Annotated in this window: 55 protein-coding genes, 1 tRNA gene and 2 pseudogenes (2 of these 58 cut by a window edge); 35 read left to right on the top strand and 23 right to left on the bottom strand. The window is 61.2% G+C overall.

Features of this window, described 5'->3' with window-relative positions; all coding sequences use genetic code 11:
* On the bottom strand, positions 1-630 hold the 5' portion of the coding sequence (locus tag PVE73_RS23490) for an ABC transporter ATP-binding protein (protein ID WP_277364562.1). 549 nt of this gene lie to the left of the window's left edge; the window shows 630 of its 1,179 coding nt (coding positions 1-630); the start codon lies at positions 628-630; its stop codon lies beyond the left edge, outside the window.
* 361 nt (positions 631-991) lie between these two features.
* Between PVE73_RS23490 and PVE73_RS23485 the strand changes: the two genes are divergently transcribed.
* From PVE73_RS23485 to PVE73_RS23450, 8 genes are all read left to right on the top strand, one after another.
* Positions 992-1,849, top strand: coding sequence for a MurR/RpiR family transcriptional regulator (locus PVE73_RS23485; RefSeq protein WP_277364561.1), 858 nt, complete (start codon positions 992-994; stop codon positions 1,847-1,849).
* Positions 1,836-3,437: an alcohol dehydrogenase catalytic domain-containing protein gene (locus PVE73_RS23480; protein ID WP_277364560.1), complete on the top strand. Its 1,602-nt coding sequence runs from the start codon at positions 1,836-1,838 to the stop codon at positions 3,435-3,437. Before PVE73_RS23485 ends, PVE73_RS23480 begins: the two co-directional genes overlap by 14 nt.
* 10 nt (positions 3,438-3,447) lie before the next feature.
* On the top strand, positions 3,448-4,998 hold the full coding sequence (locus PVE73_RS23475) for an FGGY family carbohydrate kinase (RefSeq protein ID WP_277364559.1): 1,551 nt from the start codon (positions 3,448-3,450) through the stop codon (positions 4,996-4,998).
* Between the two features lie 65 nt (positions 4,999-5,063).
* Positions 5,064-6,083 (top strand): galactitol-1-phosphate 5-dehydrogenase, encoded by a 1,020-nt coding sequence (locus tag PVE73_RS23470; RefSeq protein WP_277364558.1) that lies wholly within the window; start codon positions 5,064-5,066, stop codon positions 6,081-6,083.
* A 44-nt stretch (positions 6,084-6,127) separates the two neighbouring features.
* Positions 6,128-7,120 (top strand): deoxyribose-phosphate aldolase, encoded by a 993-nt coding sequence (deoC, locus tag PVE73_RS23465; protein WP_277364557.1) that lies wholly within the window; start codon positions 6,128-6,130, stop codon positions 7,118-7,120.
* A 9-nt stretch (positions 7,121-7,129) separates the two neighbouring features.
* Complete coding sequence (locus tag PVE73_RS23460; RefSeq protein WP_277364556.1) at positions 7,130-9,490, top strand: aldehyde dehydrogenase family protein; 2,361 nt, start codon at positions 7,130-7,132, stop codon at positions 9,488-9,490.
* Between the two features lie 31 nt (positions 9,491-9,521).
* Positions 9,522-10,400 carry a sugar phosphate isomerase/epimerase family protein gene (locus PVE73_RS23455; RefSeq protein WP_277364555.1) on the top strand — a complete coding sequence of 293 codons (879 nt, stop codon included), beginning with the start codon at positions 9,522-9,524 and terminating at the stop codon, positions 10,398-10,400.
* Between the two features lie 31 nt (positions 10,401-10,431).
* Complete coding sequence (locus tag PVE73_RS23450) at positions 10,432-11,217, top strand: SDR family oxidoreductase (RefSeq protein WP_277364554.1); 786 nt, start codon at positions 10,432-10,434, stop codon at positions 11,215-11,217.
* 318 nt (positions 11,218-11,535) lie between these two features.
* On the opposite strand, the pseudogene PVE73_RS23445 reads toward PVE73_RS23450, so the two are convergent.
* Positions 11,536-11,796 (bottom strand): annotated as a pseudogene (locus tag PVE73_RS23445) (transposase); the annotation flags it as partial.
* A 75-nt stretch (positions 11,797-11,871) separates the two neighbouring features.
* On the opposite strand from PVE73_RS23445, the gene PVE73_RS23440 reads away from it, so the two are divergent.
* Positions 11,872-12,897, top strand: coding sequence for an IS110 family transposase (locus PVE73_RS23440; protein ID WP_277364553.1), 1,026 nt, complete (start codon positions 11,872-11,874; stop codon positions 12,895-12,897).
* Between the two features lie 272 nt (positions 12,898-13,169).
* Here PVE73_RS23440 and PVE73_RS23435 read toward each other — a convergent pair.
* Positions 13,170-13,855, bottom strand: a pseudogene (locus PVE73_RS23435) (IS630 family transposase); the annotation flags it as partial.
* A gap of 309 nt (positions 13,856-14,164) precedes the next feature.
* On the opposite strand from PVE73_RS23435, the gene PVE73_RS23430 reads away from it, so the two are divergent.
* Complete coding sequence (locus PVE73_RS23430; protein WP_277364552.1) at positions 14,165-15,001, top strand: CPBP family intramembrane glutamic endopeptidase; 837 nt, start codon at positions 14,165-14,167, stop codon at positions 14,999-15,001.
* Between the two features lie 195 nt (positions 15,002-15,196).
* On the opposite strand, the gene PVE73_RS23425 is transcribed toward PVE73_RS23430, so the two are convergent.
* The 4 genes from PVE73_RS23425 to PVE73_RS23410 all read right to left on the bottom strand — a co-directional run bounded on the left by PVE73_RS23425 (position 15,197) and on the right by PVE73_RS23410 (position 21,077).
* Positions 15,197-16,996 (bottom strand): alpha-amylase family glycosyl hydrolase, encoded by a 1,800-nt coding sequence (locus PVE73_RS23425; RefSeq protein ID WP_277364551.1) that lies wholly within the window; start codon positions 16,994-16,996, stop codon positions 15,197-15,199.
* A 148-nt stretch (positions 16,997-17,144) separates the two neighbouring features.
* The gene (locus tag PVE73_RS23420; RefSeq protein WP_277364550.1) at positions 17,145-18,311 is read right to left on the bottom strand and encodes an AI-2E family transporter; all 1,167 of its coding nucleotides are present in this window, start codon (positions 18,309-18,311) and stop codon (positions 17,145-17,147) included.
* 223 nt (positions 18,312-18,534) lie between these two features.
* The gene (locus PVE73_RS23415; protein WP_277364549.1) at positions 18,535-18,897 is read right to left on the bottom strand and encodes a response regulator; all 363 of its coding nucleotides are present in this window, start codon (positions 18,895-18,897) and stop codon (positions 18,535-18,537) included.
* The gene (locus PVE73_RS23410) at positions 18,894-21,077 is read right to left on the bottom strand and encodes a PAS domain S-box protein (RefSeq protein ID WP_277364548.1); all 2,184 of its coding nucleotides are present in this window, start codon (positions 21,075-21,077) and stop codon (positions 18,894-18,896) included. Before PVE73_RS23410 ends, PVE73_RS23415 begins: the two co-directional genes overlap by 4 nt.
* 203 nt (positions 21,078-21,280) lie before the next feature.
* Here PVE73_RS23410 and PVE73_RS23405 point away from each other — a divergent pair, with 203 nt between their 5' ends.
* The 7 genes from PVE73_RS23405 (at position 21,281) to PVE73_RS23375 (ending at position 24,318) form a co-directional block, all read left to right on the top strand.
* Complete coding sequence (locus PVE73_RS23405; protein ID WP_277364547.1) at positions 21,281-21,595, top strand: MmgE/PrpD family protein; 315 nt, start codon at positions 21,281-21,283, stop codon at positions 21,593-21,595.
* A gap of 243 nt (positions 21,596-21,838) precedes the next feature.
* Complete coding sequence (locus tag PVE73_RS23400) at positions 21,839-22,162, top strand: metalloregulator ArsR/SmtB family transcription factor (protein WP_277364546.1); 324 nt, start codon at positions 21,839-21,841, stop codon at positions 22,160-22,162.
* On the top strand, positions 22,159-22,557 hold the full coding sequence (locus PVE73_RS23395; RefSeq protein WP_277364545.1) for an SRPBCC domain-containing protein: 399 nt from the start codon (positions 22,159-22,161) through the stop codon (positions 22,555-22,557). The genes PVE73_RS23400 and PVE73_RS23395 overlap by 4 nt, the downstream gene beginning before the upstream one ends.
* A 73-nt stretch (positions 22,558-22,630) precedes the next feature.
* Complete coding sequence (locus PVE73_RS23390) at positions 22,631-23,026, top strand: VOC family protein (RefSeq protein WP_277364544.1); 396 nt, start codon at positions 22,631-22,633, stop codon at positions 23,024-23,026.
* A 36-nt stretch (positions 23,027-23,062) separates the two neighbouring features.
* A complete protein-coding gene (locus PVE73_RS23385; RefSeq protein ID WP_277364543.1) occupies positions 23,063-23,290 on the top strand; it encodes a hypothetical protein in 228 nt (75 codons plus the stop codon).
* 5 nt (positions 23,291-23,295) lie between these two features.
* Positions 23,296-23,760, top strand: coding sequence for a DUF1801 domain-containing protein (locus PVE73_RS23380; RefSeq protein WP_277364542.1), 465 nt, complete (start codon positions 23,296-23,298; stop codon positions 23,758-23,760).
* Between the two features lie 87 nt (positions 23,761-23,847).
* Positions 23,848-24,318, top strand: coding sequence for a DUF1801 domain-containing protein (locus PVE73_RS23375; protein ID WP_277364541.1), 471 nt, complete (start codon positions 23,848-23,850; stop codon positions 24,316-24,318).
* 145 nt (positions 24,319-24,463) lie between these two features.
* Here the strand turns inward: PVE73_RS23375 and PVE73_RS23370 are convergent, their stop codons facing one another.
* Positions 24,464-25,942, bottom strand: coding sequence for an alanine/glycine:cation symporter family protein (locus PVE73_RS23370; RefSeq protein WP_277364540.1), 1,479 nt, complete (start codon positions 25,940-25,942; stop codon positions 24,464-24,466).
* A 200-nt stretch (positions 25,943-26,142) separates the two neighbouring features.
* On the opposite strand from PVE73_RS23370, the gene PVE73_RS23365 reads away from it, so the two are divergent.
* The 6 genes from PVE73_RS23365 (at position 26,143) to PVE73_RS23340 (ending at position 30,086) form a co-directional block, all read left to right on the top strand.
* Positions 26,143-26,769, top strand: coding sequence for a TetR/AcrR family transcriptional regulator (locus tag PVE73_RS23365; protein WP_277364539.1), 627 nt, complete (start codon positions 26,143-26,145; stop codon positions 26,767-26,769).
* Positions 26,770-26,792: 23 nt separating this feature from the next.
* Entirely contained in the window at positions 26,793-27,293 is a 501-nt protein-coding gene (locus PVE73_RS23360) for an anthrone oxygenase family protein (protein ID WP_277364538.1), read from the top strand.
* A gap of 56 nt (positions 27,294-27,349) precedes the next feature.
* Complete coding sequence (locus PVE73_RS23355; protein WP_277367560.1) at positions 27,350-27,703, top strand: YbaN family protein; 354 nt, start codon at positions 27,350-27,352, stop codon at positions 27,701-27,703.
* A gap of 93 nt (positions 27,704-27,796) precedes the next feature.
* Entirely contained in the window at positions 27,797-28,300 is a 504-nt protein-coding gene (locus tag PVE73_RS23350) for a metallophosphoesterase family protein (RefSeq protein ID WP_277364537.1), read from the top strand.
* Between the two features lie 87 nt (positions 28,301-28,387).
* Positions 28,388-28,651, top strand: coding sequence for a DUF6460 domain-containing protein (locus PVE73_RS23345; RefSeq protein WP_277364536.1), 264 nt, complete (start codon positions 28,388-28,390; stop codon positions 28,649-28,651).
* 172 nt (positions 28,652-28,823) lie between these two features.
* Entirely contained in the window at positions 28,824-30,086 is a 1,263-nt protein-coding gene (locus PVE73_RS23340) for an MATE family efflux transporter (protein WP_277367559.1), read from the top strand.
* 5 nt (positions 30,087-30,091) lie between these two features.
* Here the strand turns inward: PVE73_RS23340 and PVE73_RS23335 are convergent, their stop codons facing one another.
* Together PVE73_RS23335 and PVE73_RS23330 are read right to left on the bottom strand one after the other, a co-directional pair.
* A complete protein-coding gene (locus PVE73_RS23335) occupies positions 30,092-31,183 on the bottom strand; it encodes a quinone-dependent dihydroorotate dehydrogenase (protein ID WP_277364535.1) in 1,092 nt (363 codons plus the stop codon).
* Positions 31,180-31,527, bottom strand: a complete 348-nt coding sequence (locus PVE73_RS23330; protein ID WP_277364534.1) for a DUF952 domain-containing protein — start codon at positions 31,525-31,527, stop codon at positions 31,180-31,182. Before PVE73_RS23330 ends, PVE73_RS23335 begins: the two co-directional genes overlap by 4 nt.
* 122 nt (positions 31,528-31,649) lie before the next feature.
* Between PVE73_RS23330 and PVE73_RS23325 the strand changes: the two genes are divergently transcribed.
* Together PVE73_RS23325 and PVE73_RS23320 are read left to right on the top strand one after the other, a co-directional pair.
* Positions 31,650-32,093: a hypothetical protein gene (locus tag PVE73_RS23325; protein ID WP_277364533.1), complete on the top strand. Its 444-nt coding sequence runs from the start codon at positions 31,650-31,652 to the stop codon at positions 32,091-32,093.
* A gap of 111 nt (positions 32,094-32,204) precedes the next feature.
* On the top strand, positions 32,205-32,855 hold the full coding sequence (locus tag PVE73_RS23320; protein WP_277364532.1) for a response regulator transcription factor: 651 nt from the start codon (positions 32,205-32,207) through the stop codon (positions 32,853-32,855).
* 11 nt (positions 32,856-32,866) lie between these two features.
* On the opposite strand, the gene PVE73_RS23315 is transcribed toward PVE73_RS23320, so the two are convergent.
* Positions 32,867-36,361, bottom strand: a complete 3,495-nt coding sequence (locus PVE73_RS23315) for a PAS domain-containing hybrid sensor histidine kinase/response regulator (RefSeq protein ID WP_277367558.1) — start codon at positions 36,359-36,361, stop codon at positions 32,867-32,869.
* Positions 36,362-36,558: 197 nt separating this feature from the next.
* On the opposite strand from PVE73_RS23315, the gene mscL reads away from it, so the two are divergent.
* Positions 36,559-36,975, top strand: a complete 417-nt coding sequence (gene mscL, locus PVE73_RS23310; protein ID WP_277367557.1) for a large conductance mechanosensitive channel protein MscL — start codon at positions 36,559-36,561, stop codon at positions 36,973-36,975.
* Positions 36,976-37,109: 134 nt separating this feature from the next.
* Here mscL and hemA read toward each other — a convergent pair whose 3' ends face one another.
* Entirely contained in the window at positions 37,110-38,387 is a 1,278-nt protein-coding gene (gene hemA / locus PVE73_RS23305; RefSeq protein ID WP_277364531.1) for a 5-aminolevulinate synthase, read from the bottom strand.
* 160 nt (positions 38,388-38,547) lie between these two features.
* Entirely contained in the window at positions 38,548-39,357 is an 810-nt protein-coding gene (locus PVE73_RS23300) for a hypothetical protein (protein ID WP_277364530.1), read from the bottom strand.
* A 361-nt stretch (positions 39,358-39,718) separates the two neighbouring features.
* Here PVE73_RS23300 and PVE73_RS23295 point away from each other — a divergent pair.
* Positions 39,719-39,794: transfer RNA gene (locus PVE73_RS23295), tRNA-Phe, on the top strand.
* Positions 39,795-39,955: 161 nt separating this feature from the next.
* Here PVE73_RS23295 and PVE73_RS23290 read toward each other — a convergent pair.
* Positions 39,956-40,540: an ImmA/IrrE family metallo-endopeptidase gene (locus PVE73_RS23290; protein ID WP_277364529.1), complete on the bottom strand. Its 585-nt coding sequence runs from the start codon at positions 40,538-40,540 to the stop codon at positions 39,956-39,958.
* Positions 40,524-40,889, bottom strand: a complete 366-nt coding sequence (locus PVE73_RS23285) for a helix-turn-helix domain-containing protein (RefSeq protein WP_277364528.1) — start codon at positions 40,887-40,889, stop codon at positions 40,524-40,526. Before PVE73_RS23285 ends, PVE73_RS23290 begins: the two co-directional genes overlap by 17 nt.
* Positions 40,890-41,020: 131 nt before the next feature.
* Here PVE73_RS23285 and PVE73_RS23280 point away from each other — a divergent pair, with 131 nt between their 5' ends.
* From PVE73_RS23280 to PVE73_RS23250, 7 genes are all read left to right on the top strand, one after another.
* Positions 41,021-41,245, top strand: a complete 225-nt coding sequence (locus tag PVE73_RS23280; protein WP_277364527.1) for a DUF2188 domain-containing protein — start codon at positions 41,021-41,023, stop codon at positions 41,243-41,245.
* 37 nt (positions 41,246-41,282) lie between these two features.
* Positions 41,283-41,534 carry a multiubiquitin domain-containing protein gene (locus tag PVE73_RS23275; protein ID WP_277364526.1) on the top strand — a complete coding sequence of 84 codons (252 nt, stop codon included), beginning with the start codon at positions 41,283-41,285 and terminating at the stop codon, positions 41,532-41,534.
* Positions 41,494-42,699 (top strand): ThiF family adenylyltransferase, encoded by a 1,206-nt coding sequence (locus PVE73_RS23270; RefSeq protein WP_277364525.1) that lies wholly within the window; start codon positions 41,494-41,496, stop codon positions 42,697-42,699. The genes PVE73_RS23275 and PVE73_RS23270 overlap by 41 nt, the downstream gene beginning before the upstream one ends.
* A complete protein-coding gene (locus PVE73_RS23265) occupies positions 42,696-43,103 on the top strand; it encodes a DUF6527 family protein (protein ID WP_277364524.1) in 408 nt (135 codons plus the stop codon). The genes PVE73_RS23270 and PVE73_RS23265 overlap by 4 nt, the downstream gene beginning before the upstream one ends.
* A 350-nt stretch (positions 43,104-43,453) precedes the next feature.
* Positions 43,454-43,684, top strand: a complete 231-nt coding sequence (locus tag PVE73_RS23260) for a hypothetical protein (RefSeq protein WP_137390934.1) — start codon at positions 43,454-43,456, stop codon at positions 43,682-43,684.
* Between the two features lie 16 nt (positions 43,685-43,700).
* Positions 43,701-45,524 (top strand): ATP-binding protein, encoded by a 1,824-nt coding sequence (locus PVE73_RS23255; RefSeq protein ID WP_277364523.1) that lies wholly within the window; start codon positions 43,701-43,703, stop codon positions 45,522-45,524.
* A gap of 260 nt (positions 45,525-45,784) precedes the next feature.
* Positions 45,785-47,488, top strand: a complete 1,704-nt coding sequence (locus tag PVE73_RS23250) for an AAA family ATPase (protein WP_277364522.1) — start codon at positions 45,785-45,787, stop codon at positions 47,486-47,488.
* A 1,236-nt stretch (positions 47,489-48,724) separates the two neighbouring features.
* Here the strand turns inward: PVE73_RS23250 and PVE73_RS23245 are convergent.
* The 3 genes from PVE73_RS23245 to PVE73_RS23235 form a co-directional block, all read right to left on the bottom strand.
* Positions 48,725-49,984: a site-specific DNA-methyltransferase gene (locus tag PVE73_RS23245; RefSeq protein WP_277364521.1), complete on the bottom strand. Its 1,260-nt coding sequence runs from the start codon at positions 49,982-49,984 to the stop codon at positions 48,725-48,727.
* Positions 49,985-50,157: 173 nt separating this feature from the next.
* Positions 50,158-50,370, bottom strand: a complete 213-nt coding sequence (locus tag PVE73_RS23240; RefSeq protein WP_277364520.1) for a hypothetical protein — start codon at positions 50,368-50,370, stop codon at positions 50,158-50,160.
* A 77-nt stretch (positions 50,371-50,447) separates the two neighbouring features.
* Positions 50,448-50,780 (bottom strand): helix-turn-helix transcriptional regulator, encoded by a 333-nt coding sequence (locus PVE73_RS23235; RefSeq protein WP_277364519.1) that lies wholly within the window; start codon positions 50,778-50,780, stop codon positions 50,448-50,450.
* 83 nt (positions 50,781-50,863) lie between these two features.
* On the opposite strand from PVE73_RS23235, the gene PVE73_RS23230 reads away from it, so the two are divergent.
* The gene (locus PVE73_RS23230) at positions 50,864-51,163 is read left to right on the top strand and encodes a hypothetical protein (RefSeq protein ID WP_277364518.1); all 300 of its coding nucleotides are present in this window, start codon (positions 50,864-50,866) and stop codon (positions 51,161-51,163) included.
* A gap of 486 nt (positions 51,164-51,649) precedes the next feature.
* On the opposite strand, the gene PVE73_RS23225 is transcribed toward PVE73_RS23230, so the two are convergent.
* From PVE73_RS23225 to PVE73_RS23205, 5 genes are all read right to left on the bottom strand, one after another.
* Positions 51,650-53,563 (bottom strand): AAA family ATPase, encoded by a 1,914-nt coding sequence (locus PVE73_RS23225; protein ID WP_277364517.1) that lies wholly within the window; start codon positions 53,561-53,563, stop codon positions 51,650-51,652.
* Between the two features lie 204 nt (positions 53,564-53,767).
* On the bottom strand, positions 53,768-54,460 hold the full coding sequence (locus PVE73_RS23220) for a DNA-primase RepB domain-containing protein (protein ID WP_277364516.1): 693 nt from the start codon (positions 54,458-54,460) through the stop codon (positions 53,768-53,770).
* Positions 54,461-54,508: 48 nt separating this feature from the next.
* Entirely contained in the window at positions 54,509-54,769 is a 261-nt protein-coding gene (locus PVE73_RS23215) for an AlpA family phage regulatory protein (RefSeq protein WP_277364515.1), read from the bottom strand.
* 63 nt (positions 54,770-54,832) lie between these two features.
* Positions 54,833-55,369 carry a hypothetical protein gene (locus PVE73_RS23210; protein ID WP_277364514.1) on the bottom strand — a complete coding sequence of 179 codons (537 nt, stop codon included), beginning with the start codon at positions 55,367-55,369 and terminating at the stop codon, positions 54,833-54,835.
* Positions 55,370-55,391: 22 nt separating this feature from the next.
* Positions 55,392-56,054: the 3' portion of a site-specific integrase gene (locus tag PVE73_RS23205; RefSeq protein WP_277364513.1), read on the bottom strand. Its footprint extends 555 nt past the window's final position; 663 of the gene's 1,218 nt are visible here — the last part of the coding sequence; its start codon lies off the right edge, out of view; the stop codon is at positions 55,392-55,394.

Raw genomic sequence — 56,054 nt, 5'->3', positions numbered from 1 at the left:
TCGATTGATCAGCACGATCCGGTCGGCCATGGTCATTGCTTCGAGTTGGTCGTGCGAGACGTAGAGCATCGTCGCCTGGAAATCGCGCTGCAGGCGCTTGAACTCGACGCGCATCCTGGCGCGCAGCTTGGCGTCGAGATGCGATATAGGCTCGTCGAAAAGATAGACGTCGGCATCCCGAACCAGCGCCCGGCCGATGGCCACGCGCTGCATCTGGCCGCCGGAAAGCTGTGAGGGATAACGGCCGAGCAGTTCGCCGACCTGCAGCATCTCGGCCACCGTGTCTACACGCGACCTGATCTCCGCATTCGGCAGCTTCCGGTTGCGCAGGGGATAGGCGAGGTTGTCGAACACCGTCAAATGGGGAAAGAGCGAATGTTTGTCATAGACCATGGCCAGGTTGCGCTGGCGGGGCTGCCAGTGAGTGACATCCCGACCACCGATCCGGATGCTTCCTTCAGTTGGGACTTCCAGCCCCGCGACCAGGCGCAGCGTCGTCGTCTTGCCGGCACCGGACGGACCGAGGAGGAACACCGCCTCCCGATCGGCCACCTCGAACGAGACTCCGCTCAGGGCTTCAATCCCTCCCTTGAAACGCCTGGACAGCTTCTCGAGGCGAAGTTCGGCCATGAGGTTTCCTCAAGCTAGACGCTACGCCGGGTGGCCGCGAGCGGGCGGCGGGAGGTCCCGCCGGGCCGGAGATTCGGCCACGGATTCTTTGGATAAACACAGAACATCCTTGAACCTCCTCCCGTGGCGCCTTGCCGGCTCTGCTGCGAGCTCGGTTCACGCCAGTTACAGGCAAAACGATAGCAATCATGAAATTCTCTGTCGAGTATAAAAAAATCCTTGAAAGGAAATTTCATGTCGGGCTATGTTGAGCCTGCCAGCGCCGGGACCGCTCCAACGCGCTGCGTTCAAGCGAGAGGCCAACGACAGAATGAATGGTGAGATCGGGCTCCTTGAACACATTCAGAGTATCCGCGGTCGATTGAAACCCACATTGCAGGCGGTCGCCGACACGGTGCTGGCGCGCCCCTCTAAGGTGAGCGGCATGAACATCAAGGAACTCGCCGCAGCTTGCGACGTGTCCGAGGCTTCGATCAGCCGCTTCGTGCGAGAGGTCGGCCTTTCGAGTTTCAGGGCCTTTCAAATCAGAATGGCCGAGGAAAGGGTGTCGGCAGAGGACGATGGGCCGAGCGGACAAAGCTCGATCTACGAGACCATCGGGCGTGGCGATACAGCCTCCACGATCCTGACGAAGGTCGCTCACCGCAATGCCGATGTGGCGCGCGCCTGTCTCTCGACGCTCAACCCCTCGGCTCTCGAAAGCGCTGCACAAATGATCCGTCAGGCGCCGGCGGTGTATTTCTTCGCCGCGGGGCTCTCGACACTGGCCGCAGAGAATGCCCTCATGCGATTTTCACGCATCGGCAAGCCGGCGACATTCCACCGGGACCGCAACAGCCAGCTCCTGGCGGCCACGGCTGTCCGGCCGGACGCGGTGGCGATCGCGATCAGCGATTCGGGACGAACGCATCAGACCGTCCTTGCGCTGACGGCGGCACGGGAAGCCGGCGCCGGAACCATCGCCATCACTTCCTTCGCTGAATCGACGCTCGCCCGCATCGCCGACACGGTTCTGGTGACGCCGACCGGCTACGCCGCGGCCGGCGACGAACCCCTCTACGAGAGCATGGTCAGCAAGTTCGGTCAGCTGCTGACGATCGATGTCCTCTACTCGCTCGTCGCGGTGCAGGACTATGACAGCTCGCTCGCCTCGGTGCGGCGGGGAGATGCCTTCATCCAGCAGAGTCGTCGCGTGAGACAATATGATGGCAGTGAGTGAAACGGACGAGGAGGCTGGGATCAACCTGCGTTGGATACATCGGGGGGAGCCGCTCGACACGTTGCTTCGGTCTCGGCCCGAGACGGCTCCGCTTTCTCCGCCTGCGCCCGATGAGGTGATCGCGCGCGTTGAGGCGGTCTGCATCTGCTCGTCGGATATCAAGGCTGTGCGTATGGGCGTCGACCACCCTCTCCTGGCCGAGTCGGATGGCAACGAAGATACGGTTCTCGGACATGAGGTGAGCCTTCGCGTGGAACAGGTGGGTGAGGCTCAGCGCGAAAGGTTTCGCCCCGGCCAGCGCCTTGGGCTGCAGCCGGCGATGCGGATCAATGGTAGGCGCCGGACCATCGGCTTCGACGTGCCGGGCGGCTTCGCGCAATATTTGCGGCTCGGGCCGGACGCTCTCTCCGGCCACGTCTTCGACGTACCGGAACGGTTGTCCGCGGCCGAGATCGCCCTCTTGGAGCCCTATGGCTGTGTCGAGCGCGCCTATCGCCCCAATGTGAGGCGGACGCTTGCTGGCAATGGTTCAGCTCTCGTCTATCTCGGCCCGGGGGCGGAGCGGTACGACGCCTCGCGTCCCGTACGGTGGCAAAGAACAATTGTGGTGGGGCAAGACAAATGCATCCTGCCCTCGAGCCTCGGTATAGAGGACGAGCGCAGGGCAAGTCTGAGCGAGATTGCCGACCAGCGCTTCGACGACATCATTGCGCTAGGAGAGCTTGACGAAGGTGCGCTTGCCCGCCTTCCTGTCCTTCTGCGTGAAGGAGGCCTGCTCCTGCAGGCGCGTCAGACGCCGGCTCGCGCCGTTCGGGTCGACCCCGCGCGGATACATTATGACGGGCTCGCCTTCGTCGGAACCACGGACGCAGATATCCTTCAGGCACTTGCGCCGGAGCGTCAGCGCTTCGACGTCCGGCCAGGAGGCGTGGCACTGGTGCATGGCGCTGGAGGCGCGATGGGCCGCATCCACGTCCATCGCCTCCTGCAACTGGAGAACGGACCCTCGACCCTCATCGCCACATCGCGCAACGCCAAGCGGCTGGCCGATCTGGAAGCCGACTTCAGGCCAATGGCGGCCGCCAAGGGCAAGAGGCTTGTGATCGCGGAGACTGCCGACGCCGAAAAAGCGGTGACGGCTGCGGCACCTTCAGGGCTCGACGACGCAGTGGTCGTGGTGCCTGATCCTCAAGCCGTCGCCGGCGCCGCCCGATGGCTCGCGCCGGGGGGAATGCTCGCCGTCTTTTCCGGCTTCGCCTATGGAAACCCGATCCTCCTGGACCTGGCGGGCGTGGCAGTTTCCGGCAAACGATTCACCGGCTCTACCGGATGTTCGGTCCAGGATATGAAGGACGTGCTCAGCCGGGTCGAGAGGGGGGAACTCGACCTTCTGGCGAACCTGAAGGCCATCAGCGGCCTGAAGGACTTGCCGAAGGCCCTGGAGGCGGTCGACCGCGGCGCGGTCTCGGGCAAGATCGTCATCTATCCGCATTCGCCCGACCTGCCTTTCCGGTTGCTCGCCGACCCTTGGGATGGCGGACAGGAGCAACGATTGATCGGGGAGACGGAACGGGAGCAGGGGAGATAAGGAGGATCCCATGCGAGACCATGCGATCGGGATAGACATCGGCACGACCGGAACCAAGACCGGCATTTACGACCGCAACGGGCGCCTGGTGGGCGACGCATTCGAGGAATCGATCCTGCGCTATCCCGGCCCCGGCCAGGTGGAACAGGATCCCGAGGAGATTTTCGGTTCCGCGATCCGTACGATCCGCGCAGCGCTGAAGGCGTCCGGCCTCGATGCGTCGCGGATCGCCGCCATGGCGCTGGACGGGCAGATGGCCGGCATCATGGCCGTCGATGGCGACTGGAATCCCGTCACCCACTACGACAGCTGGCTCGACACGCGCTGCGCCCCCTGGCTGGAGGAACTGCGCACGCACGAGAGCGAGATCATCCGCACCTGCGGCATGGCGCTCGCCTTCAATCATGCCCCTCGCTTTCTCTACTGGCGCGACAAGCCCGACGTCTGGAACCGCATCGCGAGCTTCATCCAGCCGGCGGGCTATGTGGCCGGCCGGCTCGCTGGGCTATCCGGGGCCGATGCCTTCATGGACCGCACCTATCTCGTCTTCTCCGGCTTTGGCTCCGGCGAAACCGCCGAGTGGAACGAAACGCTCCTGGCCCGCTACCGCCTCGACCGCTCAAAATTCCCGAGGATCGTGGAGCCTTGGGAGATCATCGGGCAACTGACTTCCGACTGGGCCCGCAAAACCGGATTGCCGGAAGGGCTGCCGATCGCCGCGGGCTGCGGAGATCAGAGCGCGAATGTGCTTGGAGGTGGCCTGGTGGATCCCGGCGTGGTGTTCGACACTTCGGGTACGGCCTCGGTCTTCGCCACCATCATCGACCATTTCGGCACGGACACGAAATACAAGTGCCTGATGACATGCCCGCATGTGATCCGCGGGCTCTATTTCCCGATGGCCTATGTGGCGGGCGGCGGGCTGAATCTGCGCTGGTTTCGCGACAGTGTCTCGCCGCTCGAAAAGGCCGAATGCGAAAGCAAGGGCATCAATCCCTACGACGCGCTTGCCAAGGAGGCGGCTGCGATCCCGCCGGGATCGGAGAAGCTGCTGTTCCTGCCGCATCTTTCGGGCCGCAACACGCCTATTGACCCCGATATGCGCGGTGCGTTCCTGGGGCTGACCTGGCGGCACGGCAAGCCGCACATGGTGCGCGCCATCATGGAGAGCATCGCTTACGAATACGCGTTCTATCTCCGCGCCGTGCGCGAGATCGCGCCTGATTACGATCCGCATCACGCCATCAACATCGGTGGCGGTGCCCGCAGCCCGCTGCTGCGGCAGATCAAGGCGGACGTGCTGGGGATCGACTACCGCTCCCTCGAACGCGAGGAATTCGGTACATTGGGCTCCGCCATAATCGCCGGCCATGCGGTCGGACTGTTCCCTGACATGGCGGATACGGCGCGTCGGTTCGCCGGCAAGCCTGTCGCGGAGACAAAGGCGCGTCTGGAGATGACGGCCGCCTACACCCCCTGTGTCGACGCCTATATCGACGCGCTGGCGACGCTGTCGCCGTATTTCGCGCGGATGAACCGAACGCTTTCGGCTCAAGGCTGACGGCGGTGGCTCGCGCCGCGCTGGCGACAGATGGAAGAACGACGACCAACCACAGGAATAATGCCATGCGTGCAATCGTGCTTCATTCGCCCGGCGACATCCGGCTTGAGGAACGTCCACGGCCGGAAGCAGGTCCAGGCCATGTCCTCGTGCGCGTGGCCTCGGTCGGGGTGTGCGGCTCCGACCTGCCGCGCATGCTGGTTAAGGGCGCCTGGAAAATGCCCCTGATCACGGGGCACGAGTTCGCCGGCCGCATCAGCGAGCTTGGCGAGGGTGCCGAGGGGTGGAGTGTCGGCGAACTGGTGGCGATCGCGCCGCTGCTGCCGTGCCGCCAATGCAGCCAGTGCCTCACCGGCAATTTCTCGCGCTGTACCGACTACGACTATTTCGGCAGCCGTCGCGATGGCGCCTATGCGGAATATGTCGCCGTCCCGGTCGGCAACCTGATCAAGGCGCCGCAACATCTGGACCCCCGTGCCATCGCCATGACAGACCCGGCCTCCATTGCGCTTCACGCGATCTGGAAGGCGGGAGGCATCTCCGTCGGCAAGACCGGCGCCGTGGTCGGCTGCGGCCCCATCGGCCTGTTCGCCATCCAGTGGCTGCGGCTCATGGGCGCGAGCGAGGTGGTCGCTATCGACGTTTCGGAGGAAAAGCTGGAGCTTGCCCGCGAGGCGGGAGCGTCGCACTGCATTCTCTCCCAGGACCTGCCCTCCAGCGACGTGCGCGCGGACCTCGTGATCGAGGCGGTTGGCATCGACGCGACGATCAACAGCGCGGTCACGCTGGCCGGTCCCGGCGGGCATGTCACCTTCATCGGGATTCCCGTACCCGACGTGAAACTTGACAACAAGACCTTTCAGCATTTCCTGCGCCAGGAGGTTTCCCTGCACGGCTCGTGGAACAGCTTCGGGCCGCCCTTCCCGGGTCCGCAGTGGACGACGACGCTGGAAAAGTTCGGCACCGGGGAACTCCGCTGGGAATTCCTGATCTCGCACGATCTGGATTTGGCCGAATTGCCGGGCATCTTTCAGCGCTTTGCGGCGAAGGATATTCATTTCTCCAAAGTTCTGTTCAAGCCATGAGCGTGATGACGGAACTCACCAATGTGCATTTCTGGGAGAACACCATGAATATCGAATCCGCATCCGCAGCCCCGATCGCGGCCGCTAGTAACCGCCGCAATCCCGGTACGGCGCTGCGGCCGGAGATGTTCGAAGGGCATCCTGCAAACCGCAGCGCGGCCGAGCGGCGGGCAGCGAGCCTGATTGCCCGACGCTCGGTGAAGAAGGAGTGGCAAGCCGCGTGGCTGGTGAACGCCGTGCGCTGCATCGATCTTACCACACTCGCCGGCGACGATACGGCCGAGCGTGTGCGGCGCCTGTGCGCCAAGGCCAGGCAGCCTGTCGCCCCACATATCGTCGAGGGCCTTGGCATCGCTGCGCTGAAGCTGACGACGGGCGCGGTCTGCGTCTACCCGACAATGGTGCCGCATGCGGTAAAGGCGCTGGAAGGCAGCGGCGTTCCGGTCGCCTCCGTCGCAACAGGCTTTCCGGCGGGCCTCATGCCGCTGAAGCTACGTCTTGCCGAGATCCGATATGCGGTCGAGGAGGGCGCCCACGAAATCGATATCGTGATCACCCGCGAGCACGTCCTGGGCGGCAACTGGACTGCTCTCCATCACGAGGTGCGGGCGATGCGTGAGGCCTGCGGGGCTGCTCATCTGAAGGCGATACTGGCCACCGGCGATCTCCAGACGCTGCGCAACGTCTACGGCGCCTCGATGGTGGCGATGCAGGCCGGCGCTGACTTCATCAAGACCTCCACCGGCAAGGAGGGCATAAATGCGACGCTGCCCGTCAGCCTCGTCATGATCCGCGCCCTGCGAGACTATCACGACGCGACGGGATACAAGGTCGGCTTCAAGCCGGCCGGCGGGATGAGGAGCGCGAAGGACGCGCTCAACTGGCAGTTCCTGATGATGGAGGAGATGGGCCGTGAATGGCTCGAGCCAAGCCTCTTCCGGCTCGGCGCGTCGTCCATGCTCGCTGATATAGAACGCCAGCTCGAACATTTCGTGACGGGCCGCTACGCGGCGTCGAGCCGTCATGCGCTCGCATAGGAGGCGTCGATGAACGCGATCATGAAGATACTGGAAACGATGGACTACGGCCTTGCCCCCGAAGAGTCCGGGATCGTCAACTCTTGGCTGGACAAGCACAAGGCCGGTTTCGGGCATTTCATCGGCGGACGCTTCACCGAACCAGGCAAGACCTTTGACGTCACCAATCCGGCCACCGGCGAGAAGATCGCACGCGTCACGCAGGGAACGAAGGCGGACGTGGACGCCGCTATAAAGGCGGCGCAGACCGCCCAGCCTAAATGGGCTGGGCTTTCCGGCCACGACCGCGCGCGTTACCTCTATGCGCTGGCGCGCCACGTGCAGCAGCACAGCCGGTTCCTCGCCGTGCTGGAGACCATCGACAACGGCAAGTCGATCCGCGAGAGCCGGGACATCGACATCCCGCTGGTCGCTCGGCATTTCTACCACCATGCCGGATGGGCGGAAATCCTCGAAGACGAGTTTCCGGAAGCGCGGCCCCATGGTGTCTGCGGCCAGATCATCCCATGGAACTTCCCGCTGCTCATGCTGGCGTGGAAGGTGGCGCCGGCACTTGCCGCCGGCAACACCGTCGTTCTGAAGCCCGCCGAATACACACCGTTGACCGCGCTCGCCTTCGCTGAGATCGCGCGCGAGTGCGGGCTGCCGGCAGGCGTCCTCAACATCGTTACGGGCGATGGCAGAACGGGCACGGCGATTATTGCGCATGACGGCGTGGACAAGGTTGCCTTCACCGGTTCGACCGAAGTCGGCCGCATCATTCGCAAGCAGACCGCGGGCACGGGCAAGGCGCTGACGCTGGAGTTGGGCGGCAAGTCGCCCTTCGTGGTGTTTGCCGATGCGGATCTCGACGCGGCGGTCGAGGGCGTGGTCGACTCCGTCTGGTTTAACCAAGGCCAGGTCTGTTGCGCCGGCACGCGCATCCTCGTCGCCGAATCCGTCGCCGGGCGTTTTGAAGAACTGCTGCGACGGCGCCTTACAAAACTCAGGACGGGCGATCCGCTGCAGAAATCGACGGATATCGGCGCCATCGTGCATCCGGTTCAGCTGGAGCGCATCCGCGGATTGGTGGCGCAGGGCGTCGGCGAGGGGGCGGTGCTGCATCAGGGCGAGGCGCCTGGAGGCTGCTTCTTCCCGCCAACCCTGGTGACCAACGTGCATCCCGCGTCGGTCCTCTGCGCCGAGGAGATTTTTGGGCCGGTGGTTACGCTCTCATCGTTCCGGACTCCCGAGGATGCGGTGATGCTCGCCAACAACACCCGCTACGGGCTGGCCGCCTCAGTCTGGTCGGAAAACATCAACTTGGCGACCGACATCGCATCCAAGATCAAGGCCGGCGTGGTCTGGGTGAACTGCGCGAACGTCTTCGACGCCGGAGCAGGCTTCGGCGGTTATCGGGAGAGCGGGTTCGGCCGCGAAGGCGGGCGTGAGGGCATGTCAGCCTATCTTGCGACGCCGGCGCCGACAGCCAGGAAGCCGGAGGCGGCGCCATCCAGGCTGGAGCCGGTGCCCGCCGGCACGATTGCCGGCGGCGAGATCGACCGCACCACAAAAATCTACGTCGGCGGCAAGCAGACGCGGCCGGATAGCGGCTACAGCTATGCCGTCACCGGCCCGAAAGGGCCGGTGGGCCTGGCTGGCTACGGCAACCGCAAGGACATCCGCAATGCGGTCGAAGCGGCGCGCAAGACGTCAGGCTGGGGCTCGCAGACGGGCCACAACCGCGCTCAGGTCATCTATTATCTGGGCGAGAACCTGTCGGCGCGCGCCAAGGAGTTCGAGGACCGGCTGAAGAGCTTCGGCCAGTCAGCCGCCACCGCCCGCACCGAGGTCGAAACCGCCATTCGCCGCATCTTCTGGTATGCCGCACAGGCGGACAAGTACGACGGTGCGGTGCACGCGACCAAATCCGCCCACGTGACGCTGGCCATGAATGAGCCGATCGGCGTGATGGGAATCGCCTGCCCGACCGCCTATCCGTTGCTTGGCTTCGTTTCGCTGGTGCTGCCGGCGATCGCGATAGGCAACAGGGTCGTGGCGGTGCCCTCGCAGACGCATCCGCTCGCCGCCACCGATCTCTATCAGGTCATGGATACATCCGACGTGCCGGGCGGTGTGGTCAACATCGTCACCGGCGAGCGCGAGGCTCTCATGAAGACGCTGACAGAGCACGACGATGTCGACGCGGTCTGGTATTTCGGCACGCGGGAAGGCGGACGCGCGGTCGAGGAGACCTCTGCAGGCAATCTCAAGCAGACTTGGACCGAGGACGGCGCGGCTAGGAACTGGGCCGGCGCGGAGGGGCAAGGGCGACTGTTCCTCTCGCGGGCCACCCAGGTCAAGAACATCTGGATCCCCTACGGGGAGTGATGACCTGTTAGGGCTGCGGGAGGAAAGCTTGATGAGCGTGAAATTCGGGGTTCACAGCCTGGTCTTTTCCGACAGATGGGACGGCGAGAGCGCACCGGCGATCTGCCGGAGGGCGGCGGAGATGGGCTACGAGCTGATCGAGGTATTGATGTTCGATCCGGCGACCCTGAACAGGGAAGCCACACGCCGCGCCATTGCCGAGAGTGGGCTGGGACTGCGCCTCGGCATGGCGCTCGGACCTGCCGCCGACATCTCCTCGGATGATCCCGAAACTGCAAGGCGCGGCAAGGAGACGGTGGCGCTCGCGCTGGAGATCGCCTCCGAACTCGGCGCACCAGCGGTCAGCGGCATCACCTATGCAGCGTTCAACAACTATGTCGCGCCGCAGACGGAGCGGCAGGTCGAGCAGGTCGCGGAAGCTCTCGGTCGGCTCGACATCCGCGCCGGAGAACTCGGCGTGCGGCTCGGTGTCGAGCCGGTGAACCGTTACGAGAGTTACATGGTGAACACGCTCGACCAGGCAGCGGCGCTCATCGGGAAGGCGGGCGGGAAGAACATGTTCGTGCATATGGACACCTTCCATATGAACATTGAGGAGTCCGACATCGCCGCCGCGATCCTGCGGAACGCGCCTATGCTCGGCTACGCCCATGTCGCCGACAGCCATCGCGGGGTGCTCGGTACGGGCAATTTCGATCTCGACGGCTATTTCCGCGCGCTGGCGGCCATCGGCTATGCGGGCGACCTCACCTTCGAAGGCTTCTCCTCGCGCATGCTCGGTCCTGGTCTCGTCGGCGGTGTTCGGCTGTGGCGGGAGGCATGGGCCGACTCCGCCGAGACGGCGCGGCTGGCGCTGGAGGCAATGCGGACGGGGTGGAAAACCGCACACGCTGCCACGCGCGCAGCTTGATCACCACCATCGATTCGGAAGGGCAGAAATCATGGATTTTGGTATCGAAGGTAAAATCGCCATCATCACCGGCGGCGGAACCGGGATCGGAAATGCCATCGCGCGCACCTTCCATGAGGAAGGCGCGACGGTGGTGATCAACGGGCGGTCGAAGGAGCGCATAGAAGCGGCGGCCACGGCGATCGGCCCTCGCGCCCATGGCGTCGTGGCCGATCTGATGGCGCCCGAGGGAGCGAAGGCGCTGGCCGAATATACCGGTGGCCTCGGCCCGGTGTCCTTCCTGATCAACAATGTCGGCGTCTTCGACGTGAACGACTTCTTCGAAGTTTCCGATGAACGCTGGACCCAGTATTTCGAGCACAACATCATGACTGCGGTCCGCATCACCCGCATCGTGATGAAGGACATGCTGGCGCGGAACGAGGGCAGCATCGTCTTCATATCGTCGGAGGCGGCGATCCGCTCCATCGGCAACATGGTGCCCTATTCGGTGACGAAGACCGCCATGCTCGGCCTCGGCCGTTCGCTCGCCGAACTGACGAGGGGAACCTCGGTGCGCGTCAACAGCTATATGCCCGGCACCACGGCGACCGAGTCGGTCGAGACCTATTTCGCCGATCTCGCCCGCCAGCAGGGCAAGACGGTGGAGGAGACACTGCGCGACTTCTATCGCGAGGTGCAGCCCTCCAACCTCACCCAGAAGCTGATCGATCCGATGCTGCATGGACGCGGCGTCGTCCAGCTCGCGACCAACCCGGCGATGAACGGCGTGACCCATCGCGCCGATGGCGGCACCATCCGCTCGATCTTCGGGTAGTCGCTTGCGTCGCAAACCGGCATCCAACCACAGCAGATGAATGATCGCCCTGGTCAGATCCAGCCGGGTCGCCATAGCTCCACCGATCTACGCTGCACTGCCAACCAGACCGCAATTGCGGCCAGTTGCGAGATGTTCGATGTTGCCATGAACAGTTGGCCTATTGAGCCGCGTTCTGTGGTCACGCCTCACGGCGCGCATGGAGGATGGGAAGACGGCCTTCTCCGCCACCTCCGAATTGGCTGGGGCGAAGTGCTCCAGCCTGCTCGTTTCCTCCTCCATCAAGGAAGCGGGTGGACCTTGAACACCTAGAGCCTTTCAGGTTTTGACGGAAGCGTATCCTGCATTGACGAAGTAGTTGCTGCATTCACTGGGCTGGATTAAGGAGACGAGGCCGCCGATGTGCCGCCATGTCTCCTCGATGGTCCGCTTCTGAGCCGCGCGCATCCAATGCTTGATCTTGGCGAAGGCCTGCTCGATCGGATTGAGGTCGGGCGAGTATGGGGGCAGATACCAGAGCCTTGCGCCGGCGGCTTTGATCATCTGCCGGACGGCGGCCGACTTGTGTGAGCCGAGATTGATGGGGTGGACGCCCCCTCACGGCATCGCTGTGCCAAAGTGGTGTCGTTGATCATCACTTGAACGGAGGCGTCCATGTTGGAAGTTAACACAATCGGATTGGACCTGGCGAAGAACGTGTTCCAGGCGCACGGCGCAGATGGGTCGGGAGCTGTGCTGTTCCGGAAGAAGCTTCGCCGCGATCAGGTACTTCGCTTTCTTGTCGATCAGCCGGCCTGCACGGTTGCCATGGAAGCGTGCGCCGGCAGCCATTACTGGGCGCGGGAGATCGCGAAGCTCGGGCACGAAGTCCGGCTGATCGCTCCGGGATACGTCAAGCCATTTGTGAAGCGTCAGAAGAACGATGCGGCTGACGCCGAAGCAATCTGTGAAGCTGCGCAACGGCCGACCATGCGGTTCGTGGCGGTGAAGAGCGAAGAGCAGCAGGCTGCGGCAATGGTGTTCCGCATCCGCGATCTTGTGGTTCGCCAGCGGACCCAGACGATCAATGCAATACGCGGCCATCTTGCGGAATTTGGACTTGTGGCTGCGCAAGGCCTCTTCCACGTGGCCAAGCTCATCGCGACGATTGAGGATAAGGGTTCCGCCATCCCCGAAGCCGCCCGCCCGATCCTGTCTCTACTCGTTGAGCAGTTACGGGCGCTGGATACGAGAGTGGCCGAACTAGACCGAGAGGTCGCTCGGCGCGCCAGAGAGGATACGGAAGCCAGGCGCTTGATGACCATTCCCGGTATAGGACCGGTCACCGCGACGGCGCTTGCCGCGTTGGCCCCGTCCGCTCAGACCTTCGAGAGAGGCCGAGACTTCGCGGCATGGCTCGGACTAACGCCGCTGCAACGTTCTTCGGGCGGCAAGCAGAAGCTCGGCGAGACGACTCGAATGGGCGAGCGAACCCTGCGACGGCTGCTGATCATTGGGGCCAGCGCCGCCGTGCGCTGGGCCATGCGGAAGGGATCGACCGGGGATCCGTGGCTTTCGCGGATGCTTGAGCGCAAGCCACCCATGCTGGTCATCGTCGCCTTGGCCAACAAGACGGCGCGCATCGTGTGGGCATTGATGGCCAGAGGCGGAACCTATCGAACGCCGGCCATAGCAGGATAGTCCGCTCTATACCGCTCCTCGAGCGGGCTGCCATGGTGTGAGAAGGTCGAACGGAGAGTATGGCGCAACGGTCAACGAGACGGGATCGGGAAAACCAGATCATGGATACGTGCCTTGAGCACGCGAGATTGAATTGGACCCGCTCCGCGAACTCCCATACGGGCCCGCGGCATGTAGAACGCCGCATCAGAGGCCGGACACATGTCAGCACCTGACCACGCTCCGCGCTCTTCGAAAAGATTCTTCTTGCACCAACGGGGGCGTCCACACATGTCCATGACGACGATGTCGCCCGGTTCAAGCACCGGCACGAGCTGCTGCTCGACATAGGCGCGGAAGCACTGGCCGTTGATCGGTCCATCGAAGACGCAAGGCGCCGTCAGCCGGTCATGGCGCAAAGCGCCGAGGAAGGTCAGCGTGCGCCAGTGGCCGTGCGGGGCAAAGCCGCGCAGGCGCTTGCCGCGTGGTCCCCAGCCCCGCAGCGGCGCCATGTTGGTCTTGATCCAGGTCTCGTCGATGAACACCAGCCGTGTCGGATCGAGACCGGACTGCCAAGAACGCCAGCGTTGCCGCCGGCGGGCGATGTCGGCACGAGCCTGCTCAAGGGCGAACAGCGTTTTTTGAACCGAAGCCCCTCGCGGCGCAGGAACCGCCACACCGTATCGTGCGACACCTTCACGCCGCGCGCCGCCAGCTCTTCCTTCAGCTTGTGCAGCGACAGATGCGGCGTCTGGCTGATCCGCTCGGCGATGAAGGCACGGTGCGGCTCCAGCACGCGCTTGCGGTGCCCGCCCATCTTGCCCGGCGCCACAGACCCGCTCGCACGGTAGCGCTGAGACCACTTCACCGCCGACGAGACGGCAACGCCGAAACGAGCCGCCACCGACCGGCAGCTCTCGCCGGCCTCGACCGCCCCAACAACACGTTCACGCAGATCATTCGAAAGAGGTCGCGTCATCCCATGCTGGCCTCCACTCCAGCCAGCATCTTGAATCACAAAACCTCCGAAATCGGAATCCCCCTTCGATTCAGACACAACCGGAACCGCTCTAGACGTCGACCACATCCCGGGCTGCGGTCTACCGCAACAGTTCGATGCCGGATTCGGGCGATCTGGAGACCACTCACTTTCATCAGGCGTCCGTCGTTCGAAGAGTACTTACAGGCCGACATCCGGTATGCATATCTGCCAACGCCCGCAATCTGAAGGAACTTTATTGTCTGCCGTATCATTGGAGAAGCCACCAATGTCTCTCGATGAACACTTGTGGCCAATCTCCTGCGGAACCCGCTATCACTTTTTTTCGTGCTCGCTTTTGCGATCACCTGGGGCACCGGTCTTGCCGCGCTCGGCCTGAGAGATTTGGGGCTCGTCGCTCCTACATTCGAGCGTTTCGATCCACTTGCCAACCTGCTCCTCTTCATCGCTCTCTGGGGTCCGGGCTTTTCCGGACTGCTGATGGGCTACCGCGAGAAGGGGTGGCGGGGTATGGCAGTTCTCGTCTCCGGACTCTTCGTCTTCGGGACAGGATGGCGTTGGTGGGCGGCTGCGATCCTCCTCCCGCTCGGCCTACAGGTGGCGGCGCTCTTCATCGCTCACATGCTTGCAGGGGTGTCGCTTTCGCGTTTCGGCCCCGAGAACTGGACCTCGGCGGCGTATTTCTTTGTCTTCGGATTCCTCTGCAGCCCGCTAGGAGAAGAGATCGGCTGGCGCGGCTATGCGTTGCCACGCCTGATGCAGCGGATGAGCGCCCTTGCGGCCGCCCTCGTCCTCGGCTTGATCTGGATTGCCTGGCATGCGCCTGCGTTCGTCATCCCGGTCCTTGCGCGTTCGATCTTGCCGTCCGGCGTTTCCTACTTCGAATTTGCTGCCATGGCACTCCCCGTGACAGTGCTGGTTACCTGGATGTACCTCCGTGGGCACAGCCTTCTCCAACCGGTGATCTTTCATTTTCTGGTGCTTTTCCAAGCGACATCGATCCAGGAAAGCGCTGCGCCGCCGCTTGTGTGGACGAGCATTGGTCTTTTCGCCGCCGCAGCCCTTCTGGTCATCGGTCGTTGCGGATGGGCGCTAAGTAGGGGGGCAGGACCGACTGCCCGGTGAACGTGGACATGGCCACATACAAGGCCGAGTTCATGGCGCACTGCTACGAAGGCGGCGGCCCGAGCACATGCCCGACCCGATGATTTTTTTATGCTCACCGCTTTTTGTTCGTTCAACAGCAGTGCGCTCGATGCTCGTCCAAGTCTTCTAAAGCGCGCGACAATGTAAGCTCCAGGTCGTATGATGGTGGCCCGGCTACTCGTCCTGCGAAAAAATCAATGCGCTGTAGGGCCCGACCGCAATCTCGCCTGACCATGCCATTCCGTCGCACTCGCCGGGTTCAGCGATGGCATCCCGGCTGGAGAAACCGCCGAAATCGGGACTGTAGCCAACCCAATCGGTGTTCAGACGGAGCTTCCATACGCCTTGACGGGGAAAGCCGATACGATAGGTTTCCCGCGGCGCGTGGCTGAAGCTCGCGACGACAATCACGTCATCCCGCGGCCCACTTTCCGCCGATCGGTGGAAGGCGAGAAGCTTCCGCTCCTCGTCCACGCGGAAGATCGTTATGTTGCGTCCGAGCAGGCCGCGGGTAACGTCAGAACGATTCAAACGAAGGCGAATGAGGTCGCGATAGAGCCGGACGATGCCGCTGAATTCGTCGTTCTGGTCCCAGTCGAGCGGCACGGTATCCTGAAACCATTCGCCCTGCAGGAATTCCTGGCCCTGGAAAAGCATCGGAATGCCAGGCGCGGTGAACATCAGCGCCGCCCCGAGGGTAGAGCGCTTCTGTGCTGCCCAATGGGAGGAATCGTCGGGGGCGATCTCATGCGGAACGCGCGCCCGGCCATTGGCCACCTCGTCATGGGATTCAGTATAGGCAACCCGCTGGAACGGATCGCCATTGTAGGAATGTTGGAGCGCGTGGGCGACGGTCGCCATGTGGCGCTCCTCGTCGTCACCGGCGATCAGCACCTGTCGGATGGGGTGCACGAACTCCGAGTCCCATTGCGCGCCGAAAGCCGCGCCGCCTTGCTCGACCGCTGCAGTGATTTCGGCCTTGTTGCGCAGGTCCTCGGCTATGGTTATGCGGCCCGGGAAACGTTCGCGGATTTCGCCGTTGATCCATTGCAGCAGGCTCCACCCCTCGGGAAGTGTATCGCCTTCGTCTGCCTCGTCTCCACGCACATTGCGGATATAAAGCGTCATGTCGAAACGCAGCCCGTCGAGGTGGTACTCGCCGAGCCAGAAGAGGGCGTTGTCGCGGATGAACTGCCGCACTTCGCCGCGGCCGTAGTCCGGGCGGGTCTCGCCCCAAGGTGTTTCGCTGCGCCAGTCGTTATAGAAATAGATCCCGCCTTTGTCGTTTTCGCTCCAGCCGTCGAACTGCCAAAGGTCAAGGTCACTTGGGCCGAAATGGTTGTAGACCACGTCCAGGATCACCGCGATTCCGTGCTGGTGCGCCGTCTTGATGAAGGCCTTGAAACCGTCCGGCCCGCCATAGGCGCTCTCGACGGCATAGATGTGGGCGGGATTGTAGCCCCATGAGAAGTCGCCGGCGAACTCCATCGCCGGCATGATTTGCACCGCGTTCACGCCAAGCCGCTTCAAATGAGCCAGCTTTTCGCCTGCATCTTCGAACGTCCCCGGCAGTTCCTCGCTCGGACGGTGGAAGGTGCCGATATGCATTTCATAGATGACAAGCTCATTCCAGGGAGGCGTTTGAAACTCGATGTCATGCCAGTCGTCGTCAGGCTCGACGACAACTCCGTTGCCGACAGAGCTCGTCACTGCGCGGGCATACGGATCGATGCGCGACAGGTTCTGCTCACCGTTGCGGATCAAGAAGCGATATTCATCGCCGGGTTTTGCTCCGGCCACATCGGCGTACCAGATTCCATCGCCTTCCGCCTCCATCTGGACTTCGTCATCCGACCAGTTGTTGAACGAGCCGGTGACAAATACCGCGTCGGCATGTGGCGCCCATACACGAAATGCGACACCGTCATCGTGAACGATGGCGCCCATCCCCTCTCGAACGGCTGACGCGGGCATTGGGAACCTCCGTGGCACCGACGCAGTATCCGGGAACCGCGGGCGGACATGTCGGCGTATCCGAACAGCCGACGAGCCGTTTGGTTCCGACGCTTCTGGTCGTTGCCGCTGTTGGAAGCCGCCATCTGTAGCGCTTGGTCGCGGAAAACTAGGAAGATTCTGCCGGCTTGCTCTCCTCGTCTTCCTGCGTCTGCGGCACATCGCGCCCCGCCAGGAATTCTCCCAAGGCCGCGAGGCCTTCAACGTGATCGGCGAACACCTTGAGACTGACGAGAAGCGGAACCGCGATGAGCGCGCCGACTATTCCCCACAGCCACCCCCAGAATGCGATGGCCAGGAAAATCACCACTGGGTTCATTTCAAGCCGGCGACCGATGACCAGCGGCGTGACCAACTGTCCCTCGATGGTAGTGCAGGCAAGATAGATCAGCGGCGCAAGGAGCGTCGGTCCGATCGTATCGAAGGAGACCAAGGCGACCAGACCGACAAGAACGACGCCGAGCAAGGCTCCGAGATAGGGAACGAAGTTCAACAGAGCAGCCAGAACGCCCCAGAGTACGGGATTGGGCATGCCGATCGCAAACATGCTCGCCGCAATAGCGGCGCCGAGGCCGACATTGATGAGCGAGATGGTGAAAAGATAGCGGGATACCTCCCGCTCGACCGTCCGGGCAATTCGCAATCCACGCTTCTTGTCCGAAAGCGTGGGCAGCGATCTCACCAGCTTTTCATAGAACATATCGCCGGAGGAAAGTAGAAAGAGGAGCAGAATAAGAGTGACACCGATCTGTGCGGCGACCTCGGGCGCTCCGCTGGCGGCGCGGCTGATGAGACCCGGCTCGCTCAAGACGACACGCTGCGCTTCCGGGTTCTCGGATTCGGCGAGTTGCTCAACCTGCTCGGACGCTTCCACCACCGCATCCACCGGGCGACGTAGCGTCGCGATGCGATCCTGCACTTCGCGGCCGATGCGCGGCGCATCCTCGATCCACTGCGCGACCGGTCCGCTCAGCGAGTAGAGCGCGGACGCGATGACCGCAGAGAGTATGACTACAAGCAATATCGCGGTGGCCCATTCAGGAACACCTCGTCTGGCAAGAGATCGCACCACTGGGCCAAGAACGAGGGCGAAGAGGAAGGCCAGCACGACGGGCAGGAGGAAATCACGCCCGAAATAGAGCGCCACGACCAAAATGATCAGGAAGGTCCCTATTCCCAGCGCCTTCAGGGACTTGTCAACGATAATGACCTGCGGTGGTTCGGTCGAACGCTCATGGGCCGGCGCCGCTGCTTCGTCGAGCTCTTTTTCTTGCATGGGATGTACCTGTTTGCTGAAGCCCTAACTCATAGGCCGGCAAAGCGTTGCGGCAATGGAGAATGATCCATATCAGCAGTTGCAACGGCATCGTCGCCGCGGACAGACTAGGACCTGCGCTGACTTCCGGGAACGTCTGACTTGAGCGATTGCGCGAACGACAACTTTCGAGAAGCTCCGCAAGCGGGAGCTTTGCGGTGCGTGGAGCACTTGCCCAATCGCATCAATGTCCGAGGGCCAACGCGATTTTTTTCTGCAGCTCTCCCATCAAGAACGGCTTACCAAGTACAGGATGGCCGGCGAACTCAGGAGGCAAGCCCCTCGCTCCATACCCGGTACTGAAGACGAGCGGTATCCGGCGCTCACGCAGGATTTCTGCGACGGGAAAGACGAGACGACCGTCCAGGTTGACGTCCAACACCGCAAGATCGGCCTCTATGGTGGCTGCAATTTCGCGCGCTTCGGTGAGTTGTGCCACCGACGCCGCGATCTCGCAGCCTAGATCCAGGAGCATGTCCTCGATCATGAGGGCCACAAAGCCTTCGTCCTCTACAAGGAATACCCTGAGGCCAGACAGTTCGGTCATGCATTCGCCAGGCCGATGGGAAGCGAGATGCGGCAGGAAACCCCCGCCAGGTCAAAGGCGAGGTCAAGTTCGCCCCCGAGGTCGCGCTCGATGCAGCGTTCAATCAACCGGGTGCCAAATCCGCGTCGCGTGGGCGGTCTTACCGGCGGCCCTCCGCCCTCACGCCACTCGAGACCTAGCATCTGTGTGCCGGCCTCCAGGTGCAAGCGCCAGACCACTGATAATGTGCCCGTCTCTGACGCCAGCGCTCCATATTTTACTGCATTCGTGGCAAGCTCATTGAGAGCCATTGTGAAGCTTAAGGCCGCGCGAGGATTGAGATCGACGGAAGGGCCATCGATCACAATCCGCTCAGCCGCTCCATCGGCGAGAGCCATCAGAACCTCACGGGCAAGCAAATCCAGGGGGGCATGCTCCCAATGCCGCTTGGTGAGCAAATCGTGGGCGCGCGAGAGAGCAAGCAGCCGCGCTTCGAACCGGTGAACAAAGTCCTCCGGACTCTCGGCATGACGTGCCGTTTGCCCCGCCAGCGACTGCACCGTCGCGAGAGTGTTCTTCACCCGATGATTGAGTTCGGCGATGAGGACCTTCTGTCTGCTCTCGGCCTGTTTGCGTTCGGTGATGTCGACGAGCATGTTTATGGCTCCGACGAGTCTCCCCTGAGCGTCACGAAGAGGTGTCGGATAGGGGATGAACGGAACGCGCGTGCCATCGGGCCGCTCGGCTATGGCCTCCACCCCACGCACCGGGCGATTTTCCTTCAGCGTCACCGCCATTGGACATTGGTTGTGCGGCAGGGAACTGCCGTCCGCATTGTAGAGGCGCCACGTCACGCACCACAAATCGTCGGCTTGGGGAGTCCGCCCGGCCATCTCCACTGCTGCCTTGTTGTGGAAGGTGATGCGACCCGCCGCATCGGTCGTATATATCGCAGCAGGCAGTGCTTCGAGCAGATCGCGCATTCGCTGTTCACTTTCGCGTATCCGGTCCTCCATGTGCTTCGCCTCGGTAACATCCTGTATCACGCGCACGCCATAGCGAAAGCTGCCGGAAGCATCCCTTACACACGAGCTATGGATATCGAGGAAGACAGTTGTGCCGTCGCTCCGGTTTGCCCGTTTGCGCAGCACATAGCTGTCGAGCTCTCCGCGGATTTGACGTTCGTAGAGGGCGGCATCCTTCCTGCGGTCGTCTTCCTGCGTGTAGTCGAAGAAGGTCATGGACAGGAGTTTTTCGCGGGAGCGCCACAGCATCTTGCAAAGGGCGTCGTTCACGCGAAGCAGACGTCCCTCTGCATCGGTTTCCGCAATGCCGATGGTCGCGGCTTCATAGGTCGCCGCCAGACGGCTCTCGCTCTCACGACGTGCGCTCTCGGCCTCATAAAGTCCCGTCACATCGGTCGTGAAGCAGCGTGTGTTAACGAATTTCCCCTCTTCAAAGCGGCTGTTGGATGTGATCAGCACGTGCTTGAAGGATCCATTCTTGGCGCGGAGACGCGCAGGATAGCGGTCCAGCTTTTCACCGCAGGACAGCTTCTGGAGGATATCGCCGATAACCGGCGCATCCGCGTGGAATTCGGCTATGTGCCGGCCGATATACTCTTCAGCGGTGTAGCCGAGCAGCGCAAGCTCGGCCTTGTTCGCGCGCTGAATAATCCCGTCGCCGCTCACGATATGAAGTCCGATCGCACTGTTTTCAAAGAAATCCTCGAGGTCGGCGCTTTTGCGACGAACTTCTTCCTCCATCGCCTTGTGTGCGGAGATGTCCTGAAAACAGTTTATCGCTCCTTGAATCCTGCCATTCTGGTCTTCAAGGGCGCGGATATTGACGAGGGCGACGAAACGCGACCCATCCGGCCTTTCCATTATGACTTCGGCATTTCGCGTCGCCGCGCCGGTTCGGACCGCCGTCGCCATGGGGCAGTCCTCGCGAGCCAGGGGTGTGCCGTCGATAAGGAACAGGCGATGCGAGCCGCAGAAGCGCTCGCGTTTCTCGATCAGGGAAGGAGATCGCCCCCAAAGCCCGGCCGCCTCCGAATTGTAACGGACGAGCCAGCCTTCGTGATCACAAAGATAAACGGCGCCGGGAATGGCATCCAGCGCACCAGGCGCCGCTGCAACAAGTGCCTCGTACTCACTCAACTTGCGCGCGGCAACCGGGAATTCCTCTACATTCGACATCGGCTAATCCTGAATTCCTAACCTGCCGGGCGCCACGTTGACGCCGGCACGCTTGAATCGGGGCAACAACCGAAATTCTGAATGGCCCCGCACCCATTGGCCTAACGCCCAACGTTATGAAACATCAGAGATGGTGAATGGTTCCACTCGAGGCGAAGAGTTCGCCAGTCTGCTCCCTTCAAAATTCGCCTAAGGCCGACAGGGTGCACTTCCTTGGCGCGCTCTTCTCCAATTGCGCGGCGGCGAGCGCGCTGGACGTCGATGACGGGCACCGCGGGGCTGCCAGTCATCCGGGGGCGGCCATCATTCCCGCCGTGCTGATGGAGGCGGAACGTCGGCCAGTGAGCAGAGAGGATCTGCTCGCCGCAATCATCATCGGCTATGAAGTGGCATTCCGGATCGGAGAAGCGCGACGCCTGCACGAGGACATCAGCTTCGCCAGCGGCATCTGGATCTGCTACGGCCTGCCGGCTGTGCTGGGGCGGCTGCAGGCCAGATCGCCCACGCCATCGCCATAGCGGGGCCGAGGCGCCGCAGAACCTGCCGCAGGGAGCGTGCATGGCAAGCTCGGTCAAGGGCAGCAGCCCCTTGGTTGACCGTCACCGCGGCCGGAGCGGCAGGATCAATCGATCTGCTCGACAGCAAGAGCGCGTATAGCGATGTGAGCTTCCCACCTGCCGGGCCGCTTCTCGTTCCTGCTTGACTCATCCATATCCCAGCGGTTATCGGTCCATCCAATAGCCATAGAGTTATGGATTGCGATGCCGCAGCCTCACGATGTCCTTTTCAGAACGCTCGCCGATCCGACGCGACGGGCCATCTTCGAGCGGCTGTGCCGTGACGGAGACCAGACGGTCGGGGCCCTGACGGCTCAGGCCGGGGTTTCGCAACCGGCCGTCTCAAAGCATCTCGGGATCCTGAAGCGGGCCGGGCTGGTGCGCGACCGCCATGAAGGCCGCCAGACGCACTACAGCGCGCAACTTAATGCGCTGGCCCCGCTGATCGACTGGACAAACCAAATGGCCAGCTTCTGGCAAACCCGGTTCGACCTCCTCGAAGATCTGCTCAACAGGATGGACCAATGAACGAAACGCTCTCCATCGTTGTCGAACGGGAGGTTCCCCATCCGCCGGAGAAGATCTGGCGTGCGCTCACGCAACCACACCTGATCGAGGAGTGGCTCATGAAGAACAATTTCGAACCCGTCGTGGAGCACCGTTTCGATCTCAGCGCGGACTGGGGCACTGTCGACTGCCAGGTCCAGACAGCCGAGCCGAACAGGATGCTGTCTTATACGTGGGATACCAAGGATCTCAGGAGTGTCGTCACCTGGACGCTCACCCGCACGAGCACGGGGACCCTCCTGCGCATGGAGCAGACGGGCTTCCGGCCGGATCAGCAGCCGTACTACCGGGGCGCCAAGGTTGGGTGGCCGCGGTTCCTCGCGGCCCTGGAGCAGGTTTTGGCGCGGATGGACTGAGTCCGCCGGCACAGTTCAAAGCGGCCCTGTTCAGAGGGCGGCATACCGCGAACAGGACAAAGGAGAAACGCCAATGAAGATCAAGTTGACCACCGTGTATGTGGACGACCAGGAAAAGGCTCTCCGCTTCTACACCGAGGTGCTGGGCTTCACCAAAAAGACCGACGTCAGCAACGGGCCGTATCGCTGGCTGACCGTGACCTCGCCCGAAGAGCCGGAGGGAACCGAGCTGCAGCTCGCGCTCAACGACAACCCGGCGGGCAAGGCCTACCAGCAAGCCTTGTTCCAGCAGGGACAGCCCGCGGCAATGTTCCACACCGACGACGTCAAGGGCGAGTACGAGCGCATAAAGGCGCGCGGCGCCGCGTTCACCATGCTGCCGACCGAGGTGATGCGCGGCGTGAACATCGCCCAGCTGAACGACACCTGCGGCAACCTCATTCAAATCAACCAGCTCGCGCGCCAGTAAGGCGGACGTTACAGCCCGTCTTCAAAGGAGGTGCCATTGAATTGGAATACATGGATTCGGCAGATTCACCGCTGGGTGGCTATTGCCTTTACGCTGACCGTCATCGCCAACTTCGCTGCCATGGGGCTGGGAGAACCTCCCGCCTGGGTGGTCTATTCACCACTGCCTCCGCTCTTCCTGCTCCTCTTCACCGGCCTGTATATGTTCGTGCTACCGTACGCGACCAGGTGGCGCAGCGGACGACGAGCCGCCGGAGAGGCGTAAAGACGATGAACGACAAAGCACGCAAGAAGCCGGCGAAGGCCGCAAAGTCTGCCGCCACGCAGGCCCCTACAGAGCCGGTCCTCCTTTCGGGCGGCAATCCTCAGATCGCGAAGGGCTACGGCGACGCCCCCGTGCAGGCCTACATCGCGGCCATGCCGGGCTGGAAAAGCGATGTCGGACGCCGTATCGATGAGATCATCGTGCGCACCGTTCCCGGCGTGAGCAAAGCGGTCAAGTGGAACTCCCCCTTTTATGGGGTCGGAGACAATCTCTGGTTCCTCAGCCTTCATTGCTTCACAAAATACATCAAGGTGACGTTCTTCCGCGGCACGTCGCTGCGACCGGTCCCGCCGGGTCAATCCAAACACCCGGAGGTGCGCTATCTCGATATTTATGAGGATCAGCTTGACGAAGCCCAGCTCACCGATTGGGTTAAGCAGGCCAGCGAGTTGCCCGGCGAACGGCTGTGAACGGGAAGTCGCATAAACGTGCGCGGCGTTACCCCACGTCGTTTGACGGGCGAGCGCAACAAATAGGGAAAGAGAGCGATCACGACCATGAAAACGAGCAAGAGCGGCGCGGAGGAAGAAAATGGAGCGGCCTCTCCCTGTCAGCTGATCGATGCGAAGATCAAGGGGCTGAGCGACTGGCGGGGCGAGATGCTCGCCCGGATTCGCCAGCTTATCAGCGAGGCCGATCCCGAGGTGGTCGAGGAAGTGAAATGGAGAAAGCCGTCGAACATGTTGGGAGTTCCGGTGTGGGAGCATGACGGCATCATCTGCACCGGCGAGACGTATAAGGACAAAATAAAGCTGACCTTCGCGAAGGGCACCTCGTTGGAGGATCCTTCAGGCCTCTTCAATTCCAGCCTCGAAGGCAACACGAGGCGCGCCATCGATTTCCATGAGGGCGATAAGATTGATGAAGAGGCGTTGAAGGCGCTCATCCGCGCCGCCGTGGCACTGAACACATCGGCGCGCGCGACCGCTCGCCCCCTCCGCTCTCAGAAGAGATCGAAGAGCGCCTGAGGAAGCGCCGTAACCGGCGACGCGCTCGCCGGGAGCGGCCCAGGCTTACGGCATCCTGGCGGCCCGAAGCGGTTTGCGGGTATCGCCGCCGCTTCGGAACGAGGGTGGAACTCCGTCCCGTCAATGGGTGCAAGCCGAGCCCGTCTCAAGCCCGCGGCTGGACCGGCACCGCTTTTTCGTTCAACGCCGCTGCCTCCGGGCGTGTCGCGTAAGACCAGGCGCTGTGATCGAGGTCGAGATCAGCGAATTTCCGCGGATCGAGAACCGGGCGCTCGACTCCCGCTTTCAGCTGTGCACGGAAGTCGTTGAGAATGCGCAAGGCGACCGGGAACAGCATCACGATGGCCATGAGGTTGACGAGCGCCAGGACGCCCATCAGCGGATCCGAGAAGAAGAACACCGCAGTCGCGCCCGGAGCCGTGGCACCGAGGAAAACAACGACGATAATGGCCAGCCGCAGTCCGTGCAGCACCGACCGGCTGTTGGTCATGACGCGCAGCGCCGTTTCACCGAGATAGTAGTTGTAGATGATCGAGCTGAAGGCAAAGAGCAGGATCGCGAATGTCAGGAGATACTGCACCCAGCCCCCGAACTGGCTGACCAGAGATTGCTGCGTGAGCGCAATGCCGTCGATTCCTTCGCTGCCTGGCACGTAGACCGGGCTGAGGAGAATCATGAATGCCGTGCAGGAACAGATGATGATGGTGTCTATGAAGACGGAAAACGACTGGGTGATGCCCTGGCTGATGGGATGACGAACATCGGCGGTGGCCGCGACGTTCGGCGCGGAGCCCAGCCCGGCCTCGTTGGAAAACAGGCCGCGCCGCAAGCCCTGCGCCAGCGCTGCGCCCACGCCGCCGCTCACCGCTTCCTCGAGCCCGAACGCATTGGCGACGATCGTCCACAGCGCGCCGGGAAGAGCGGTTATGTTGAAGGCGATGACCAGAAGCGCCAGCGCGATGTAGCCGAACGCCATGATCGGGATGATGAGGTCTGCGGCCTTGGCGATGCGCCGGATGCCGCCGTAAACAATGAAGCCGGTGATTACCGCGAGCAGCAGTCCGCTCCATACGCGATCGACCCCGAGACTGTCGTTCGCAGCACCGGCGAATGTGTTGCCCTGAAAGGCATTGAAGCCGAATGCAAAGGCGGCCATCAAGCAGATTGCATAAAGAACCGCCAACCAGCGGTACTGGGCTCCCAGCCCGTATATGATGTAGCTGGCCGGGCCGCCCGTGTAGGTCCCGTCGCCATTTGAACGCTTATAGAGCTGGGCGAGAGAAGACTCGACGAGGCTCGTTGCCATGCCGATCAGAGCGATGATCCACATCCAGAAAACCGCTCCCGGCCCGCCGAGCGTGATGGCAACGGCGACGCCGGCGATATTGCCGCCGCCCACTCGGCCGCCGACGGAAACAAGGAGTGCCTGGCGCGCGCTGATCGCGTTCGGATCACCACTTTGGTTCTTCGATGAAAGAACCCGAAACATCCGGCCGAAATACTCGAACTGGACGAATCCGCTCATCAGGGTGATGAAGACGCCGAAGATGACCAGTATCGGGATCAGCGACCATCCCCACGTCAGATCCTCGATCAAACCGAAAAGACTTCTGATCATATCCATCAGCTTCTCACTTTCCAGGTGCCAGTCTTCCGTCTCGAACCGCCGGGTGCTGCCGGTTTCCAACTATCCACCGAATAGGAAGGGAATGACAACCATCAAGCGCATCGCGGACGGGAGACTTCGGTGGAAAGGCGGCAGCTCTTGCAAAAACCGTACATACGTGTACGGTTGGTGCATGAAAAGGGAAGTACGGTTAGTGCATGAAAAGGGAATGTGAGCTTACGTCAAAGCAGCAGATGCGCCGCCAGCGCATCGAGGCGGCGGCGTACGCCGTGCTCGATGAGGTCGGCTACGGGGGCGCTTCGATGCTTGCCATCGCTCGGCGGGCGTCGGCCTCGAACGAAACCCTCTACAACTGGTACGGCAACAAGCAGGGCCTATTCCGTTCGCTCGTGGAGGCAAATGCCGGCGACGCGAAGGATCTGCTCGATGATGCTCTCTCAAGCAACGGCGACCCGCTCGACACCCTCACGCGATTGGGACCGATCCTGCTCACCCTCGTAACCGGCAGGCGGGCCGTGAGCCTCAACCGGGCCGCCGCCGGCGACGTCAACGATACGGGCACGCTCGGGCGGGCAATCGCGGAAGCCGGTCGCGACACGATCGTTCCCCGCATGAGAAGCCTCATCGAAAGGGCTCAAGAAGCCGGTTTGATCGTGACGGACGATTCCGCAGAGGCGGCGGACGTCTACATCCGCCTCCTTGTCGGCGACCTGCAGATCCGCCGCGTTATCGGAGTCGTCGATGAGTTGTCGCAGGACGAGATCGCAGTCCGGTCACGCCAAGCCCTCCGCCTGTTCCTGGCGATATACCGGCCCGCTCGATGAGGCCGTTTTTGGAGGAGCGTTCGATGGCAGCCATCCTTTATCCGTTCGCGATCCTTTCGCTCCTCCTTAGCGGTGCGATCTTCGGCTTCTTCTACGCCTGGGTCTGCTCGACGATGTGGGGCCTCGACGCCGCAGATCCCACAATCGCGATCGAGGCGATGCAGGCCATGAATGCTTCTGTGCGCAACGCCGTCTTCGCACCGGCCTTTTTCGGCACGCCGGTCGTGCTGACCATGACGGCCGCCCTCGCATTTCAGGCTGGTTTCCGCCGATCGGCCCTTGCGTTCCTAGGCGCAGCCCTCGTCTATTTCTTCGGCGGGCTGCTGCTGACCATGGTGGTCAACGTACCCATGAACGAGGCGTTGGCCCGGATCGACGTGCCGGCAGATAGCACCGAGGCGCAAGGCATCTGGCGCGATTACTCCGATCCCTGGAAGTTCTGGAACACGGCGCGCACCGCAGCGAGCGGCGTGAGCTTGATGCTCACCGGTATTGCCATTCTAGCTCTGTCCAAGCGCGGCTGATGAAGGCGACCGGCGGCAATGCGGAGGCACGTGCCAAGCGAAAATGGCACAGGGTGATGCGTGGGCTCTATCTCGCTCTCGGCCTCGCCTTTGTGGCCGTGGGGTTCGTTGGCGCCTTTCTGCCGGTGCTGCCGACCACGCCCTTTCTCATCCTGGCGGCCGCCTGCTTCGCACGCTCTTCGCAGAGGCTTGAGACCTGGCTCGTCAAACACCCGCGCTTCGGGCCGGTCCTGCGTGACTGGCGGCAGCGCGGTGCGATCCCGCGCAACGCGAAGCTGATGGCACTCGGTGGAACGAGTTTGGGTTTCGTGGTCTTCCTGATCAGTACCGGTCCTGGTCCGATTGCGGCGGGAGCGGTTGCGCTCCTGATGCTCGTGGGCCTTGCCTATGTGTTTTCCAGACCTTCATAGGACCTGCCGCCACCACGATTGGCGCAGGCGGGACCGGAAACGGAACGAAAGCTATGCGTCGCGCTTTCCTGGGAAACTTCCTCTTGTGCCGGAATGATCTACTTCACCAGCGACACACATTTTCGGGATTCTCGCGTACTGCGCATCGACCGAAGGCCCTTCGCGTCGATGGCCGAGCACGATGCGGAGGTAATCCGCCTCTGGAATGAGGTGGTCGCTCCCGAGGACGAGGTCTGGCACCTGGGTGACTTCGCCCGCGGCGATGCTGAAACGATTTCAACGCTTCTCGCAGGGCTGAACGGCCGCAAGCATCTCATCATCGGCAACAATGACGGACCGGTCACCCTGGCGGCGAAGGATTGGGCCAGCGTGCAGCATTATGTCGAGCTCTCTGTCGAGGGGCGGATGGTCATCCTCTGTCACTATCCTTTTCGGACCTGGAACCAGATAGGCAAGGGCTCCATCAACCTGCATGGCCATTCGCATGGGAGGCTGAAGCCCGTGCCGCGGCAGTTCGATGTCGGCGTCGACGCGCAGGATCTTCGTCCTGCGACACTCGCGCAGATCCTGGCGAGGAGGCGAAGACGGAAGGCCTGAAGCGCCAGCCCCATTTGCCCGAGCTTGCGCTTCAGGCGTCGAGCCCATATGTGCTCGGACGGAACGAAAACTCTGACGGAGTCCATCGTGTCGGCATTGACGAGGTTTCTGGGCGACAGTCCGCTGCGCGTTGCCATAAAGCTTTTGGTGGTTTCGCTGATCGTCGGCTTCGTCATGAGCGTTTTCGATTGGACACCATGGGACGTGTATCACGGGCTGCGCGAAACCATCCTGCGCATCTGGAACATGGGATGGGCGGCGATCGGCGACTTCTTCGGCTACATCGTGCTCGGCGCCGTGATCGTGATCCCAGCCTTCCTGGTCCTGAGGCTCTTGAGCCTGCGGCGCTGAACTGGCCCATACAAAACCGCCCGGCATGGCCTTGCGCGCCCCGCTTTCACGCGCATTGACTTCGTCCGAGCGAAGCAGCCGGATCGCCCCTGTGCATCAAGCAGTCCAACAGAAGCCCACCGTCCTGCCGTTCGTGGTGACGAACAGGCTCGTGCTGTCCGTCGCCGTCCCGATGACGCTTGCCTATCTCACGACGCCGCTGATCGGTATTGTCGATACGGGCGTGGTGGGAAGGCTGGGCGATGCGGCGATCCTTGGCGGGCTCGCAGCCGGCGCCCTCACCTTCGATGTCGTGTTCAGTACCTTCAATTCGCTGCGCTCGAGCACGACGGGCCTTGTCGCCCAGGCGCACGGGCGCGGCGATACCGGGGAGGAGCAGGCGATCACCCTTCGCTCGCTCGTGGCAGCCGTCGCGATCGGTGTAATCCTCATCATTCTCACAACGCCGATCGCCACGCTCAGCGCTTGGTTCATCAGCCCGGAACCCGGCGTGGTGGATGCGATGCGCACTTACATCGACATCCGGATGCTCGCCGCTCCGCTTACCCTCATCAACTTCTCCATTCTCGGCTATGTGCTCGGACGGGGAGAAGGCACTTTGGGCCTTCTTTTCCAGATCCTGCTCAACGGAACCAACATACTCCTCTCCATCTGGCTCGGTCTCGGACTGGGCTGGGGGCTTGAAGGTGTCGCCTGGGGCACGCTGGGGGGAGAGCTTCTGGCAGCTCTGGTGGGGCTCTCCGTGCTCGCGCGTCGGTTCGGGCGCGCCGGACGGGTTCCGTGGAACCGCGTCGTCGATCTTCCAGGCATGCTGCGCATGCTGTCGCTCAATCGCGACATCATGATCCGCTCCTTTTCGCTGCTTGCCGCCTTCGCCTTGTTCACCCGGCAGGGAGCGCAACTCGGGACGGCGACGCTCGCGGCCAACGCCATCCTGATGAACTTCTTCCTCGTGGCCGGGTACTTCCTGGATGGCTTCGCCACGGCCGCCGAACAGCTCGCCGGTCGCGCCGTAGGCGCACGCCACGAGCCCGCTTTCCGCAGGGCGGTCTGGCTGACCTCGGTCTGGGGCTTCGCCCTCGCAGTGATCGCCGCCGTCATTCTCCTTCTCTTCGGCGGCGCCCTCATCCGCCTGCTGACCACCACGCCCGAGGTGCGGGAGATCGCCGGCACCTTCCTGCCCTGGGCGGCGCTCACGGCGGTTTCCGGCGTGCTCGCCTTCCAGATGGACGGCATCTTCATCGGCGCCACCTGGTCACGCGACATGAGGAACATGATGCTGCTGTCGCTCGCCGCCTTTGTGCTGTGGCTGTTCGCGGCTGCCGACAGCTACGGCAACGCCGGGCTCTGGATCGCAATCCACCTCTTCCTCGTCATGCGAGGCTTGAGCCTGCTCGCCATCCTGCCATCGCGAACGCGTGAGACCTTCGCCTGAGACGGTCAGGAAAGGGGCCGGTTCGCCCAGCTCTTCAGGTTTGCGTCCCTGATCTCCGCAATGGATCCAATTCCGTTGGCGTCGACATAGGCGGCGAGGCCCTGAGCGATGCGCCCCGGCAGGCCCGGCCCGTCGAAGATCATGCCCGTATAAAGCTGGACGAGGTCGGCGCCGGCACGGATCTTCTCCAGCGCCGTCTCGACGGAGTGAACGCCGCCCACGCCGATGATCGGAAGCTTCGGACCGACAAGCCCGCGCATCTTGGCAAGCACGATGGTCGAACGCTCGAACAGCGGCGTGCCGGAAAGGCCGCCGGTCTCGCTCGCCGCCGGTTCGCGGAGCCCCGCGCGCGAAAGCGTGGTGTTGGAGACGATGAGGCCGTCCACCTTCTTCTCGAGCATTTCCGCGGCGATATCCGCGAGGCTCTCCTCGGAAAGATCCGGTGCGATCTTGAGGAAGACCGGGACCTTTCGTCCGCTCTGCGCCCCCTTTTCGTCGCGCACCCGCATGATGCGTCCGAGCAATTCGGCGAGGCTCTCCCGGTCCTGAAGCGCGCGCAAGCCTGCGGTGTTGGGGGAGGAGATATTGACTGTGAGATAGGAGGCGACCTCGGCGAAAGTGCGCACACCCGCTTCGTAGTCCGCCATGCGATCGGGGCTATCGCGGTTGGCGCCGATATTCACGCCGACGATACCTGCCCGATCCTTGCGCGCCGATAACCGCGCCAGCGCCGCCGCATGACCTTCATTGTTGAAGCCGAGCCGGTTGATGACGGCGCGATCCCGCGGCAGGCGGAAAATGCGCGGTTTCGGGTTGCCGGCCTGTGGCTTCGGCGTGACGGTGCCGCATTCGGCGAAGCCGAAGCCGAGCCTGAGCAGCGCATCGGACACTTCGGCATTCTTGTCGTAACCTGCCGCCATGCCGAGTGGATTCGGGAAATCCAGGCCTGCGATCGTCTGAGATAGTTTGGGGTTCGTCGGTGGTGGCGAGCAGAATGGGATGCCGGATTTGAGCGCGGCGATGGAAAGCCCATGTGCCCGCTCGGGATCGAAGGCGAAAAGCAGCGGCTGCGTCAGCCCGTCAAGAATCCGCATCATGCGTCGAGTGCCGGAAACACGTGGCCACCCTCGCCGCCGAGCGGCAGCGGCTTGACCCAGCGTACCGCATTGACCGGCAGCGAGGCATAGAGATGCGGAAAAAGCTGTCCGCCGCGCGAGACTTCGTACTTCAGCGCGGGGCCGAGCTCTTCTTCTTCTACGGCGATCAGGAACAGACCGTCCTGCCCGGAAAAGTGCCTGGCCGCGGTCTCCTGCACCTGCGAGGCGGTCGAGAAATGGATGAAGCCATCCTGGATATCGATCGGAGCCCCGGTGAAAACACCGCGCTCCTCGGCTTCGCGCCACAGGGGCGCCGGACATATCTTGTAGATCAATCGAGACATGGCTGCGCTATACTGCCAATGGAACAGGGGTGGAAGTGTCTCCGTTGACCGGCAAGGCCTTTTGCACCTCAATAGCGGCGCATTCGTCCGCCAATCTGGAAGCGGATCAAGGAGAGATTTCGATGCGAGCAGCACTCTTCCCCCTCGCCGGCCTTTGTTTGCTGCCGGCTCTCGCGGGCACGGCATCGGCCCAGAACGAAGAACGGTATCGCCTGGAGCGAACCACTGACGGTTATGTGCGCATGGACACCGAGACCGGCGCGATGACGCTCTGCAAGGAACAGGAAGGAGAGCTCGTCTGCCGCCCGGCGAGCAACGAGGCCGAAGCAGCTGAATCCGAGATCGAGACCCTACGGCGGAAAGTAACCGCGCTCGAGGCGCGCGTGGAGGCACTCGAGGGCGGAGGGATACGCAACCTCGTCCCGGAAGAGGAATTCGAGCAGTCGCTGAACATGATGGAGCGCTTCTTCCGCCGCTTCGTCGATATCGTGAAGGGGCTGGAGCAGGAAGAGACGCCGAACGAACCGGCTCCCCAACAGGAGAGCGCGCCCGACCAGCGCACCTGACTTGCAGCCAATTCCGGCCACTACCTTGCAAAAGGCTGCGATCCTCGCATAATCGTGCGTGTGATCCCGCTCAAACAAAAGAACAAAGGAGCGGGAGGCCGGGAGGGATTCTTGCCAGGTTACCGTTTCGTCGTCGCGGACGACCATCCGCTTTTCCGAGGCGCTCTGCAGCAGGCGCTGGGCGGTCTCGGCGCGAACTGTGAGATTTTGGAAGCGGGGGATTTCGCTGACGCGAAGGCGTTGATCTCGCGGGATCCCGATATCGATCTCATGCTCCTCGACCTGGCGATGCCGGGTGCGAGCGGGCTTACCGGGCTCGTGGCGCTGCGGGGTCTTTGCCCCGCCGTGCCCATTGTCATCGTCTCCGCCCATGACGACCCGCAGACGATCCGCCGCGCCCTGGAGCTCGGCGCCTCCGGCTTCATCTCGAAATCCGCGCGTATGGACGAGATGCGTCGTGCCGTGCAGACGGTTCTCGACGGTGGCATCTACATCCCCGACGGGGTCGACCTCGGCGAAGGGAGAGACGAGGAGGAACTGATCAATCGTATGCGCACCCTGACGCCGCAGCAGGCACGCGTTCTCTCGATGCTTGGCGAGGGGCTTCTGAACAAGCAGATCGCCTATGAGCTCAATGTCTCGGAAGCGACCGTCAAGGCGCATGTCTCGGCGATATTGCAGAAGCTCGGCGTCGACAGCCGCACACAGGCGGTGATCTGCCTCTCGCGCATCGGTACCACGCCGCTTTCGGAAAGCATTTAGTCTCCGCAGCCCTATTCTGCAGCGAGTACCTGGCGATAGCGCATGAGGAGTGCGCGGAGCGAAGCCGGCTTGATCGGCTTGTTGAGCAGCGAGACCCCCATGGCTTCCGCGGCGGCGCGCACCTCGCCGGTGCGGTCCGCCGTAATCAGCACGGCGGGAATCTCGGTGCCCCAGGCGTGGCGAAGACGCCGGACCGCGGATAGGCCATTCTCTCCATTTTCGAGATGATAGTCGGCCAGGATGAGGTCCGGGCGGTTGCCTGGGATGCGCAGCGCATCGAGGGCCGCAAGACCGGACAGCGTATGGACGCGGCAGCCCCATCCTTCGAGTAGCAGGCGCATTCCCTTGAGGATCTGCTCGTCATTGTCGATGCACAACAGATTGAGTCCGGCAAGCATCACGCTGGGGCCGACTGCGGGCGGAGCCTGCTCCAACAACGATTCCGGCAGCGCCGCGCTGACCGGCAGGACGACGGAGAACCGCGTGCCATTCCCCGGTTCGGATTGCAGCCGGATTTCGAGCCTCAGCACCCGCGCAATGCGGTCGACGATCGAAAGGCCAAGGCCCAGCCCCTGCGCCTCGCGCATGCCCTCTTCGAGGCGGGTGAACTCGCGGAAGACGGCGTTGAGCTTGTCTCCGGCAATGCCGATTCCCGTATCGATCACCTGCAGTTCCGCCAGTTCGCCACGCCGTCGCACGCCGACGACGACGCGTCCGCTGCGCGTGTATTTGATGGCGTTCGACACGAGGTTCTGTACGAGGCGGCGGAAGAGATTGCGGTCGGTGCGGATTGCAACGGAGGATGGCACGATGGTGAGCCGCAGGCCCTTTTCCGCCGCGAGCGGCTGGAAATCGGTGCGGATCTGGTTCAGGAGCGCGTCCAGCCGGAAGGCGCTTTCGGAGGGTTTCAAGGCTCCCGTGTCGAGGCGGGAGATGTCAAGCACCGCGCCCAGGATGGCCTCGACCGAATCGAGGGAGGATTCGACGTTCTCGACAACGGTGCCCAGGTCTTGCCTGTCGGTTTTCTCCCTGAGCGAAGCGCAGTAAAGGCGCGCGGCGTTGAGGGGCTGCAGGATGTCGTGCCCCGCTGCGGCGAGGAAACGTGTCTTGCTGAGATTGGCCTCCTCGGCGATCATCTGGGCCTGCGCGAGCTCTTCGTTGACGCGCGTGAGCTCGGCGGTGCGGTTTGCCACGCGCTGTTCCAGTGTCTCGTTGGCGCGTTTCAGAGCCATATCCGCCGCCACGCGAGCCGTGATGTCCGTATAGGTGGCGACCATGCCGCCGCCCGGCATGACATTGGAGCGGATCTCCAGAATGCGGCTGCTCCTCCGCAGCGTGAGTTCCCACGGTGTGCCGAAGGCGGCAAGCCGTTCAAGGACGGTCTTTTCCGTATCCCGGGAAAGCTCGCCCCTCGCCATGAGATGGTCCACGATTTCCCCAAGCGACACGCCCACCTGCCCCATGACATCGGGCAGGTCGAAGAGCACGCGGAACTTCCGGTTCCAGCATATCAGCCGGAAGTTCCCGTCGAAGACGGTGATTCCCTCTTCCATCTGGTCGAGCGCTGTCTGTAGCAGGTCGCGGTTGTACTGGAGCGCGATGGATGCATCGTCGAGCAATTTCATGGCATCGCGCGGCGCGGTGTCGTTGCGCTGGAAGAGCAGCGAGAGGATGAGCCGGGCGGAGGAAGAACCGACCGCACTCGTCAGGAGCTGCTCGGAAAATCGGATGACGGGCATGCTCGCCTGCGTATTGCCGTTGAGCGAGGTGCCCTGTTCAGCCTCGAAGGTGAGGAACGACCGCTCCGTCCGCTCTACGCCGAGATAGCGCGAGATGGTGTCCTTGAGATCGTTGACCGTCACTGTGGGGCGAAAGCGGCGCAGGCTCGGCATCGGCGTTGCCTCGCGCGGTACGAAGATGGCCGCCTGGATCCGCTCCAGGGGCTTTGCAGCACGGGAGAGCGAACCGAGAACGAAGAACAGCATATTGACGGCAAGGCTCCAGAGCACCCCGTGATTCAGCGGCTCGGCGATGGTGCCGAACAGAGCCTGAGGCCGTAGCGCCTCGATCCCGAAGGGGCCGTGGGCGATGATTTCGGTGCCCGGCGGGGCCACCGACGGGAAGAAGAGCGTATAGGCCCATATGGAGAACCCTGCGCCCATGCCGAGCAGCGCGCCCCGGCTGTTTGCACCGCGCCAGATGAGCCCGCCCAGAAAAGCCGGGGCGAACTGTGCGATCGCAGCAAAGGAAATGAGGCCGATGGCGGCAAGCCGTGTATCGTTCGTGCTTTGCCGGTAGTAGAGGAAGGCAGCGAACAGGATGAGGAAAATGGCCGCCCGCCGGATGTTGAGGATGACGCGCGACCAGTCCTCCTTCTCTCCACTTTCAGGATGCAGCAGGCGGCGGACGAAGAGCGGGATGATCAGGTCGTTGGAGATCATGATGGACAGCGCCACGCTGTCCACGATCACCATCGCCGTCGCAGCCGACAGCCCGCCGATGAAGGCCACGAGCGCCAATGCGTCATGCCCGGCGAGAAGCGGCACCGCGAGCACGTAGAGATCCGAATTGGTGCGGTCGCCTACCGTCTGCAGGCCGGCAAAGGCGATCGGTATGACGAAGAGGTTGATGAGCACGAGATAGAGAGGGAAAAGCCACGCCGCCCGCCTGAGCTCGTCCGGGCCCTTGTTCTCCACGATGGTCACGTAGAACTGGCGTGGCAGCATGATGACCGCGCAGGCGCTGAGCGTCGTCATCACCACCCAGGTGGCAAGGGAGGTCGGGTGCGCGAACGCTTCGGTCACCCGCGGCTCCGTCGTGATCTTCCGCACGAGTTCGCCCGCTCCACCGAAAAGGAAGAAGGTGACCGCCACGCCGACGGCGAGGAATGCCGCGAGCTTGATGACCGATTCTACCGCCACCGCAAGCACCAGACCGTTCTGATGCTCCGTGGCGTCGGCATGCCGCGTTCCGAAGAGAACGGCAAAAAGCGCGAGTAGCATTGCTATCAGCAGCGATATGTCGCCGATGAAGAACTCCATCGTGGGCATCGCACCGTCATAATGCTCCACCATCAGGCTGACGGAAGCCGAAATCGCCTTCAGCTGGAGGGCGATATAAGGGATTGTGCCGCAGGTGGCGATGAGCGCGGCCACCGAGGCGATGGCGAAACTCTTGCCGTAGCGGGCGGCGAGGAAATCCGCGACGGAGGTGATCTTTTCCCTCTTCGCCAGTTTGATGATGCGGCCGAGAAGCCGATTGGCGAAAACGAAAACGAGCACCGGGCCGATATAGATGGTGAGAAACTCGAAAGCCCTTTCGGTGGCCAGCCCCACCGAGCCGAAGAAGGTCCACGAGGTGCAGTAGATCGCCAAACTCAATGCGTAGATGAGCGGCCGTGTGCCGGATGCACGCCCGGCGGCGGCGCGCCGGTCCCCAAGGCTCGCGATCACGAAAAGAAACGTGACGTAGCCGATGGCTATGATGGCGATGACCCAGCCCTGCACTGTGGCCGACCTCACTCCTCCCGAGCGGCTGAGCCAAGCACAGGCGGGCGGGCCCGCGCAATGCTTCTTTCGGCGGCCAGGGTACCGGTGCGCCCCGGGCATACCGGATGCTTACCCAACTGCCAACTTTTGCTATGCTGTACTGCAGTGGCGAATCGCCCGTACCTTTGCAACAGGGGGCCGGAATGGCGACTGGGATGCTGGACGAGTTCAAGGAATTCATCGCTCGTGGCAATGTTATCGACCTGGCGGTGGGGGTGATCATCGGCGGCGCCTTCGGCGGCATCGTCGGGTCACTGACCGACGACGTCATCATGCCGATCGTGGGAGCGATTTTCGGCGGGTTCGACTTCTCGAATTATTTCCTGCCGCTCGCTTCCGGCGTGACTGCAACCACGCTGGCAGAGGCACGCGAGCAAGGTGCCGTGCTGGCTTATGGCAATTTCATCACCGTGGTCATCAATTTCCTCATCCTCGCCTGGATCATCTTCCTGATGGTGAAGGCGGTGAACCGGTTCCGCCGCCGGCAGGCGGAAGTGCCGGCCGAACCCGCAGCACCGCCGCAGGACGTCCAGCTCCTGACGGAGATCAGGGACCTGTTGGCCAGGAAATAGCCTCTGCAGGGGCGGGAAGCTCCAAGGCCTGCATCTTTTAGGCCGCGGAACCTGAAAACGGCAGCTAAGAGGCCCGCGGACTGGTTGCGCCGGCGATCTAGAACTCTTCGGCCGTATGGAACCGGCCGCTGGTCTTACCCGCCGGACTTCGACACCACCAGCGGAATAATCCGTTCGGTCTGGGCTGCGGGCGTTTGCCCCGCTTCGGTAAAGCTGATGCCGAGCGCGTCCCAAGTTTCCAGCAGCGCGTCTTTCAGCGTGTCGATCAGATCATCGGTGTGGAAGGGCGTGGGTGTGATCCTCAGGCGCTCCGTCCCGCGCGGTACGGTGGGATAGTTGATCGGCTGGATATAGATGCCGTGCCTTTCAAGCAGCCTGTCGCTCGCCTTCTTGCAGAGTTCCGGATCACCGACCAGCAGCGGAACGATATGCGTCTGGGACGGCATGACGGGCAGCCCTGCCGCGCGCAGCACATTCTTGGTGTGCTGCGCCTGGCGTTGCTGCGTCTCGCGTTCGACATTCGACGTCTTCAGATGCCGGATCGACGCCGTGACGGCCGCCGCGATCGCCGGCGGCAGTGCCGTCGTGAAGATGAAGCCCGGCGCGTAGGAGCGCACCGCGTCGATGATGGCCGCCGAGCCCGCTATATAGCCGCCGATCACGCCGAAAGCTTTCGCGAGCGTGCCCTCGATCACATCCATCCGATGCGCCAGGCCTTCGCGTTCTGTGATGCCGCCGCCGCGCGCGCCATACATGCCGACCGCGTGCACCTCGTCGATATAGGTCATAGCGTTGTAGCGATCGGCGAGGTCCGCGATATTGGCGATGGGCGCGATGTCGCCGTCCATCGAATAGACGGATTCGAAGACGACGAGCTTCGCGCGGCCGGGTTCCGCACTTTTCAGCAGGCTTTCCAGATGAGCCAGATCGTTATGACGGAAGATTTTCTTCTCAGCTCCGGAACGGCGCACACCCTCGATCATCGAGGCGTGGTTGAGCTCGTCGGAGAGCACCAGGCAATCCGGCAGAAGGCGCGCGATCGTGGAGATCGACGCCTCGTTGGAGACGAAGCCCGATGTGAAGACGAGGGCGGCTTCCTTGCCGTGCAGGTCGGCAAGCTCGGCCTCCAGTTCCACCAGCGGATGATTCGTACCGGAAATGTTGCGCGTTCCACCGGCGCCGGAGCCCATGCGGCCCGCGGCCTCCCGCATGGCGGCGATCACATCCGGGTGCTGTCCCATTCCAAGATAATCGTTTGAGCACCAGACGGTGATCTCGCGCGCCGCGCCGTTCGAGCGCCAGATAGCGCGCGGAAAGGCGCCGGCGATCCGCTCCAGATCCGCGAAAACTCTATAACGACGCTCCGCGTGGAGCTGGTCGATTGCCTCGGAAAAGAACCGCTGATAGTCCATGCCGCCTTCCTGGATTTTGCGCGCGGATCATAAACGCCGACGCATCGAGCGTCCATGGCCGCTTGGCGGGCAAAATGCCACGTCGGCGGGCGGAAGCTTTGCGCTCGATCAATACCGGAAAGGAACTGCGGCAGGCGCGTCCTGTTCCCCCACATGGCGGCTAGTCCTGAAACTGCCTTGCCTGAAAATCCGAGACGAGCTTGCCGCCGTGCCAGGAAAAGCGGCCCTGGCAGGAGGATGCGGCCTGGGTCGTCTCGCACTTGGCATTGCCGACCCAGACATCAAGCGACGTGCCCTCCTCATCCTGGGAAAGGGAGGGAGCCCCGCCCATGATGGTTACCGGATCCTCGTAGTCGCGGCCGGAAAGAGCGAGAGAGATGGGGCAGCCGCCATTGCCGCAGAACGCAGTGGCGGCGGCGCTGCAGCGCATGTTCTGCGGATTGAGCACGAAATCCTGAACGCCATCGCCATCGATATCGGCCGTCATCATCATCGGCTCGTCGGCGTCGGGCTGGAGCGTACCACCGATGTCGCTGCACATCTTCCGATATCTCCTGGAGAGGGCCTGGACGGCGCCGGGCAAGTTCGCCGACGACCACTGCCGGGCCTTCAATTGCCCGGAGTCGCCCTTCAGGTAGTTGCCGATCCCCGTCTTCAATGCCTCGATGCGCGCCTCATAGACCTTACGCAGGCATGCCGCGTCGCTGCCGCAGGCTCTGCGCGTTTCCAGAAAGGCTTCGGCTTCCTCCCGGCGAGCGGCCTTGCCGCCCATCAGGAAGGGGATTTTTTCATAGCTGAACCAGAGTGCGGCCATGGCCGAATCGAGTTCGGAAAGGGCTGGATCCTGGCAGATGGTGATCTCGTCGGGCGCCGTCGCCTTCGTACAATCGAAGCTTGCCGCCCGTGAGGCCGGCACCGTTGCAAGGGAAAGGCAGAGGAAAACGAGGGCACGGGAAAGGATGCGGAGCATTGCGTTACCGGTGATAGTTCTGTTCAGAGGCGAGATTACGGCCGAAAAGAAAAGGACATCTTACGAAGAAGCAACAAACCTGACCGTCATTGGCTGCTGCAGCGGTGAGCGCTCGGGGGCGGATTATAATGAAAAGTGATCAGGCCAGTGGCTTATCCTCGCGCTGGCGGCTTCTGGCTGGATAAAGCGGGTTCCGCCCGATGTTCAGGCTTTCCGAAGCCTGGGCTCGGGGATGAAGAAAAGTCCGGCATTCGCAAGCCGACACGCTGGACAGGGCGGAATCTCATGCTATAACCCACGCGCTTTCGAGCGCCAACCTCTGTCGGTCGCGTGGTGTGTTGTCACTCACGCATTCGGATAAGCCCAGGTAGCTCAGTTGGTAGAGCAGCGGACTGAAAATCCGCGTGTCGGTGGTTCGATTCCGCCCCTGGGCACCATTTTTATTCAATAAAATCGGCAGCTTAGGCGCTAGAGACCTATACGCTCAAGCGGGCAAAATTGTGCTGGGTGTCATTTTGGGTGTCAGCGGCGCGCACTGGGATGCGATGGACAGCACTGGTACGACGCACATTGCGCGGCCTCTAACTGCGGCGAACCTTTACTCGGCAGCAGTTCCGTACTTCCTCCGCGTGTTTTTTGCTGCCCGATATGCGTCGGTGACTTGCACGCGAAACCGGAACAGGCTTGCGCTTACACCATATTCGTCTTGAACGGTTTCGATCGTCAGTCCATTGAGAATGATGTAAATCAGGGCCTTTTTGGGCAGCAAGAGCGTCGCGCCTAACCACTTCGCTTCCTCTTCTATCGCAGGAATGTAGTCTCGCTCTCCATTGGCTTTGATGGGCGCGGTTAGCGGGTGCCCGAGCAGAATGTGTGCGAGTTCATGGGCGATATCTGAGTTCTGTCGCCTTGGGTGATGGAAATCGTTGTGGACGATCTCCTTGTAGGTTCCGTCATTTATGGTCACGCCCGAAAACGTGTCCTCGCCGTTTGTCAGCCAAAACTTCTTTATGTCCTCCGGGACGCCGTCGTGCGTGGAAAGCGGCCTCACAGGTATCTCTAGATGTTCAGCAAGTGCTTTGGCATGCAGCGGTGCATGTGGAGCTAGGGACAGCTCCTCCCGGAAGGCGGAAGCATAAAACTCCGATTCCGACTTGAATCCGTATCTAAAATTGTTGGCCACGGCGCTTCCTCATCTCTTCGTAGAGGGAGATGATCATTCGTTCCATCATTGCTGACCCTTCCTTGCCGAGTTCGCGATCAGCTCGCAGCAACGCGGTGATTTCGGCAAGCGTCTCTGGCCTCTGAGGCGTTTCTCCTTCTCGAAGATAGAATGATTTCACATCGATGCCTGACCAAGATGCAAGCGCCGCTAGGCTATCAACATCAGGCCGCTTGCCTTGGCCCATCCGCGTCAGTGTGGAAGGAGAGACGCCAGTTTTTTCGGCAACCTTCTTCCAGGTTATGCCCAATGAGTTTCTGTGGGCATCAAGCGCCGCGTAGAAACCTTCAGCGTCAAAAAAATTCGACATGTGCTCCTCATTTGCGATCTTGCAATTCTCCTCGAATCGGCTATCGTTCGAGAAATTGCAAGTTAGCAATTATCGATCTTAGGTGCAATTGGCCGCGCATGGTGGCGGCTGGGCTGGTGAAAGGAACGCCAATGACAAACAAGAATCAGTATGTCGTGAGGAACGGCAAGAACTGGGGTGTTCGCGGTGAAGGCAACGAACGCCTCACACGTACCTTCGAAACACAGCGCGAGGCCATCGATTTTGGCCGTGAGATCGCCCGCAATCAGGGGTCTGAGCTGCGCATTCAGGGTCGTGATGCACGATTCCGCCAAGCGTGGAGCTACGGCAATGATCCTTTTCCACCAAAGGGCTGAGGTTGAGAAGCCCTACACTACAATGAGGTAAGCAACTATGGCCGGAAAGCCTGGGAAAACTGTCACCATCACGGTCAATCAAGACGACCATGAGGTGCCCAAGGAGAAGATCTCGTACGACGAGGTCGTCGCCCTCTACCTATCCGACGGCGGGGCGGGATCAACCGAATATTTGATCAAGTATTCTCGTGGTCATTCCAACAATGTGAGCGGGACGCTTGCGCCCGGTAACGAGGTGATGGTGAAAGATGGAATGCGGTTCAGAGTTTCGGGCACTGGCGAATCGTAATCCGTTCGTCCAGGAGCTCGAAGAACAAGGTTATCTGATTGATTTCGTCGGGGGCTACTTCCTAATTTATGGCCTGCCCTATCTCAGAGAGCGGGGTGAGCTTGTGTACGGCGACTGGGCAAGTCCAGTCGACTTATCCGCTGAAGGAATTCTCGATCCACCGAGTGATCACCAGGCTTGGTTTCGAGGAGGGCGCCCACACGACCAGAATGGCCGCCAATTGCGGCTTGGGGGCGGAGCGAACAAAATCAAGGTCGGCGAGGGCTTTGAGTCGAACTATTCGTTCTCCTATAAGCTGCTCGATGCGGCTGGGCGGGCCCGCCCATACGCTTCTTTCGAAGAGAAAGTGCAGACCTACCTCGACACGATCACCGGTCCCGCATTGGCTGCGTTTCCTGACGCAACGCCGCTTCGAGCCATTGAGGTGAAGGCCGCAGAGCAAGGTACCCCTCTGCGCTTCCCCGACACGTTGTCGTCAAGGTACCATATGAATGACCTGTCAAGGCTGCTTGAAGACAAGAGAGTCGCGATCATTGGGCTTGGCGGTACCGGCTCTTACATCCTCGACTTCATCGCCCGAAGTCACCTTGCTGAGATCGCCTTGTTCGATGATGACAAGGTGCACGTGCACACGATATTCCGCTTCCCGGGGTTCATTCCGCGTGCGATTGGTAGGCTGAAGGTTGATGTTTTGCTGCAGCAATACTCACAGTGGCACGCCAACATCACCCCCGTGCCCGAGCGGGTGACCGAAGCAAACGTGGAGCGGCTTCGCGGATTCGATTTTGTGTTCTTGGCCATTGATCACGGCCCGTCCCGCGTCTTCATTGCTGGTTGGCTAAGCACCAACGGTATTCCCTTTGTGGATTGTGGCATGGGACTGAACCGGGCACCGGTTGGTTTGAACGGCGTAGTCCGAGTCACCGGTGTGAATCGGGCGGCTTTTGAAGCCACAGCACGAACTGTCTTTCTGCCTGGCGATGATCCGGAGGGTGGCGAATATCGGCGGCAAGGCCAAATCGCGGAATTAAACGCTCTCAACGCAGCATTGGCGGTGGTCCGGTTTAAACAGCACTTCGCGATCTATGACCGTTTGGATGAGGCCGCATCGATCATCCTCGAGACGTCGTCCTTCGAAATCGACAGACCTCAGGTTGCCTCATGAAGTACCGATATCTATGGGTGGAGCGCATCCCTACCCAGATGCAAGAAGGCGTCGTCTACCACACTGAGGAGTTTGAGCTAGCTGGGCTGCTGTGCGCCTGCGGCTGCGGTCATCGTATCACTCTTCTGGTGCCCGATAGTCACCAAGTCTGGAACGAAGGCGGCTACGCAACTATCCGCCCGTCAGTTGGCGTTTTCGACGCGCCTTGCAAGGCGCACTACGTCATCACTGCTGGGAACGTTCAATGGCTCCCCGCGTTCACGAGTGCTCAAGCGGCCAATATCATGCACGCGCAGATCGCTCGACATGTTGCAACAGACGCGAAGCCGGCCACTTGGTGGAAAGGAGCCAAGGCAGCGGTGCTCAGCCTGCTCAGCAAGTTGCGGGCCCTCTTCACAAGGTAATGACACTATTCTGAGCGGTTATTGCTTTGGCACTGCATTGCCGCTCAATTTTCGCCCTGCTTGTACAGCTTGGTGATCAGAACCGCTCTCGTCATACGCCGATGACGCCCCTGCCCATCAAATCTCCTTTCCTTATGCCGCGAAATAGCGCGCCTGAACATACCGCCTGCTTGAGGGCGCCCTGATGCATCAGGCTCTATCCGCCGGCGCTTACTGAATACCATAAGCGCCCCTCCAACCTGGCACCTCCTGCTGCAACATATGTGAGAAATATTCTAAACATATCTTGACCATGTGATATGGAAACAGCATATTTTGCAAGGAACCACTAAACTTTCGGCAGGAAGCGAATGGCCGATACCGATAAGAAGCACGCGAAATTCCGCGAGCTTGCGGAGAAGCGAACGAATAAGGCACTTGAGGCAATTCGCTTGATCGGCAACCTCTCAAACCGGCAGACTTACAGTTACGAAGATGCCGAGGTTCGAAAGATCGTAAAGGCGCTCCGGGATGCCGTGGCCGAAGTTGAGACGCGGTTTGGCAGGTCGTCAAGCCGTGGAGGTGGCGAGTTCAAGCTGTGAGGCGGGGTGAAATGTAATGCATATCAAGCAAATTACGCCGATCACTATTCGGGACATCGACTTCACGGTCGCACGCCAGATCGAGCAGTGTCCCAAAACGATGATGCTTCGCGAACTGGTTATGAATGCCATTGAGGCCGCGGCGAAGGCGCCAGAGGGGCGGCGCATCGTCGAGCTGAAGGGCAGATCGGTCCCCGAATGTGGCGATGCTCGTAAGCTTACTATCTGGAACACCGGCCCGGGCATGAGCAGCGCCGAGCTTGACCACATCTGCGACCTCGCCGCTTCGCTTGGCAAAGACATGGCGCTCGAAGGTAATTTTGGCATGGGCGCGAAGGTGGCTTCACTGCCCTCCAATACGTTGGGGATGCGTTATCGCTCTTGCCATGATGGCATTGTGAGCCAAGTCATACTCGGGAAACGCGAAGGTATTTACGGGAAGGTATGGATTCCGGTCGAAGACTCCTTCGAGGAAGTAGTTGACGTAACGGAGTTGGTTCGGGAGGAAGCGGAATATCAACTCGATGAGGACTGGACCGAAGTTGTTCTTTTCGGCAACCATCCCGATCAGGACACCGTGGCTGATCCTTATAATGGCGATCCGAAGCAAGATCGTCAGTGGATTACCACCTATCTATACCATCGCTTTTATAGACTGCCCGAGGGGGTCGAGGTCTACCTGCATGAAGGGACCCATCCTCGCGACGGACGGCGACAGTTCAAACCGATTCCGGAGCGGTCAGACGCCTTTGGCCGTGTCGAGACGGTCGGTGTCGGGGAGGACGTCAAGGTCCACTACTACTATGATCCACCATATCAAGATGGTGGGCACAACAAGTCGATTTCCGGGTCGCTTACCTCCTCTGTCAGCACTGCGGCGGTCGTATTTCGGGGCGAGATGTACGACGTCCGAAAAGGTAGAAAATGGGCTGCTGACGCACCTGCGTTTGGCATTCCGTTCGGCGCTCGACACATCTCCATCCACGTGGAGATACCGGACAGGTTTCCTGTCCGTCACGAGCCATATCGGCGTTTCGTGCAGCTTTCGGCCGGCGATCAACGGCAGGTAATGGTCGACGACTTCGCGGAGATCGTTTTTCGGCACCGGCCCGAGTGGTTGATTGAAATCATAAATTCACTTGCGCCTAAAGCTTCCGCGTCCACCGATGATCTGCGCAAGGAGTTGCAGGAGCTGCTGAATCAGCTTCGGGTGAAGGCGCAGAGTCCCCGCCTCACGGTGGATGGTATCGAGCCCGTCGAAGAAGGCGGTGCACGTGGTGCAACTCTGGGCCACGTAAACGGTTCGGGTGGCGGTGAACGCGGTTCGGTTCGTCCCACCGATCTCATCTTCAACCCTTCCGGAGCAAAGCGGGCCAACATCTCCAAGAACCTCGAAGTGGCACCGGAGATAATCCCGCTCCGCGACGAGAATGAGGTTGCCGATAAGGGCATCGCCGGCAAGGCCGCGCGCTATGTTCGCGAGACGAACCAGTTGTTCGTGAATCTAACCTACTCTGCCGTAGAGGCTGCGCAAGAGCATTTGGAACTGCGATACGCGACCTATGAAGACCCCGAATTGGTACGAGAACTCGCACGTCAATGGTCTGAGCGTCTGATTATGGGACGCGTTGGTTATGCAGTAATCTATGCGCAGGCCAAGCAGCTGATCCGGGAATGGACCCCTGACGATGTGAAGAAGGCGCTGGAACCCGAAAGCCTAAGCTTGGCGGCGGATGGTTGGAGGGATGCCGTGGGCAACGTCTACCGTAGCATGAGCCAGCGCTTTGGGGCCGCAAAGGCGGCAGTTGATGCCTGTACGGAGCTGTCAGCCGCCACTTAGTCCTGGCTCGCATCTCATTTCCTCAGGTGGCCCTACCCCACCAACACAAACACCGTTGCGCGTCGCCCGCGGTTTCATTGTGACTGGGGAGTGGCGGTGGAGCGGCGATGTAGCCAGCAAGAAGGCACCTCTTGAATCGCACTCCCAGTCTACATGGTCGGGCAAATATTCTGCGACGGTCTGCGATTGAAATTAATTGCGAACATTCTCTGCGACAGTCGCAGGCTTGACATCGATGCTTCGTCGGAGATACTCAGCTGATGAATGCTGAAAACGCCGAGGCAGTGAGGCAGATGGCAAAAAAGGTCTACATATCTCCAGATACGGTTAAAGCTGGGCTGCGCTCCTTGGTGGCGCAGACACTCAAGCGTACAGGCCGTACAGCCTTGATGGGCTTCTTAATGCTCAAGGCTAAAGAGCCATCGAAGGGTGCCCAATTCGAACTCCACTCGAACGGAAGTCTTAGTGTGGAGCCCGAATTGCGTCGGTTTTTTCGGGTGGCTCCCGGTACGCCATTTCCCGATGTGAACCCGTTTGGACAGCGGGAGGGAGCTATCGAATTCTTGGCTCCAGGGTACGAGCGCCGAGGTACATATACCCATCTCTACGAAGGAAGGAATCTGAATTCATTGCTAGAGGTGACGCCCAAGGACGGACATTTCTCAATCAAGATTCCAGATGGCGCCGCTGAGCGGATTGCAGATCTGTTGGGCGGCAAAGCGCCGCTGCGTGCAACCGCAGCTTTCCTCCTTAGAAGTGAACCCTTCGACGTAGGGGCAACAGAAAAAGACCTCATTGAGCGATTCAAGAGCGTCTTCAAACTCTCGGACGCTGACATCGACGCTCTTTTTGAAACCGATGCGGGGTTTTCGGTCGCGTTTTCGACTGAAAAGTTTGACAACAGTCTGGCAGCACTTCCGTCTGATCTTCAGCCCCGCTCCCCCAGTGTAACTCACGCGACAACTGCAAGGGCTGCAAAAGAACTAGTCCCGATGGCCGCCACTAGTGATACGGAACTTGTCATCAGCAAGGACGTCCGCCGTCGCGTGCAAGGAGCAGTTGCAAGTTCCAAAGCCGTTAGCTTGGTAGGACCACCAGGTACGGCGAAATCGCGTCTCTGGGCGGAAATCCTTGAAGAGGCGGCGGCCGATCCCTCGCTTCTTGGACTGGAAAATCCCCCCAGCTATGTCTGCTACACAGCCGAGATCGACTGGACGGCACGGACATTGATAGGTGGATACTACCCCCAAAAAGATGGCCAACTGATTTTCCGGGAAGGCTACTTGCTCCAGGCGATCCGAAACAATCAGATTTTCTGGATCGATGAGATGAATCGCGCGGACTTGGACCGAGTACTAGGGCCCATTCTTACGTTCCTCGCTGGGCAGAGTGTGGACCTCGGACCAACCCACCTGGGGGACGACAAAGAAGACGCTGCGGCAAAATCGATGGTCCTCGTATGGGCAAAGGGTGACAAAAGCGGTGTGAAGGAGGACTCAGAGCAGCGTGTCTATTACGCCGGCACCGACTGGCGTATGATCGGCACCTATAACAATGTTGACCGTGGGCGCGTATTTCCCATGGGGTCGGCGTTACTTCGACGGTGGGCTCTTGTACCCATTCCGCCGCTCGATGCGGAGGCATTTGCAGAGCTTTTGGCAAAGCTTCCCAAGGTCCGCGAGCCGGTTATTGGGCTGCTCAAGGCAGCTTATGAACTGCATCTGGAAGCTCTACCAATAGGACCTGCGCCATTCCTAGACATGGCACGTTACGTATCTGGCGGCGCTGAAGCTTCGGCTGATGCAGGGGTCACCCCTCAAGAGCGAGAGCTGCTGAAAGACGCCTACGTGCTCTATATGGGGCAACAGCTAATACGACTTGATCCTGAAAAGAGGGAACAGTTTTTCAATGCTCTCGGCGGCATCTTCGGCCACGACCTGGCAAGCGAAGCAGCTAGCTTCTAGCGACTTCGCTGCATCTATCCCATGGCAGGGTGTACTCTCTCTCTCGGCTCATTGGGCTGGAGCTGGCTCACTATTCGACTGGGTGCATCCGGACGACTTCGGCATCAAACGGGAATGGACCACGGATGTTGTGCGAGCGCGTATGGCTGAAGCTGTCTTGCTCCACATACAGGATGGAATCGGTTGGCATCTGCCTAAACATGCGGGCGAATGGCTGGATCTTATTGGTCAACAGACCCAGCGCGCCGTGAGCTACGTCGACGTGCCTACTCCGCACGTCGATTGGCAATCAACGATTTCCGTGTTCGGAAGATATCCCTGTGAGAGCTATGTCGAAAGGCGTCCCGTCTACACGCACGACACCAGCTTCACAAGGGTGCTCAAGTGGACCGCTTCTTCAGTTGAACGAGCGGAAAGCCTTGTCTGGGCAAGATTTGGTCGTCGCCCACTTGCACCAATGATGAGGCGCCGCCTCATGTCGGCGTTGGAGTTACCGGAGGTGGCTACAGCCGCTGACGAGCAAGAAGGGCTATCAGACTTTGATCTTGATGCATGCCGTCAGACCGGGGGCATATGGCTTGCTTTGGCACGTGTCGCAGAACTTCTCTCGGGACTTTGGACTGGTAGTGCTGCTGCGCAGCTCTTGGCGCTTCGCCCTATCCTTCCCCAATTTGCGCATCAACTGTTCGAGCTGGGCACGCTCGGCATGATCTCGTCAGGCCTACATGAAGTTGCGACAAATCCGTCCTGGATCAGCAATGCGCCCCTTGCAGCGGCATATGGGGGGAAGGCCTCTCTAAGCTTAACTGCCAGCGAGGGAGAGTGGCAAGCCTTCTACCAAACAGTACCGGCCCATTACCGGAAGATCGCATCCCCGTACTTGATGCTAACTCGGGATTTAGATGGCGCACCTTTGAGGCCAGACATCTGGATTAGACAAGTAGCATCCGGGGAGACCATTGAAATTGTGATAGAGTGCAAGTACTCGCTAAACTCGAACTACATAGCGACTGGAGTGACGCAGAGCTTCGCGTATGAGGTAGAATTTCCTCCTCGTCCCGATGTGCACCGACTACACGTAGTCGTAGGTCCGGAGGACGTCATTGACTCGTCGAGATGTTGGTCTAAGCGCTTCGCCGTTACAAACCCTTCAGGCGCACGAGACCTATGTCGGCATGCGCTACGTGGAAATATGCAGAATCTGCTCGATGAGTGGATGGAAGAGGTCCAAACCAGCTAACCAAGCGGATCAGGTGTTTCGGTCTCCACCGCTTCTGGAACTTCTTCTAATGGCAGCTTGTCTCGATCGACCTTGGCGGCCTCCAGCTTTCGGCGCGCGGTTTCCAAATACTCTGCGGAAACGTCTACACCTATGAAGCATCGATTGAGTGCGAGCGCAGCAACCCCAGAGTTTCCCGCGCCCACAAAAGGATCGAGCACCACGTCGCCTTCCTCTGTCGAGAGAGCGATGCATCTGCCTGGCAATGCAATAGGGAATTGGGCCCCGTGCCCATCTCTTCCGTTTGAAGTAGGTAAGGTCCAAACATCTGACAGTTTATCAGTTTCCCATCCGTTGTTTCGCCCGCCTAAGGCGGCTGGTAGCTTCCGATATACCTTCTTGCTGAACTTTGGCGTTCGAACTTTTGTCAGATGAAGCACATATTCAAGATTCCGACTTACGCGAGAATTCTGCGGTTCTGGTAGAGTACTCGTTTTAGCCCACGTTATGACCGTCTTGACGAAAAAGCCCATGCGTGAGGCGCGCTCGGCTATTCGGCTCGGAATAAGGCACTGCTCGCCATCTTTAAGGTATGCATGTCCAGCGCTGTATCGCCGGCAATCGTGCTCGCTCCACTTCCGCTTGTCCTTGCCCTGCATTGCACGCAAAGCTTCCACAGCGTTGCCGCGTATCTGAGTGCGCGTGTTGAACGAATCCATAACATTCCACCAGACGGACCCATCCTCTTTTAGTACCCGATGAATCTCTCGCAGGATCTCGGATGTGTGCCGTATGAAGCTCTCTGGAGTCTGTTCGTGCCCGTAGGGGGATGACTCGCCATCAGCCCAATCGGTATCCACAGCCCCCTTATATAGCCTCAGTCCCCAGTAAGGAGTTGAGGTTACTACACATTGCACGGACCGGGGCGGTAGAGATCGGAGAAAGCTCAAGGAGTCTTGCTCTTCCAAGGCATACTCCCCACTCAGGTCTGGCAAAACTTCAACGTAGGGGTCTGATGACTGACTGAGCAGGTATTCAACAATCTTGCTCCGCGGAATGTAAGTCTCGGAAAATGCGTCTTGATCCAAGAGGGACAGCACATCGTCGACGCTGAGAGAGGACTTGTTCCCAATGACTTTCCGAATAAAAGTCGGAGAAAATCCGACCGCAGGCGCAACTTCTTCTATTGAAAAGCGCTTGTATACTCCTCGAAAGGACGTTCTATCAAAGGATGAAACTGGTGTCTGTGGTTTTATATCCGGTAGCTTTCGACTCATGCTCCGTTGCGCCGGGGTTGACCCGGCGCCCTTCCAGATTTCTGATTTTCTGTTATCCCGGAGCATCGAAAGATTGGTCCCCACAGGCATGCAATAGCGCAAGCGATTCGTTCCCAACCTACATATAGCAGAGTGCTTTCGGCTAGTCGTGCGATGCTCCTCTTCATCGACTGTTAAGACTTAACTGCCGCCCTCGCCTCCTTCTCGCCTGCCGAACCCTTCACCCACTGCCAAGGCGTGCGCGGCTTGTGCATCTTCGCGAGCTCGGGGAATTTCTTCGCATCACGCACGGCGGCACGCAGGCGCTCGCGGCACTCGCGCGGGTCGAGCTTCAGTTCGGCGCAGAGCTGCTTGAGGGTGATGATTTCGGGGGTCTTGTCAGTCATCGATCGTCTCCTATTAGTTTTGCAGACGATCTTCCTATTAAGATGACCGATACGGGTGTGTCAGGGAAAATCCCAGGTCACTTCCGGCGAATTGCGATCACAGCTTCGGCCTGGGCGACGGCAGCTTGCAGATCATCATCGGTCATCACGGCTGCAGCAGCGTTCAGGCGCTCGACCAGGACAGCCCGCGTGCCCTTTTCGGTGCCTTGCTCATCGAGACCGAGCAATAGGTTCGGCGTCGAGTTCAGGACTTCGGCAATCTTCAACAGCATACCCAAATCGGGCTCGTTCCGCCCGCTCACGTAGTGCGCGTAACGGCGTTCGCTTAGTCCCACACGGCGGGCCACTTCGGCATTGGACAGGCCAAGCTCTTGGGCGCGTCGCCTCAAATTTAGGGCGAAGATCTCCATGCGGAACAAAATGTTCCTGACAGCCTGACCACGTCTATGTAGGATATGTTCTACCTTCGCTGAACTTTCTCTGTGGTATCGCAATGCACGCAATTCTTGATTTCGTCCGATCCTATCCTGCCGTTCCGGCATTCACCGTGCTCATCGGCGGCGTCGCGATCTGGCACGTGTGGGACTTTCGCCTTCGGCCACTGCTCATCCCCAAGGCCGAGATCAGCGCGCTCGCGGACGAACTAGTAGCGAAATACGGCCCTCGCGCCGAGGAGATGGCCTACGCCGAGGAGGATCGGGCGTGGCGCTATTCCGACGTCTATGAGCAGGGGAAATGGCGGCGTGTCCGTCGTGAGCTGTGGCGGCGGTATCGTCGGGGCGAATGGGAATAGCGGCTGCCACCATCCGAACCGCCAGACAGATATCCGCGCACGCGGCCGCGTTGCGTTAGGCCGGGAGCCGGTAACCAGAACAAACAGAACGCCAAAAGCGCGTGCGCGCACGTTGCATGAGCCAGGAGCGCGATATCGCGCTGACGCCGAGGTCACCTACTGGTGACGGCGAAAACGCGCTCACGGGTCGATTTTGAGCGATTTCGACGCCCATATGTTACCCAGCGGAGGATGTTCCCGGCCTGTTCGCGTCGGAACGATTGAAACTACTTGATTTTCAAGCGCTTCTCTCGACCTGACAGCTTGATCATAAATCCGCGTGTCGGCCTGATCGTGCCTGTGGATCATATCGGGAACGTCCGCCTGCCGCGTCGTATAAGCGCGCGTACTGGGGGCGATGCGCTTTCCAACTTTCCCCTCATATATATGCCGAGGAAAGCCGGAAAGTGGGAGCGCGCCAGCCTTGACCAGCGCGCCGCCTGATGTTCATTCGAAGGACTCGCCGGGAAACAGCGCGGCCAAATGCACTTTGCCCTTCTCGGTAACCGTGATGGCATCCTTACCCACCTCCACCAGCTCGTCACGGCGCAAATAGCGCATGTGTTTGCTGATGGCGGCCGGCTGGAGGTCGAGCGCCTCGGCCAAATCCTTCTGCCTCGCGAACGGCGCCGAGGCGTCACCATGGGGACCATAATAGATGCTGCGCAGGGTGGTGTCCTGAGGGCCGACCTTGCGCGCCTCCCCATAGTCCCAGTCGAGCAGCCCGTCTCCGCCCATAACGAGGTTCAACGTGAGATGGTCGGGTTCGGGACTGACGCCGCGCGTCTTGGTGAATTCGAGGTCGAAGGCTGCCCCTGATCCCGACGGCTCCGAGGACGGCAACAATTTGATCGTGGTGTCCAGTAGGTCCTCGAGCCGGGACGCGCCGCGCTGGTCACCCGACTTGCTCGCGTGGTGGACCACAAGGATGGCATAGCCCTTGTGGCGCAAGCTCAATAGCCAAAGCAGGATCTGGTCGAGCGCCGAATTGTCGTTCTCCTCCACCCCCATGCGCAGCGAGGAGAGGTTGTCGAGGATGATCAGACTCGGATTGCGGTCCTGCTCGGCCATGCGCTCCAGCATGGCGGTGATCAGCTCCCGGTCTTCCTCGCGGTTGATGTTGAGGGCGTGGAAGTCCCGGTGCATGATCTCCGAGGGGAGGATGTCGATCATGTCGATGTCGTCGGCCCCAGCCGCCTGGAAGCGCTCCTGCAGCATGGACAGCGGCATCTCGCCGTCGATGAACAGGACGCGCCGCGCTTCCGGCACCTCATAGGCGAGGAAGTCGGTGCCGAGGGCCACGGCCTTGGCCATGGTGATGCCGACCCAAGTCTTGCCCAGCCCGCGCCGGGCGTAGAGCAGGTTGATGCTGTTGGCGGCGAGGAACGGCGCAACGATCATCTCGCGGGGCGGGATTTCCATGGCCGCCAGCGCCTTTGCCGACAGCAGAAAGTTGACGAGGTTCTCGCCCACGGGCTTGGCATCGCGCACCAATGCGGAGACATCGACGCCTTCGGGCACCTCGTCGGCCAGGTCCCAGCCCCTGGGCAGCACGTCCGGTAGATCGACGATTCTGACCGACGCGGCGCCCACCACGCGCAATTCGCGGGCGATCGCATCGGCAGCGGCAAGGCCCGGATCATCGGCGTCCGGCCAGATCACCACGTCGAAGCCCATGAGCGGCGACCAGTCCGACTTGCGCACTGCATTGGCGCCGCCGTGCCATGTCAGCACCACGTGAGAGGGGAAAATGTCGGCGGCGGCATCGGCGGCCTTTTCGCCCTCGACGATCAGCACCGGATCATCGTCGGCAAGGCCGAGGTCTTCGAGGTTATAGAGCGGCCTCGGGTGCGCGAAATCCGCCATGCGCCAGCAGATGCGGCCGAGATCGTCGCGCCACGGTGTGATCTGGAAGAAGCGCTTTCCCTTTTTATCATCGAACCTCACGGTGAATCCGATCCGGCGCCCCCGCGTGTCCGTGTACGGATAGACATGATCGGGCTCGCGTCCGCAGATGTCCTCGAAGTCGGGATCGGGCGTCTTGCTGCCGACGAACCGCACGCGGCGCAGGCCATCCTCCTCGGCTTTCGACCTCTTGGGCCTCGTCTTCGGCGCACTGGCCGAGACGCCGAGCGCATTGAGCGCCTCGGCGACCTCCTCGAAGCTGCAGCCGGCATGGCAGTAGGCGAGCAGCTTGCCCCGGTCGCCTTCGCTCACGCTGAGGCTGTTGCGCCTGTCGTCATGCGCCGGGCATCGGGCGGTGAAGCCGCCATCCGGCTTCCATCGCACGTTGTCGAGCACACTGGCGGCATGGTCGATGCCGGCCTTGGAGAAGTTGACGGAGACGATCTTGGATTTCATGGGACGTCCTTTCCTGTGTCGCGAAAAGGACTCCCATCTACTATGCGCGCGGACGGTGTGGGCGGGAGTTAATCGGCGCCTTTGCGTCCCAAAGCAAGCGCACTCATCGGCAGAAGTTTCCAAGTTTCCTCGGCATATGTGTACGGAAAGTCGGAAAGTGCGAAGGGGGAGGAAGGGCGGCCCGAAGGCCACCCCCCAAAGATGTTACCGGTCCCGCGCGGCCATCCAAGCCTTGGCCTTCGCCGTGATGCCATCATGCAGCATCTTGACCTCCGGGCCGCCGTAGTTGGCCTTGTGATTGATCGACCACGGGACGCGCAGATAGCTGTCGAGATGGTGTGTACCGAGCATACCGCCATATTCATGGATAAGCGCCTCCAGCCGCGCGACCGATGCTTCCACGGGAATGGCCTTGCCCCAGTCCCACACCGCCTGATAGCGGCCCGGTGAGGTCTCCCAATAGGCGGCGGGCACCGGGTCATAGGCGGTAGGATGGACGGTCCCGGTGTCGAAGCCGCCGAAACGCGTCGGCTCAAAGCTGCCATCAGGCCGTCGTGCACCGAGCTGAAAGAAGAGTTCGAAATCCTCCACCGGCTGCTCCTTCATGAGCACCTCTATCAGGAAGTGGGCATAGAGTCGGAATTGCGAGATGACGCGAAGGCCGGCCGTCCATTCATATGTCATGAGCGTGATCTCTGACTCGTCCAGACAGCGCGCGAAAAGCGCGAAAATGAAATCGGCCGCCTTGGTGGCGTTGGAGTTTCCTCCGCCGTCTCCTGCTTTCTCCTTCTCACGGGCCGTCCTGACCTGTTCGCGGAGGGCGCCTATTTCCACGACCTCGGCCTTTTGCTTGCCGCCGTTCGGGCGAGCGCCATCATTCTGAGAAATCTCAGTCATTGCACATCTCCAATGTTGGTGGGGGTGAGGGGCGCTCTGGCCCCTCGATCAGTGAGGATCGGCGTAAACGTGCCGGCTGCGTTCCTCGGCCCGCTCGGCGAGCCAGGCGTGCACCTCCGCCGCGATCCATGCGACGCTCGTTCCGGCGAGACGAACGCGCCGGGGAAAACGCTTGTCGTATTCCCAACGAAGCAGGGTGGTGTCGCTCACGGTTATGCCGAGGGCTTTGAGGTCCGCACGGGAAAGCAAGATCTTGGATAGTGGGGGCGTTCGGTTGGCCCCGTCTGATGTGGGTGGGATATAGAGCATGTCAGCCTCCTTTCATTACAGAGGCCATCCATCTATCCCACGAAATTCAGCTCTGCATCGGATTCAATCCGCCCCATTGCGTCCCAGCTTCACGCCAAGCACCTTCAAAAGGGCCAGGATTTCTCGGATCGCCTCCAACTCCGGCAGAGTACCATCTTCGATTTCCTCGACTTGAAGCAGGTCGCCAAGCGTATAGTCGCCATTCTCGACCTTCCGTTTCAGTCGGCGGTATGCCGCCTCGTCAGAATGTCGGGAGGCTTTGGGCGTCCTTGGGTCCCTGGCTGCCGCAATCGCCATCGCCCGTAAGCTTTTCAATTTGGGCGACGGCGGAGCCTCTTCCGCGTATATTTCGCCTTTCAGGCGGGCACGGGCAGCGAGTAGCTCGTGGGCGAGCGTGGGGCCGCTGTCTTCAAGCGCGGCATGGACCATCGCAAGCATTGCCCTGTCATCGTTGATCGGCTCGCGGCCTGCCTTCTGCTTGATGCCGAACAGCGCCTCCTTCGCTTGCGCCAAGCGTTCCTCGCGGGAGGCTGCCGCATCCGCCGCTTCATAAGCGTCGATGATTGCCAACAGCAGGATGTCGATGAGCCGGGCATTCATCGTCTAAAAGTTGTTCCTCTTATTAGGTTAGGGCAACGGCCTCGGCGCCTCTGGAGGCATGATGCAAGATCTTGATGTCGCGGGCTACGAGTCTTTCGACATGATCAGCCCACCGCTCCAACGCCTCGCGCTTTTCCTCCAGATACGCGTGGCGATTGTAGACGGCGGCGACGCCGGAGACGATACCCGTCTTGTGATTGAGCACGGCCTCGATGATGTGGGGCTGGATGCGCATGATCGCCATATTGGTGGCGACGGTGCGCCGGATGTCGTGGAGCCACCAATCCTCGGCATCGAGACCGACCGCATCCTCGAGCCGGCGCTTGAGGCGCCCAAAGCCCGAGACCGCCGTCTTGCCGGTTGTCGTGAACACGAGGTCCGAGCCGAGGAAGCGCGGGACGGATTTCAGGATGTCGACCGCTAACGGCGCCAGCGGCACGATATGCGCGTTGGCATTCTTGGCGCGCTTTGCTGGGATCGTCCATGTACCCTTAGCGAGATCGAGTTCCGACCAGCGCATGCCCGCGACCTCGCCGCGCCGTTGGCCCGTGAGGATTAGGATTTGCACGAAGGCGGCGAAGGGGAAACCCTCGGCTACGGCGGCATTCCAGCAGGCGGCGAGTTCGCCGTCGGTCAGCACGCGCTCGCGCGCCACTTCCTTCGCAGGTGCCTTCAAGCCGGCAAT

The sequence above is a fragment of the Chelativorans sp. AA-79 genome (assembly GCF_029457495.1).
GTDB lineage: Bacteria > Pseudomonadota > Alphaproteobacteria > Rhizobiales > Rhizobiaceae > Chelativorans.
This window is presented reverse-complemented; position numbering and strand designations above follow the sequence as displayed.

Excerpts from the sequence above, each read along its gene's own strand:
- PVE73_RS23480 (WP_277364560.1), top strand. The coding sequence starts at position 1,836 with ATGGCAGTGAGTGAAACGGACGAGGAGGCTGGGATCAACCTGCGTTGG.
- PVE73_RS23475 (WP_277364559.1), top strand. The coding sequence starts at position 3,448 with ATGCGAGACCATGCGATCGGGATAGACATCGGCACGACCGGAACCAAG.
- PVE73_RS23470 (WP_277364558.1), top strand. The coding sequence starts at position 5,064 with ATGCGTGCAATCGTGCTTCATTCGCCCGGCGACATCCGGCTTGAGGAA.
- deoC (WP_277364557.1), top strand. The coding sequence starts at position 6,128 with ATGAATATCGAATCCGCATCCGCAGCCCCGATCGCGGCCGCTAGTAAC.
- PVE73_RS23460 (WP_277364556.1), top strand. The coding sequence starts at position 7,130 with ATGAACGCGATCATGAAGATACTGGAAACGATGGACTACGGCCTTGCC.
- PVE73_RS23455 (WP_277364555.1), top strand. The coding sequence starts at position 9,522 with ATGAGCGTGAAATTCGGGGTTCACAGCCTGGTCTTTTCCGACAGATGG.
- PVE73_RS23450 (WP_277364554.1), top strand. The coding sequence starts at position 10,432 with ATGGATTTTGGTATCGAAGGTAAAATCGCCATCATCACCGGCGGCGGA.
- PVE73_RS23440 (WP_277364553.1), top strand. The coding sequence starts at position 11,872 with ATGTTGGAAGTTAACACAATCGGATTGGACCTGGCGAAGAACGTGTTC.
- PVE73_RS23425 (WP_277364551.1), bottom strand. The coding sequence starts at position 16,996 with ATGCCCGCGTCAGCCGTTCGAGAGGGGATGGGCGCCATCGTTCACGAT.
- PVE73_RS23420 (WP_277364550.1), bottom strand. The coding sequence starts at position 18,311 with ATGCAAGAAAAAGAGCTCGACGAAGCAGCGGCGCCGGCCCATGAGCGT.
- PVE73_RS23415 (WP_277364549.1), bottom strand. The coding sequence starts at position 18,897 with ATGACCGAACTGTCTGGCCTCAGGGTATTCCTTGTAGAGGACGAAGGC.
- PVE73_RS23410 (WP_277364548.1), bottom strand. The coding sequence starts at position 21,077 with ATGTCGAATGTAGAGGAATTCCCGGTTGCCGCGCGCAAGTTGAGTGAG.
- PVE73_RS23400 (WP_277364546.1), top strand. The coding sequence starts at position 21,839 with ATGCCGCAGCCTCACGATGTCCTTTTCAGAACGCTCGCCGATCCGACG.
- PVE73_RS23395 (WP_277364545.1), top strand. The coding sequence starts at position 22,159 with ATGAACGAAACGCTCTCCATCGTTGTCGAACGGGAGGTTCCCCATCCG.
- PVE73_RS23390 (WP_277364544.1), top strand. The coding sequence starts at position 22,631 with ATGAAGATCAAGTTGACCACCGTGTATGTGGACGACCAGGAAAAGGCT.
- PVE73_RS23380 (WP_277364542.1), top strand. The coding sequence starts at position 23,296 with ATGAACGACAAAGCACGCAAGAAGCCGGCGAAGGCCGCAAAGTCTGCC.
- PVE73_RS23375 (WP_277364541.1), top strand. The coding sequence starts at position 23,848 with ATGAAAACGAGCAAGAGCGGCGCGGAGGAAGAAAATGGAGCGGCCTCT.
- PVE73_RS23370 (WP_277364540.1), bottom strand. The coding sequence starts at position 25,942 with ATGGATATGATCAGAAGTCTTTTCGGTTTGATCGAGGATCTGACGTGG.
- PVE73_RS23365 (WP_277364539.1), top strand. The coding sequence starts at position 26,143 with ATGAAAAGGGAATGTGAGCTTACGTCAAAGCAGCAGATGCGCCGCCAG.
- PVE73_RS23360 (WP_277364538.1), top strand. The coding sequence starts at position 26,793 with ATGGCAGCCATCCTTTATCCGTTCGCGATCCTTTCGCTCCTCCTTAGC.
- PVE73_RS23355 (WP_277367560.1), top strand. The coding sequence starts at position 27,350 with ATGCGTGGGCTCTATCTCGCTCTCGGCCTCGCCTTTGTGGCCGTGGGG.
- PVE73_RS23350 (WP_277364537.1), top strand. The coding sequence starts at position 27,797 with ATGATCTACTTCACCAGCGACACACATTTTCGGGATTCTCGCGTACTG.
- PVE73_RS23340 (WP_277367559.1), top strand. The coding sequence starts at position 28,824 with ATGACGCTTGCCTATCTCACGACGCCGCTGATCGGTATTGTCGATACG.
- PVE73_RS23335 (WP_277364535.1), bottom strand. The coding sequence starts at position 31,183 with ATGATGCGGATTCTTGACGGGCTGACGCAGCCGCTGCTTTTCGCCTTC.
- PVE73_RS23330 (WP_277364534.1), bottom strand. The coding sequence starts at position 31,527 with ATGTCTCGATTGATCTACAAGATATGTCCGGCGCCCCTGTGGCGCGAA.
- PVE73_RS23325 (WP_277364533.1), top strand. The coding sequence starts at position 31,650 with ATGCGAGCAGCACTCTTCCCCCTCGCCGGCCTTTGTTTGCTGCCGGCT.
- mscL (WP_277367557.1), top strand. The coding sequence starts at position 36,559 with ATGCTGGACGAGTTCAAGGAATTCATCGCTCGTGGCAATGTTATCGAC.
- hemA (WP_277364531.1), bottom strand. The coding sequence starts at position 38,387 with ATGGACTATCAGCGGTTCTTTTCCGAGGCAATCGACCAGCTCCACGCG.
- PVE73_RS23300 (WP_277364530.1), bottom strand. The coding sequence starts at position 39,357 with ATGCTCCGCATCCTTTCCCGTGCCCTCGTTTTCCTCTGCCTTTCCCTT.
- PVE73_RS23285 (WP_277364528.1), bottom strand. The coding sequence starts at position 40,889 with ATGTCGAATTTTTTTGACGCTGAAGGTTTCTACGCGGCGCTTGATGCC.
- PVE73_RS23280 (WP_277364527.1), top strand. The coding sequence starts at position 41,021 with ATGACAAACAAGAATCAGTATGTCGTGAGGAACGGCAAGAACTGGGGT.
- PVE73_RS23275 (WP_277364526.1), top strand. The coding sequence starts at position 41,283 with ATGGCCGGAAAGCCTGGGAAAACTGTCACCATCACGGTCAATCAAGAC.
- PVE73_RS23270 (WP_277364525.1), top strand. The coding sequence starts at position 41,494 with ATGGAATGCGGTTCAGAGTTTCGGGCACTGGCGAATCGTAATCCGTTC.
- PVE73_RS23265 (WP_277364524.1), top strand. The coding sequence starts at position 42,696 with ATGAAGTACCGATATCTATGGGTGGAGCGCATCCCTACCCAGATGCAA.
- PVE73_RS23260 (WP_137390934.1), top strand. The coding sequence starts at position 43,454 with ATGGCCGATACCGATAAGAAGCACGCGAAATTCCGCGAGCTTGCGGAG.
- PVE73_RS23255 (WP_277364523.1), top strand. The coding sequence starts at position 43,701 with ATGCATATCAAGCAAATTACGCCGATCACTATTCGGGACATCGACTTC.
- PVE73_RS23250 (WP_277364522.1), top strand. The coding sequence starts at position 45,785 with ATGAATGCTGAAAACGCCGAGGCAGTGAGGCAGATGGCAAAAAAGGTC.
- PVE73_RS23245 (WP_277364521.1), bottom strand. The coding sequence starts at position 49,984 with ATGAGTCGAAAGCTACCGGATATAAAACCACAGACACCAGTTTCATCC.
- PVE73_RS23240 (WP_277364520.1), bottom strand. The coding sequence starts at position 50,370 with ATGACTGACAAGACCCCCGAAATCATCACCCTCAAGCAGCTCTGCGCC.
- PVE73_RS23235 (WP_277364519.1), bottom strand. The coding sequence starts at position 50,780 with ATGGAGATCTTCGCCCTAAATTTGAGGCGACGCGCCCAAGAGCTTGGC.
- PVE73_RS23230 (WP_277364518.1), top strand. The coding sequence starts at position 50,864 with ATGCACGCAATTCTTGATTTCGTCCGATCCTATCCTGCCGTTCCGGCA.
- PVE73_RS23225 (WP_277364517.1), bottom strand. The coding sequence starts at position 53,563 with ATGAAATCCAAGATCGTCTCCGTCAACTTCTCCAAGGCCGGCATCGAC.
- PVE73_RS23220 (WP_277364516.1), bottom strand. The coding sequence starts at position 54,460 with ATGACTGAGATTTCTCAGAATGATGGCGCTCGCCCGAACGGCGGCAAG.
- PVE73_RS23215 (WP_277364515.1), bottom strand. The coding sequence starts at position 54,769 with ATGCTCTATATCCCACCCACATCAGACGGGGCCAACCGAACGCCCCCA.
- PVE73_RS23210 (WP_277364514.1), bottom strand. The coding sequence starts at position 55,369 with ATGAATGCCCGGCTCATCGACATCCTGCTGTTGGCAATCATCGACGCT.